This window comes from Kitasatospora sp. NPDC127035 (assembly GCF_042726075.1).
Lineage (GTDB): Bacteria > Actinomycetota > Actinomycetes > Streptomycetales > Streptomycetaceae > Kitasatospora.
In genome coordinates this window covers 1-56152 of record NZ_JBHXDN010000040.1, presented here as the reverse complement: position 1 = coordinate 56152, position 56152 = coordinate 1, and the positions used below count along the sequence as shown (strand labels likewise).

Here is a 56152-nt window from a genome sequence, read left to right as displayed (position 1 = left end):
CGGGCCGGTCTTGACGATCACACCTCCCGGCACGAGCAGGCGGCGGATCCGGGCCACGTCGGCCGGCCTGCCGTCCCGGTTGTCGAAGGCCCCGAAGAACTCGGCGGTCAGCAGGTCGATTTCGATCGTGGACATGATCCGACCGTAGCACCGGCCGGTTCCGCGATCATCACTTTCGACAAGATGTGACACTTCATTCCACGACGAACCATGAAGCCGCCTCCCCTGCACGGCGATCAGCGACCCGACGTCGCACACGGACGACCCCCGGGCAGCCGACGGCGACGCCCTCCGCAGCTCCCGGGGCTCGCGGACCGGTCCCGCCCCCACAAGTCCACAGATGTGGTGATGTCGCGCCCCTATGGTGAATTGGTTGGGATGGCTAGCATGGGCATGCCGCAAGGAATCCGCCAACCCGTATGGGAGGAACCACCCATGAGTGCACTGGCCCTGGACATCCGCGACGCCGGTCTGCTGGACATCGACGACGAGACCATCACCTTCGAGGACGAGTTCGACGCGGACCTCGCCCCCGTGGCGTGTCTCGCCGACCCGTGGGTCACCTACGTCCCGACCCGCTTCGAGTGTGCCGTCAACTCCTGACCCCGTCGGGAGAGTCGGACAACCGTCGGCCGCCGCCCGCGAATCCGCGCGCGGCGGTCGCGCGTACGGCCCCCGAGACCCGCGCGGCTCCGCCCTCCGGGCCGGGACAGCGGGCCGAAGCGTGCAGAACACCGGACAGGGACCTCGGGGAGGGTGCATCCGTGCCGTCGACAGCAGCGGTGAACGCACGGACGGACTCCGGGACGGCCGGGGCGCTGCACGGACGGCTGACGGAGCTGGTGGCCCTGGCGACCACCGCGTCCAGCACGGCCGCCGCGCCCGGTGCCCGCCGCGAATGTCACGCCGGGGACGGCTGGTTGTACCTCCACGACCCCGACATGCCGGAGCTCGCCCACGGCTGGAAGCTCCACGTCTCGACCCGCCCCGACCTCCTCCCGCTCCTGCTGGAGGTGGTGGTACCGATCCTGCTCCGCCGCACCTGTGACGCCAAGTTCGCCGCCGACGCCGCCGTGCTGCGCGAACTGAACGCCGGAGTTCGCGGTGCGGCAGCCGTCGGCAAGGCGGTCACGGTGTACCCGTCGGCGCATGAACCCGCCGCTCTCGGGCAGGAGTTGGCGGAGGCACTGGCCGGCTGGGACGGCCCCCGCGTGGTCAGCGACCGGCGGGTCCGGGCGGACGCCCCGGTCTACTACCGCTACGGGCCGTTCCGCCCCTCCGCCGACGACCCCGAACTCGTCATGACCGGTCCGGCCGGCGAGCGGTTCACGGGTCTCGCCCGGGACGCCTACCGCCAACCACCCTGGGCGGAGGACCCGTTCGACACCCGAACCCGGCGGCGCCGCGCGACCACCCGGGTCGGCGACGGCCGCTACCGGATCACCGCCGGGATCACCCGCTCGCCGAACGGGCACGTCTACCGTGCGGTCGAACTCTCCACCGGCCAGGAGGTGGTGGTGAAACAGGCGCGGGCCTTCGTCGCCGAGGACACCACCGGAGTCGACGCCCGCGGCCGGCTCCGGCACGAGCGGCAGGTGCTCACCGCACTCGCGGGCGTGGCCGGGGTGCCGCGGCTGGTCGACTACTTCCGGCACGGCGAGGACGAGTACCTGGTGAGCAGCGCCTGCGGACCGCGCGACCTGCGCCGCGAGGTGCTCGGGTCGGGACCGTACGACACCACGGCCGACCGGCGGGGCTCCCGGCCCGGCGCCCCGCCCGCGCAGGAACGCGGCTGGTGGACCCTGGCCCGCGGGCTGTTGCGGATCCTGGACGCCGTGCACGCACGCGGCGTGGTGGTCCGGGACCTCAAGCCCGCCAACGTGGTGCTCGACGCGTCCGGCGGATGCTCGCTGGTCGACTTCGGGGTCAGCGCCCTCGACGGCGCTCGCCCCGACGGCGCGACCCGGGGCTACGGCCTTCCGCTCGCCACGGAGACCGAACCGGCCGACGACTACTACGCGTTGGGCACCACGCTGTCCTACGCGGCCACCGGACTCGACCCGGTGGTGATCGACCCGGATCCCGCGACCAACCGTGACCGCACCCTGGCCTGCCTCGCCGCCGCACTCGCGCGGACCGGGCGCCCGGCGGCCCCGGTGGTCACGGTGGTGACCGGCCTGCTGAGCCTCGATCCCGCCGAGCGCACGGCAGCCGCAGCCACGCTGCGGCGCGGTGAGACCCCTCCCGCCACCCGTGCCGCGTACGGCCCGCCCGCCGTCACCGCCGGGCTCCTCGACGAGGTCGTCGGCCACCTGCTCACCCGCTGCGTCCGGACGGCCGACGAGCTGGTCGCCGCCGACCGGCGGGGCGGGGAGCCGCGCAAGCTGTTCTCGCTCTACGACGGCGGCGCGGGCCTCGGCCTCGAACTGCTGCAGCACGCCGACCGTCCGGACGCGCGCGCGGCGGTCGTCGCGCTGGCCCGGTGGACGGCCGACCACCCGTCGATGGACCGGCTCGGCCCGGGACTGTACGACGGCCGGGCCGGGGTCGACCTGTTCCTCGCCCACGCGGCCGACCCTCTCGGTACCGAGCCACCGGCCGGCCCGCCGGCCGGTCGTCCGGGCCCAGGTCCGGGCCCCGGCGCCGGGACCTGGGCGGACGCGGTCGCCGACCCGCTCCGGACGGACCAGATCTCCGGCGCCGCAGGTGTCGGCACAGCCCGGCTGCTGCTCGCCCGGCGTGCGGCGGCGGCCGGCCGGCACGGGGACGCCCGGATCCACCTGGCCGTGGCGACCGCGTGCGCCCACCGGCTCACCGCCGGTCCCGCCGACCCCGGGGAGGCTCCCAACCCCGGAACCGCCGCGCTCGCCGAGGGCTTCGCCCACGGCCGGGCCGGCCTCGCCCACTTCCTGCTCGCCCTGCCCGGCGCGTACGCCGAGGCCGCCGCCGCGGACCGGTCCGGCACCGAGGCCCGTGCACCCCGAGGCCCCGCCGCAGAGGCGGCACAGGCAACCCAGGCAGCAGAGGCGGCACGGGCCGCACAGGCGGAGCAGGCGGAGCAGGCGGCACGCAGCATCCTGGACGCACTCGCCGCCGACGTGCCGCGCCTCGTCGCCGACGCCGCGCGGCCCGGGGCCACCCGCCGCTACGGATCCTGGTGCCGCGGCCTGGCCGGAATCGGAACGACGCTGGTCCAGGCGGGCCGGCACTACGGCGAGGACGGGTTCACCGCCCGCGCCGCCGAAGCGGCGACCGCCTGCCGCGCCCTGGCCCCGAGGATGGGCACGGTCGGGCAGTGCTGCGGTCTGGCCGGCGTCGGGGAACTCCTGGTCGACCTCGCCGTGGCCACCGGGGACGAGCGGCACTGGCGGGCCGCCGAGGAGATCGCCGGGCTGATCCTGACCCGCGGCGGAGGCCCGCCCGGCCGGCCGCTGCTCCCCGGCGCCGACCCCGCCGTCGAGTCCGCCACCTGGGCCGTCGGGACCCCCGGGGTGCTGTCCTTCCTGCGCAGGCTGCAGCGCCGGGGCGGGCCCCGGCCGGGCATGCTGTTCCCGTCCTGACCGGGGACGGCACCCCCGCCCCGCGCCGGACGCCGACCTGCGGGGTGTCCGTGCGGTCTCCGGTCAGGGGGTTCCGGTGGCCGCCCGCTCCTCCGCCTGGCCCCGGGTGAGCCGCCAGACCTGTTCCTCGCCGCTCTCCGCCGGGGCCAGCCGCTCGGCCGGGCGGCGGACGTCGGCGGTGAACCCCAGGCGCGCGGGGACGGCGCCGCTGGCCCGGTTGGCCACGTCGTGGACGATCTCGACGTAGTCGACGCCGGGGAGGCGGAACGCCTGCCCGACCAGGGCGACGACGCTCCGGCTCGCGACCCCGCGGCCGGTGGCACCGGGGTGCAGCCAGTAGCCGATCTCACGGGCGCCGTCCGCCGTGCCCTCCCGCCGGAAGAGCCCGCAGGCACCGACGATCGCCCCGTCCAGCACGACCGCGTACGTGAAGTCCGTCCCGCTCTCCCAGCGCTCCGGGCGGGCCGCCAGGAACTCGGCGGTCCGTTCCCGGCTGTGGTCGGCGATCCAGGACATCCACGGCCGCAGATGCTCCAGCGACTCCTCGATGACCCGGAAGTACTCCGGAAGGTCCGCCTCGCCCTCGAAGCGGCGGAGCGTCAGCTCGGTGTCCAGTTCGATCACCCGCAGGGGAAGGTCCATGCCCGAGGATCGTCCTCGACCGTTCCCTGCGGCAAGGCGTTTTCCGGGCGCACCGCAGCAGACCACCGAGCTCCCCCGCTCCCCGGCCCTGCGGGGGTGGCAACCGTTCCACGGCTGCCACCCCCGTTCTGCGTCCCGGTCCGCCCGTGAGCTCGCAGGCTCCGCCATGACCCTGCTGCGCTCCCGTGCGGACGTCGAGGCGCCGCGCTGGACGTGCGGGCCGTACTGGCGGCGCCGGAGGCGGGGTTCCGCCTGCACCCGCCGGCCGACGGTGAGTTGCCGGCACTGCTCGTCCCGGCCTCCGTCACCGCCCGGCGGACCGGGCCGGCCGCGGCACGGTCATGTGGTCGGGGTGGTGGGTGGCGACGTCGTGGGCGGCTCGGACGAAGGCGGCGACGGCTGCGGATCGCGAGGTCTCCGGCCAGGCGACCACGACCGCGCTGGGGCTGAGGCCGGTGACCGGCCGGTATGCGATGTCCGGGCGCTGGTGCCGCTCGGTGGTCGAGCGTGACAGGAACGCCACCGCCTGCCCCAGCGCGACCACCTCCAGGAGTTGCTCGACGCTGGCCACGAGCGGCCCCTCAGGAGTGTCAGCCGGCGCCGGGCCTGGGTGGCCGTCGCCCGCTTCCGCTCCGTCGCCTCCTGTGTAGTAGGCGGTGGTGGAGGGGGCGGCCCCCTTCCAGCGCGGGATCGGTTCGCCCCTGAGGTCGGCCAACCGCAGTCGCCGGCGTCCGGCCAGGCGGTGCGCGGCGGGGAGGACGGCCAGTCGCGGCTCGACCACGAGCGTCTGGGAGTCCAGTCCCTGACCGTCGAACGGGCTGCGGAGCAGCGCTACGTCGGCACGGCCGTCCCGCAGCATGGCGATCGGCTCACCGCTGCCGCCGACGACGACTTCAGGCGGCGGCAGATGCGAACCCGTTCCCCGGTAGGCGGCGAGGATCTCCCGCAGCAGCCCGGCGTCGCCTCCCGGTTTGACCGCCACGACGAGCTGGGGTGTCGGCTGACCGGCCCGGCGTGCTCGCCGGGCCGCCGCGTGCACCGCGTCGACCGCGATCCGGGCCTGGTCGAGAAGCACCTGACCGGCGTTGGTCAGCCTCACCTGCCGGGTGGTGCGCTCCAGCAGGCGTACCCCGAGCCGGGACTCCATCTGAGCGATCGCCTTCGACAGCGGGGGCTGCGCCATCCCCAGACGTTGCGCGGCCCGGCTGAAGTTCAGTTCCTCGGCGACCGCGACGAAGTACCTCAGCTCCCGCACCTCTAGCTCACTCATATCTGTGGACTATAGATCCAGAGTCTTCTGGTCTTTCCCTGCCGCCCCCGGGTGAGGGGAGGCTGGGTGCCATGACGACTTCGCAGAAGACTGCTCTGATCACCGGCGCGAACAAGGGCATCGGCAAGGAGACGGCGCGCAGGCTCGCAGCCCGCGGCATCACCGTGCTGATCGGCGCCCGCAACGCCGAGCGTGGCGAGGCTGCGGCCGAGGAGCTTCGCGCGGGCGGCGCCGACGTTCGGTTCGTTCCGCTGGACGTCACCGACGAGACCTCGGTCCAGGCCGCCGCCAAGCACATCGACGCCACGTTCGGTCGCCTCGACATCCTCGTCAACAACGCCGCGATCGCCGCCGGACCGCAGAAGCCGAGTGAGACCCCGGCCGCCACCGTCCGGCAGGTTTACGAGACCAACGTGTTCGGCGTCATCGCGGTGACCCACGCCATGCTCCCCCTGCTCCGCCGCTCCGCCGCCGCACGCATCGTCAACATGTCCAGCGAACTCGGCTCCCTCACCCACCTGGCCGACCCGGACAGCCCGTGGTCCTCCTACTCCTCGGTCCTCCTCCCTTACTGCACCTCGAAGAGCGCGCTGAACGCGATCACCGTGCTCTACGCCGGTGAACTGCGCGCCGAAGGGATCCTGGTCAACGCGGTGAGTCCCGGCTACTGCGCGACCGACCTCAACCGCCACACCGGGATACGCACGGCGGAGGAGGGCGCGGCCGTGGCGGTCGACCTGGCGACGGCGGGCGAGGACGGCCCGACGGGCGCCTTCTTCGCCGAGGACGGGCCGATTCCCTGGTGAGACCATGCCGCCCGCGGCCGGTCTGCTTGTTGCTCGTGGACGACGAGGGTGACGGCGACGCCGGAGGAGCGGATCTCCCCGGCGGGCTTCACCGCGCCCTCCGGCTCGGGGCCTTCGATACGCGGCCCCGGGCCCCCGGGGCCACCGGACCCCCTTGGGCCAGCGGTCGCCGGTACCCGCCGGGATCTCGGCGGGTACCGGCGCCGTCCACCGCCTACCGTCTGCCGACGGCTCGGCGGCCCGGCCTCACTTCAGGTGCCGGCCGAAGAACCGGACCCCGTCCTCCACCTCGAACCAGGGCGTGCCGGTGTGCCCGCCCAGGTTGGAGTGCAGCGTCTTCTCCTCGGCGCCGAACGCGTCGAACAGGTCCAGGGCCCGCTGCCGGGGGTTCCCCTCGTCGTCCCATTGCAGCAGGAAGAGCAGCGGGACGGTGACCTGCCGGGCTTCCTCGCGCTGGGCGCGGGGCACGTAGCCCCCGGCGAAGAACCCGGCCGCCGCGATGCGCGGCTCGACCGCCGCCAGCCGGATGCCGACGGCCGTCCACCCCGAGTACCCGACCGGGCCGCCGATCCCGGGCAGAGCGAGGAGGGCGTCCAGGGTGGTCCGCCACTCCGGGACCGCCCTCTCGACCAGTGGGCCGATGAAGGATTCGAAGATCTCGTCGACCGGCTCGCCGGCCTGCACCGCCCGGCGGATGTCGGCCCGGGCCCGGTCGTCGGCGGCGGAGCGGGGCCGGTCACCGCACCCCGGGGCGTCGATGGAGGCCACCGCGTAGCCGTGCGCCGCGGAGTGCCGGGCCCGGGCCACCAGCCGGGACGCGCTCTTGGGCAGGCCGTTGTTGTGGGCCATCAGGATCAGCGGCAGCGGTGCCGCCGATTCAGGGGTCCACAGGGTGCCGGGGATCTCCCCGAGGGTGAATTCGCGTTCGAGGACGCCGTCGTCGAGGCGCTGCTCGGAAGTGAAACGCATGGTCGTGCCTTTCGGGAGTGCTCGTGAACGGCGCTCCCGGGCGACCTATCGCCCGACCATGACCCCGGAAAGGAGCACCCATGTCGATCCTGCGTTCACGGGTACCACCTCCTCGGTCTCTCGCACGGCCTCCGGAAACGTAGCAGTGGTCGCAGTCGTCCGCCAACAGGTTTTCGCGGAGGCTCCACGGCCGGATGCCACGGAGCCGGCGCGCTCCGCCGAGCCTTCCCGGTCATCGTGCCGGGGCCTCGGGCGTCTGCTCGACGAGGGTGGCGGTGGCACGGTCGGGGAACCCGCAGAACCGGCGGTGTTCGTCGGCGTCGAAGCGGAGAGTCGAAGCCCTGACCGGGCTCACGCCCGGCCCTGGTCCAGGGCACCGGCACCGGCACCGGGTACGGCGTCGTCCGGCGCGCGGGACGGGCCGGGGGCGTACAGCTCCAGGTGCATGCCCCAGGGGGTGAGGACGTAGACCCAGCGGGTGCCGGCCACCGGGTGAGCGGCGTGGATGGTCTGCGGGTCGGCGAGGACCCGCACGCCACGGGCGCGCAGGTACGCGGCGGCCGCGTCCACGTCGGCGACGCGCAGGGCGAGGTGGTGACCGCCCCAGTCGCTGTTGGCCGGCTGGACACGGCGCTGGTCCGGCGCCTCGTACTCGAAGAGTTCCAGCTCCAGTCCGTCGGGCAGGCGGACCACCGCGACCATCGCCCGGGCCCGCGGGTGGACGTTCAGGTGGCGGGCCATCCAGTCGCCGTCGTCCTCCACCGGCCCGGCCCGGTAGACCTCGGTGGCGCCGACGACGCCGGTGAAGAACTCGACCGCCTCGTCCAGGTCGGGGACGGTGTAGGCGGCGTGGTGAGCGCCCAGCAGCCCGGGCAACGCGCGCGTCAGGGGGTCGGTCGTGGTCACGGCTGGAGCTCCGGGGTGGTGGTAGGGGCCGGCGCGGCGGCCGGGACACCGGCGCGCAGGATCAGCACGGTCAGGACGGCCGCGCCGGCCAGCAGCAGCGGAACCAGCAGGAACCCGGCGCCGGGACTGATCCGGTCGGAGAGCGCGGCCAGCAGCATCGGGGCGGCCCCGAAGGCCGTCCCCGAGGCGTAGCCCATCCGGCTGGAGGCGGCGTCGGGCCCGTTGGTGGCGGTGTCCAGGACCAGCACGATGGCCATCGGGAACTGCAGGGCCATCCCCAGGCCGCAGACCACCAGGCCGGCGACCGCGACGGCGGGTGCCGTCGAGGCCCAGAACAGCGCGAAGCCGACGGCCGAGAACGCGAGCGAGCCGAGCAGGACCGCCCCGGCGGGGAAGCGCAGCGTGAACCGGGCGCCGAGCAGTCGCCCGACGAAGATCCCGACGACCAGGGCCGCGCCGGCGGCGGTCGCGCCGGCGGCACTCACCCCGGCGTGTTCGCGCAGGTAGTCGGACTGCCACTGGGTCAGGCAGACCTCGACGCCCGCCACCGCGACGATCACGCCGAGGGCGGCCAGGAAGAGCCGGGGGTCACCGCGCCCGGTCACGGCGGGGGCGGGGGTCCGGTCGGCCGGTCCACCGGCGGACCGGCCCTTCGACGTCGTCGCGTCCGCCACCGGGTGACCCGAGGGCAGCCGGTGGCGCAGCAGCCGGCCGAGCAGCACGACCGCCAGCACGAGGACGGCGGTCACCGCGATACCGGGCCGCCAACCGAGGTCGGCGCTCACCGAGGCCCCGACGATCAGCGGCGCCAGCAGCCCGATCCCGGACATCGCCGCGTTCGCCTCGCTGATGGCGGCCGGCCCCGCCGCACCGTGGTGGTCGCTCAGCGAGGGCCAGATCGCGGTCAGCGCCACACAGCCGAAGAAGGCCGTCAACAGCGTCGCGCCGAGCGTCTGGACGGTGCCGTGCGCCAGGGCGAGCAGCAGGGAGCCGACGGCCACCCCGCCCATCGCGCCCCAGAGCGTCCGGCTGCGGCCGAACCGGGCCACGAGGCGCGGGAACAGCGGCGCGCAGAGCAGCATCGCCAGCGAGAAGGCGGTGCCGTGCAGGCTCGCGACGAAGCGGCTGGTGTGCTGCTCGTCGCGCAACAGGGGCACGAGCGGGCCGAATCCGAAGACGAAGTACCCGTACGCGGCGATCTGCGCGTAGAGGAGCCACGTGGTGGCGTCCCTGGTCAGTCGAGGCATTGGCCGAAGTTAGCGCTACGCCGGGCGGAACGTCTGTACGCGGCTGTGGTACCCGACCGGGTACCCCGGCCGTGCGCCGCATCCGGCCATGCCGCAACGGGCCGACGGCGTGTCAGCATCACGACTCCGGCACGACGCCCGGTGCCGACGCCGATGCGGCCGGGACCGGTCGGGCGGCGCCGAACGGCCGGGGGGCTGACGCCGCACGTCGGCGAGCGGCTCCGGAGCACCGGCGGGCGGCGCCCTGCACGACGACGGAACGGCGCCGACCGCGACGACGGTGCCGGCGCGCCGCACGGCGTCGCGCCGCATCGGCGGCACACGACGGGCGCGGCACGCCCGGGGCACGAGAGCGCGAGAAGGCGGCCGACGTCCGCGGTACCGCCGTGGCACGAACACGGCGCGAACACGACGCGAACGCGGCGAAGTCTCGTCAGGGGCACGGCGAAAGCACGGCACGGCACGCGAACGGCACGCGAACGGTCCGGCACGGAAACGGCCCGGTGGGAACAGCCCGCCGGCGTCGACGGAGGGGAGCTCGGGGATGGACACGGTGCACAGCGGCAGGGTCCGGGTCAGCGGGGCGGTGATGACGCACCCGCGCCGGGCAGACCTGGCACGGGAGTTGATCGGCCGCTGCCGGCCGGAGGAACTGGACCTGGTGCTCGACCCGGAGCCGGACGGCCCGCCGACCGGACTGCGCACCGCCGTGGCGGCCTGGTCCTCCGTCCCGGCCGGCTCGACCCACCACCTCGTGCTCCAGGACGACGCGGTGCTCACCCCCGGCTTCTTCGACCACGTGCGCGCCGCCGCCGAGGCCGCGCCCGACGCCGCCCTGTCCTTCTACACGCACTGGCAGTCGCGCAACGCCGCCGCCGTCCGCCTGGCCGTGCTCTCCGGACACCGCTGGGCCCCCGCCACCGGCGAGTACACCCCGACCGTGGTCCTGCTGCTGCCCGCCCCGGTCGCCGCCGGGTTCGGCGCGTACGCCCGCGAGCACGGCGCGACCTGGGCCGACGACGTGGTCATGAGCCGCTACCTGCGCGAGCACGGGGTGCCGACGTACCTCTCCGCGCCGAACCTCGCCGACCACGCGGACGTGCCGAGCATGCACGCCAACGGCGGCCACGGGCCTCGGCGTGCGGCCTGCTTCGCGCCGGTCGCGCCCGGCGCGTCGTGGGAACTCGACGGCGGTCTGGCGCAGTTGGACGCGATCCCGTTCTTCAAGCACGGCCGGGCCCAGGTCGCCACCCGGCTCGGCGACGGCGGCTGGGCCGGCATCGAAGCCCACCGCTACCTGAGCCGGCTGGGCCTCGACGCGCAGGACACCGCCAAGCGCCTCGACGACCTGCTCGCCGAACCGGCTCCGGGCCGGGACGTCGTCCTGGCCGAGGTCGACCGGCCCGCGCTGCTCGCCCACTGGCAGACCGCCCTGCTGATGGGCGTGGTGACGGCCACCCGGACCGGGGCGGCGGCCGGCCCCGACGGCGCGCTCGCCGAGTCGGCGCTCGCCACGCTCGGCGCCGGCGGGCTCTGCACCCGGTTCGGCGACGACGACCTCGTCAGGCTGCGCCCCGGGCTCCTGGACCTGGCGCGCTCCGGGTACGCGGAAGGGCTCGCCGCCGGCGCCCGGCTCGGCGCCGCGCCGACCGGGGGCGGCCCCGCCCGCCCGGCCCGGGCGCGTCGCGTCGTCGTGTCCGGCCCCGGGGCGCAGCCGACGGCCCCGACCGCTCCCGCCGCCCCGGCGGCCGTCCCGGCAGGCGTGGCCGGCGTGGCCCACGCGGCCGACGTCCACGGCGCGCAGGACGTGCGCGACGCGGACGGCTCCGAGCTGGCGGCGGCCCTGGCCCGCGCACTCGCCGACGGGGAGTGGGACGTCACCCTGTGGGGCGGGCAGGGCCCGGAGTACCCCGGTGTCCGGCACGCGGAGCCCGGCGCCGGGCTGTCCGGTGCCGCCGCCGTCCTCCAGGTGCTCGCCGACGATCCGGTGCACCGGGCGACGGCCGCGGGGGTCACCCTCGCAGCCGCCGAGGAGGCCGGTGTCGGGACGGTGGTGCTGCTCGTCGACGCGGCCGGAGCGGCGCCCCTCGGACCGGTGCCGGGCGCGACGGTGCTCCGGCACGACCTGGTCTACGGGCCGGGCATCCAGTCGGGCTCGGTGCTGGAGCAGGCCGTACGCGGGTCGCTGCTGGCCCGGCCGATCCGGATCCCCGACCAGCCGGGCCGGCGCTGGCGGCCGGTCTTCGTCGACGACCTGGCCGAGGCGGTGGACCGGGCGCTGCGCCTGCCGCCCGCCGAGGGCCAGGTGGACGTCCGCGGCGTACGGCCGATGGGCGTGGCCGACCTCGCGGAGGCGGCCTCCGCCGCGGTCCGCCCGGTCCCGGTCGAGGTGACCGGGGCGGTCGGGGCGGTCGGGGCGCCGGGCGCCGAGACGAACGGCTCGGACGACCGTCGGGCCGGTGGACCGGAGGACGTCGTCGCCGTGCTCGGCCGGCGGCCCCGGACGGAGCTCGCGGACGGCCTTCGCGCCTGGTCCCAGTGGCTGGCCTACGAGGCCGAGCCCCGCCCCCGCACCGCGCGACGGTCCGGCCCCGGGCCGCTCGCCGAGCCCGCTTCCGCCGCGGAATCCGGTCCCGCGACCGCGGCGCACGCCGACGACGCGACCGGGGGCGGCCGATGAGCACCGTCCCGTTCTCCACCGAGGCCGCCAGCATCCCCTCCCCCGGCGGCGCCAACGAGGACCTGGTCCTCACCGGACCGCACTTCGCCCTGGTCATCGACGGCGCGACCGCCGAACCCGGGGCCAGCACCGGCTGCGGCCACGACGTACGGTGGCTGGTCGCCGAGGTCGGGACCCGACTCGCCCGCGGCCTGCTGCACGACCCCGACGCACGCCAGCCCCCGCGCGAACTCCTCCACGACGCGCTCACCGACCTCGCCACCGAACACGGCCGGACCTGCGACCTCGACAACCCGTGCAGCCCTACCGCCACCCTCGCCCTGCTCCGGCTCACCGGCGACACGGTCGAACACCTGGTGCTCGGCGACTCCACGGTGGCGCTGCGCGAGCACTCCGGCGCCGTCCACGCGGTCACCGACGACCGGTTGGAGCGCCTGATCCACCTGCCCTGGGCCGAACTCCGCCGCCACCGCAACCGGCCCGGCGGGTTCTGGGTGGCCGGCCCCAGGCCGGAGGCGGCCCGGCAGGCCCTGGTCGGACGCCATCCGGTGGCGTCGCTCTCCGCCGCCGCGCTGCTCACCGACGGCGCGGCCCGCCTGGTCGAGCGCTACGACTGCTCCTGGCCGGACCTGCTCGACCTGCTGGAGGCCGAGGGCCCGGTGCAGTTGGTCGAACGGGTGCGGACCGCCGAACTGCGCACCGCGCCCGGCCGGTTCCCCGGCAAGCACCAGGACGACGCCACCGCGGTGCTCTGCCGCTTCGAGCGCGACGACCGCTACCACCGCACCGGCGACCACGCCCGCGCGGAGAGCGGCAGCGACGGCCGGGCCGACGGCGGCGAAGCGGTCACCGAGCCCGGCACCCGCACGAGCGCCACCGCGACCGACGGCAGCGGCCGGGGAACGGAGTGAACCCCGTGCCCGAGGACCGCCTCGACCTCCAGGACCACCAGGACGGCACCGCGCCGTTCGGTGTCGCCTTCGTCGGCTGCGGCTACGTCGCCGACCTCTACGCGGCGACCCTGCCCAACCACCCGTCCCTCCGCCTGACCGGCGTCCACGACCGCGACCCGGCGCGGACCGCCGCCTTCACCGCCCACCACCGCGTCCCCGGCTACCGCAGCCTCGACGCGCTGCTCGCCGACCCGGCCGTCGACGCCGTGGTCAACCTCACCAACCCCGAGAGCCACTACGAGGTGACCCGCGCCGCCCTGCTGGCCGGCAAACACGTCTACGTCGAGAAGCCGCTGGCCACCGACCTCGAACGGGCCCGTGAGCTGGTCGAACTCGCCACCGGGCGCGGCCTCCGGCTGGCCTCGGCGCCGTGCGGGCTGCTCGGCACCGCCGCGCAGACGGCGTGGCGCGCCCTGCGCGAGGGCCGCATCGGGACGCCCCGGCTGGTCTACGCCGAACTGGACGACGGCCCGATCCTGCGGATGCCGTTCCACGAGTGGATCAGCCCGTCCGGGGCGCCCTGGCCCTACCTCGACGAGTTCGAGACGGGGTGCACCGTGGAGCACGCCGGCTACTGGCTGACCTGGCTGACCGCCTTCTTCGGCCCGGTTCGCGAGCTCACCGCCTTCGCCACCCTCCTCGCCCCCAACCCCCATGTCCCACCCGGGACTCCGCTCGCACCGGACTTCTCGCTCGCCGTCCTCTCGTTCGAGAGCGGGGTGACGGCCCGGCTCACCACCAGCATCCACGCGCCCAAGGACTACTCGCTGCGGGTGATCGGCGACGACGGCCTGCTGACCGTCGCCGACTCCTGGCAGTACGACTCGCCGGTCACCGTCCGCCGGCACCCGGACGGCGTCCCGGAGACCGTGCCGCCCGCCGAGGGCCCCGCGCGCCCCTTCCGCTACCCCGGTACCCACGACATGGACTTCGCCCGCGGGGTGGCCGAACTCGCCGTCGCCGCAGGCGGATCACGCCCGACCGGGTTGCCGCTGGACCACGCCCTGCACGTCCTGGAACTCACCCTGGCGATCTCCGGGGCGGGACCCAGCGCCGTCATCCGTCCCACCACCACCTTCGCGCCCGTCCCACCGATGCCCTGGGCCCGGTGAGCAGGACCGCGACTCCCGACCGCGGCACCGCAGCACGCCGCGCGGCACAACCCGCACAACCCGCACAAGCACGGCACGCACGACCCACACCACTCTCACCCCTCGCACCACGAGCAGCGATCAGGAGCAGTGAGGAGCAATGACCAGACCCACGCCTCCCGACCATTCCGTACACGACCGGCCGGGGCTGTCCTTCCTCGGGACCGGCTACCTCGGCACCACCTACGCCGCCTGCTACGCCGAACTCGGCCACCGCGTGATCGGCCTGGACGTCGACACCGCGAAGGTCGCCGCCCTCAACGCCGGCACGGTGCCCTTCCACGAGCCCGGCCTCACCGAGCTGGTCCGGCGCGGACTGGCCTCCGGGCGGCTGGAGTTCACCACCGACCCCGCCGTCGCGGCCGCCGGGGCCGACGTGCACTTCCTGTGCGTCGGCACCCCGCAGCGGCCGGACGGCACCGGCGCCGACCTCGACCAGGTCGCCGCCGCGGTGCGCACGCTGGCCCCGCACCTGCACGGCCGGGCCCTGGTGGTCGGCAAGTCCACCGTGCCGGTCGGCACCGCCGAGTGGATCGAGCGGCTGCTGCGCAAGCACGCACCCGACGACGCCGACCCCGAGGTCGCCTGGTGCCCGGAGTTCCTCCAGGAGGGGCACGCCGTCGACGACGTGCTGCGCCCGGACCGGATCGTGGTCGGCGCGCGCGGTGACTGGGCTCGCGAGACCCTTGCCCGGGTGCACGACGGCGTGCACGAGCTGGCCGCCCGCGAGGGCCGGGAGATCCCCGTCCTGGAGACCGACTTCGCCACCGCCGAGCTGGTCAAGACGGCCGCCAACGCCTTCCTCGCCACCAAGATCTCGTTCATCAACGCGATGGCCGAACTGTGCGAGGCGTCCGGGGCGGACGTCGCCGCGCTCGCCCGGGCGCTGGGCCACGACTCCCGGATCGGACCCGAGTTCCTGCGGGCCGGGGTGGGCTTCGGCGGCGGCTGCCTGCCCAAGGACATCCGCGCCCTGCAGGCGCGTGCGCACCAGCTCGGGGCGGGTGCCGCGGTGCGGTTCCTGCACGAGGTCGACCTGATCAACCAGCGCCGCCGCGAGCGGGTTCTGCAGCTCGCGGGGGAGCTGCTGGACCGCACCGCCGGCCCGGCCGGACCGGAGCTCGCGGGCAGTCGGATCGCCGTCCTCGGCGCGACCTTCAAGCCCGACTCGGACGACGTGCGCGACGCGCCCGCGCTGGCGGTGGCGCGGATGCTGCACGGCGCCGGTGCGCTGGTGCGGGTCTACGACCCGCTCGGCCGGGAGAACGCGCGTCGCAGCCACCCCGAACTCGCCTACGCGGAGAGCCTGGAGGCGGCCTGCGCGGACGCCGACCTGCTCTGCGTGCTCACCGAGTGGGCGGAGTTCCGCACCGCCGACCCGGCCGCGCTGGCGCCGCTGGTCAGCGGGCGCCTCGTGATCGACGGCCGCAACTGCCTGGACCGCCAGGCGTGGCACGCGGCCGGCTGGACGTACCGCGGCCTGGGTTGGAAGGAGGCGGCCTGAGATGGCCGGTGACCGGAAGGAGGAGGGCCTGATGACCGGACGGCCCGCAGAACGGACGATCCTGGTGACCGGAGGGGCCGGCTTCGTCGGCGGCAGGCTGATCGGCAGCCTGGTGGCGACCGACCCCTCGGCGCGGATCGTCTCGGTGGACAACTACTTCACGGGTACGCCCGAGCGTCACGTGGACCACCCGAACGTGCGTTACCTGCACGGCGACACGGCCGACGTGGTCACCCTGTGGACCGATCGGAGCCTGCCCCCGCCGGCCGTGGTGTACCACCTCGGCGAATACTCGCGCATTCCGCAGTCCTTCGAAGAACCGGACCGTGTCTGGGAGTTCAACCTGCGCGGCACCAAGGAGGTGGTCCGGCTCTGCCGTCTGCACGGCGCCAAGCTGGTGTACGCGGCGTCCAGTTCGAAGTTCGGCAACGACGGCCGGGACGAGCACCTCAACCCGTACGCCTGGACCAAGGCCAAGAACATCGAGTACATCCGCAACACCGCGCAGTGGTTCGGCCTGGACCACGTGATCACGTACTTCTACAACGTCTACGGGCCCGGCCAGATCGCCACCGGCTCCTACGCGACGGTGATCGGCATCTTCGAGGAGCAGTTCCGGGCCGGCCTGCCGTTGACGGTGGTCGAACCGGGCACCCAGAGCCGCGACTTCACGCACATCGACGACATCGTCGAGGGGCTGCTGCTGTGCGCGGAGCGCGGCTCCGGGGACGGCTACCTGCTGGGCCGGGGCGAGGAGCACCGACTGGTCGACGTGGCCCGGATGTTCGGGACCGAGATCGAGATGGTGACGGCCCGCAGAGGTGAGCGGGTCGGCGGCCGGGCGGACAACTTCCTGGCACGGGAGCTCGGCTGGGAGCCAAGGATCTCCCTGCCCGACTACATCGCCGAGTTCGTCGCCACCCGGGGGCCGGTGCCGGTCTCCTGAGCACCGACGGGGTCGACGATCCCGTAGCGCAGGGCGATCGCCACCGCCAACGTCCGGTTGGGACAGTTCAGTTTGGCCAGCACCATGGTGACGTGGCGTTTCGCGCCGTGCACCGAGATGCCCAGCCGGGCGGCGATCTCCTTGTTGCTCAACCCCTCGACGAGCAGCCCGAGGGTCTGCCGCTCCCGCCCGGTCAGCGCCCCGCCGGCCACCCCCGGCAGGCCGCCGCGCTGGTCCGGCACCCGCGGACCGGTTCGGACCCGGCCGGGCGCCGGCAGGCGGCGGAGCACCAGCCGGCGCAGCGAATCCTCCAGGACGGCGGTGGTCAGCTGCTCCAGCGGCAGGAAGCCGTCGACCCGGGCGGTGGCCCAGGATCCCGGCTCCCGTGCGGCGTTGGCGCCGAGCAGGACGAGCAGCCGGGCCTCACCGCGCGGGGTGGCGAACACCGCCCGGGCCCACGGGGCGACCTCCTCGGCGCAGACCAGGACGACCACGTCGGCCCGCCAGAGTTCGACGGGCGAACCGATCCGGTCGTGCGGCTTGGTGGTCACCTCCCCCACCAGGGGCAGGGCGCGGAGCATGCCGGCGATCCCGTGACGGTGCATCTCGCCCTCGGCGACCACCGTCACCGCGAGGGCGGCTCCGCGCCCGGGAGGGGTGGCGGGCCCGCCCGGCTCGGTCACGACGCGCCCCCCAGCAACTCGGCCCACACCCGGACCGCAGCAGGGTCGACGGGGTGGTCCCAACTGCCCTGCGGGCGGGCCCGGGTGCCGACGTGGAAGGCGTTCACACCGCCCGCGAGCAACGGCGCCGCCTCCGGTTCGCGCAGCGTCCCCCCGGCGATCAGCCGGGGCACGGCCCCGCGCTCGCCGGGGGCACCGCGCCCGGCCAGCGCCCGGTGTTCGGCGAGCAGGGTGGTGAGGCCCTCCGCGACGCCCTCCCGGCCCCCCGAACTGAGCACCGCGTCGAGCCCGGGAAGCCCGGACAGTGCCGCCCAGGCCGCCGATCGGTCGGCGGCGAAGTCGATCGCCTTGTGGAAGGTCCACGGACGCCCGTCCAGCACCTCCAGCACGGCCTCGACGGCCGGCAGGTCCACCGCGCCGTCGGGCGTCAGGAACCCGAGGACGAACTCCTCCGCCCCGGCACGCAGCAGTTCCCGGGCCCGTTCCCGCAGTACCTGAACCTCGCCCGCGGCGAAGCCGTCCGCCTCGCGCACCATCACGCGCACCGGCAGGTCGACCGCCGCACGCACCTCCCGCACCGTCTCCGCCGACGGCGTCAGCCCCCACCTCGCCATGTCACTAACCAGTTCGATTCGATCCGCACCCCCGTGCTCGGCAGCCCGGGCGTCCCCCGCGTCCAACGCGATCACTTCAAGCATTGGTCTAGACATACCGGAATGATCTCACAGCGCCTCCGACCGGGCTGTCGTGTCCGCATAACAGAATCACCGGGCGGGCGCCGGGACTTCGCGCAGGCGGACATCCCTCACCGTAGGCGGGTACGAAGGGCGGTTCGATCCCAGAGATCTGGGATCGAATGCGCCATGCCCCCCCCGGGCCGGCAAGCCCCAATCGCGGGCTCGCCCTCGACGAGGACGAGCTTGAGCGGGGGCTCGGCGCGGCGAAGTTCGCGTAGCCGGGGCGGCGCCTGGCCGGCCCGGCACCGACAAACTTGGAGCAGAAGGCGACGGAGCCTTCGAGATCGGCGACGCACACGGAGCGAGCCGAACACGGGACATGACGGTCTCCCCGACCAGGGTGTCCCCGGCGCACCAGGCCGAGCGGGCCGGTGACCCGCTCTCGGAGGAGATGGTCGAGGCGCGTGCCGGTGATCTTCTCCAGCGCGGGCCCGGGCGTCACCGGCGGGATCGGAGCGGACGCAGGCGCGCGCCGCCGGGGGTGCACCCGCGACGGCCTGCGGGGCGGGTGGGAGAACGGCGGCGGTCACGGCCGCGACGGTCAGCACGGCGGCGGTGAGCGCCGTGGTCCGGGTGAAGGTCATGACGCACTGTGCGCGGACCGCCCCGGGCCGGGCGGGCGCAACACTCCGCAGGGTCCTCCGACGGGCCCAGCCCGGCCACGCGCCGCGCCGGGACGGGCCCGGGACGGGGGACGTCAGGGCGCCACAGGCGCCCCGAGCCGGTCGGCCAGGGTGGCCAGTGCGGCACCGAGCGGGAGGTCGGCCCGTACGGCGGCGAGGTCGTCGGCGCGGGTGGGCCCCTGGTTGACGATGGCGACGGGCTTGCCGGCGCGGGCGGCGCGACGGGCGAAACGCAGGCCCGACAGGACGCTCAGGGAGGACCCGAGGACGAGCAGCGCGCGGGCGTCGTCGACCAGGTCGTAGCAGTGCTGGACCCGGGGCACGGGCACGTTCTCGCCGAAGAAGACCACATCGGGCTTGAGGACTCCGCCGCACACCTCGCAGGGGGCGATCCGGAAGGACTGCGCCAGCTCGGCGGGCAGGTCGGCGTCCCCGTCGGGGTTGGCCGGCACGGTCTCGGCCAGGGCCCGGACCTGGGCGGGGAAGGCGCGGTTGAGGGCGTGCAGGCGCTGGTCCAGGCGCTCGCGCGGGGTCGTCCGCCCGCAGTCCAGGCAGACCACCCGGTCGAGCGAGCCGTGCAGCTCGACGGCGTCCGTCGTGCCTGCGGCCCGGTGCAGGCCGTCGACGTTCTGGGTGATGACCCCGGAGACGAGCCCCGCCCGGCGCAGCCGCTGCACCGCGTGGTGGCCCGCGTTGGGACGGGCCCCGACGATGGTCCGCCACCCGAGGTGGCTGCGCGCCCAGTAGCGCCGCCGGTTCCCCTCGGCGGCCAGGAAGTCCTGGTAGGTCATCGGGGTGTGGCGGCGCAGGCTGCCCGTCGGACCCCGGTAGTCGGGGATCCCCGACTCGGTGGACAGGCCGGCGCCGCTGAGGACGGCGACGCCGCCCGCCACCAGCAGACCGGCGAGCCGGTCCAACGACGGGAGTGCGCTGTGTCCTTCGGCCGCGTTCCCGCCCGCCGCGGTCCCGACGACTCCCGCCGGCCCGACGCGGTGCTCGTGGTCGCCGCTGCTCATGCGGGCAGCCTAACGCGCGGTGCCCGCGGGTGCCCCGGTTCGGCCGATACGGGACGGCCGGTCCCCGTGCCGGGTGGCTCGGGGTCGGCGCCGGGCGGTCACGGTCGCCACGCCGGACACGACCGACCCGGCGCCGCGAGCGGTGCCGTCCACGGTGGGCGGGGCGGTGGTGAGCGCGCCGCGGACCGTCGCCGGACCGCGGTGGCCTCCGCCGTCCGGGGGAATCCCCCGTGGACGACGGTAGGCGCACCCCGGAGCGGGAAGGCAGGCGCATGTCCGAGGAGGGTGCGGGCCGCCCGCTCACCGGCCCGCGCGCCCCCTCGCCCGGGTCCGCGCAGCCGCACGGACCCGGCACCACGCCGGCCCGGGGACCGTACGGGCACCGGAGCACCGGAGCACCGGAGCACCGGAGCACCGGAGCACCGGAGCACCGGAGCACCGGAGCACCGGAGCACCGGAGCACCCGAACGTACGGGCCCCGGGGCCTGCGCACCCGAGAACACGAGGTACCCACGACATGACGACCCCCCTCAACCGCAGGAACGCCCTGCGCATGGCATCGGCGGCAGCCGTCGGCGCGGGCGCGACCGTCGGCCTGGCCGCGCCGGCCCGCGCGGCCCGACGGGCCCGCACCCTGACGCTGACCGGCAGACGCGCCTCGGCCAACATCCCGGACGTCCTCACCACCGGCACGCCGTACTTCGTCCACTACGAACTCCTGGACGCGGAGGGGAGTCCGGCCGGCACCGAGAGCGCCCACTGCCTGCCCGTCACGGTCGGGACGGACGGGGCCCTCGTCATCGCCACCCTGGTCCTCCGCCTGGCCGACGGGACGCTCACGGCCGCCACCGCCTTTCCCCGCCCGCTGCCCGCGCTGACCGAGGTGCTCACGGCGCCCAGGCAGTGGTCCCACACGTTCGCGGTCACGGGAGGCACCGGGGCCTACGACGGCGCCACCGGGGAGATCACGATCGACCACATCAGCCAGGAGGAGGACGTCCTCACCGTCACCCTGGGCTGAGCCCGCACGAGGCCGGGCGCCGACCGGGCGCCGACCGGGCCGCCCCGACGCGGCGGGCCGGACGGGGCCCGGCGGGGCGATTCGGCCGGACGGCACAAAACGGCTTGAGCACCGCTCCGACCGCTGACTAGCGTGCCTGTCATGACCAAGACTCCGGCACCGACCGACTGGCGCGCGACCAACCGCGCGAACTGGGACGAGCGCGTCCCGATCCACGCCGCCAGCGAGTTCTACGACATCCCCGGCTTCGTCGCCGGCAAGGGCGGGCTGCGGGACTTCGAACTGGACGAGGTCGGTGACGTCGACGGCAAGACCCTGGTCCATCTCCAGTGCCACATCGGCCTGGACACCCTGGCGTGGGCCCGGCGCGGAGCCACCGTCACCGGCCTCGACTTCTCCGAACCGGCCGTCGCCGTCGCGAGGGACGTCGCGAACCGGATCGGCGCCACCACGGCCCGGTTCGTCACCGCCGACGTGTACGACGCCGTCGACGTGCTCGACGCGCAGACCTTCGACATCGTCTACACCGGCCTGGGCGCCCTGTGCTGGCTCCCGGACATCGAGCGCTGGGCGCGGACGGCGGCCTCCCTCGTGACCCCGGGCGGCTTCCTCTACCTCGCCGAGTTCCACCCGTTCGGCGACACCCTCGCCGAGGACGGCCGGACCGTCGAGCTGGACTACTTCCACGACGGGCCGACCGTCTGGGACGAGCCCGGCACCTACGCCGAGCAGAACGCCGCGACGACCGCGAACGTGACGGTCGAGTGGCAGCACGGTCTCGGGGAGGTCATCAGCGCCCTCACCGCCGCCGGACTCCGCCTGGAGTTCCTGCACGAGTACGACTACACGCTGTTCGCCCGGTTCCCCGTCCTGGAGCAGAACGCGGGCTACCGCTTCCCCGAGGGCCGGCCGCGCGTCCCGCTGATGTACTCGCTCCGCGCCACGAAGCCCGAGTAGGCGCACCCCCGAACCGCCCGAACCGCCCGAGCCACAGAGGGCTTCGTGGCTTCGGGCAAAGGAAAACGCCCCGGAGCCGGAGCTCCGGGGCGCGGGGGTGGATCAGCCGTTGCTCCGGTCGAACCACTGCAGCCAGTTGGCGCGCGGACCGACGAGGCCGACCGCGGCGTTGCCGGCCTGGAGGCCCGACTGCGCGGAGGGCTGGTGGCCCCCGCCGTGCGCCACCGCGACGGTCGGCGTGACGACGGCAGCCGCAGCGGCGACGGTCGCGATCACGGCGAACTTGCGGAGATTTCCACGAACCGACATCTCAGGTTCTCCTTGGTCAAGGGTTCAGTAGCTGGCTTCCGCCAACCCGGACGGGTCCGGGCGGAGACACGTTTGCACACGAACGTGGAAAGGGCGGGATTCTCGCAAGCCGAACGGTGCGAACGGGTGAGAAGTTACCTCCTGAGGGTGAGTCAGGTTGCGCCGTCCGGAGCCGGGGCCGGCTCCCACCCGGGCGCGGGCTCGGGCCCGGGTGCCCGCTCCCGTCCCGTCGGTTCCCCGGCCGGCCACCCCCGGAACGCCGCCGCCCACCGGGGGTCCAGGGCCGAGGACCGCAGGCCGTCGAGCGCGACCGACCCCGGTACGGTCGGCCCGCTCGGCGTCCAGGCCTCCGGCGCCGGCCGCCACGCCGCGGGTGCCTCCCCGCCCGCGGCCAGCGCCGCCAGCAGGCGCCGGGCCCGCCGCGGCAGTCGCACGGTGGACCGGTCCGCGGTCCGGTCGGACACCCAGGTGGCGAAGCGGACCAGCAGGTACGTCAGCACCAGGAGGACGACCACGGCCACCAGCGGTGCCAGGACCGGTCCCTCCCCCACCGACGAGAAGACGACCACACCCGCACAGGCGATCGCGGCCGACAGAAGTCCCAGGAAGAGGACGAAGAGCAGTACCAGCGTCAGGCAGCCGGCCAGCAGCCGGATTCCCTCGCCCCGGCCCGTCAGCCGCCTGAAGTCCGGTCCGCGTCCGACGGCCACCAGGGAGGGGTGGTGGCGCACGCCTCACGGACCTCCCCCACTGAGCGGCGGAGGTCCCGCCCGACGGCCGCGAGCAGCGCGGCCTCCACGTCGTCGGTCGGGCGCGGATCGACGACGGTGACCCACGCCGCCTCCACGTCGACGACCAGTCGCCCCTCCCGGTGCATCCGCACCAGGGCGGTGTCCACGACGCGTTCCGCCCCGCCGGCGACGAACGCCAGCTCGTAGAGCGACAGTCCGGGTTCCACCGCGCTCCCTCCCCCGACCCGTTCGACCGACCGTTCCCCCGACCGCGCTTCCGGCGGCGCCCCCAGCCTACGGACGGCCTCCGACAACCCCGGCCCGCCCGGTCCGCCCTGCCCGCAAGGTCCCGGCGCCCGGGTGTCGGAACCCGGCAGCGACCCGGGGCGGTTGCACGGCCCCGGAGTCCGGCGGGACCGGAGCCGTCCGCCCGCGTCCCCGCTCGTCACCCGCGAGGAGGAGCGGGCGGACCGGGAACGGTGGACGGACCGGGGAGGAGGGCGGCGGCCAGCGGGACCGCCGCGACGAGGACGCCGCCGAGCCACATCACGGCCGCCGGGCCGAGGCCGTCGACGATCCGCCCGCCGGCCAGGGCGCCCAGGGCGATGGCCGCGTTGAAGACCGCGACGAACAGCGCCGACGCGCCCTCGGTCGCGTCGGGGGCGGCCCGGGTGAGCCAGGTCTGCGTGGTCACCGACACGCCCCCGTACGCGAGGCCCCAGAGTGCCACCAGGACGACCGCGCCCGGCACGCCCCTGCCGACCACGGGCAGCGCCAGGACGCTGACGGCGAGCGCCGCACCGATCCCGGCCGCCGACGCCCGCACACCGCGGCCCACGACGGCGCCGGCCACGAAGTTGCCCACGATCCCCCCGGCCCCGTAGACCAGCAGCAGCACGCCGACCTGCCCGGCCGAGGCACCCGACACCTCTTCGAGGACGGGACTCACGTAGGTGTACGCGGCGAAGTGCCCGGTCACCAGGAGGGCGACGACGATCAGCCCGGTCCGCACCCCGGGGACGGCCGCCAGCCGCAGGACCCCGCCCAGGCCGAGCGCGCGTTCGGCGGGCAGCGGCGGGACCAGCAGCGCCACGGCTGCGGCGACGAGCAGCGCCAGACCTCCGAGCACGGCGAAGGCCGCCCGCCAGCCGGCCGACCCGCCGAGGAAGGCGCCCGCGGGGACGCCGAGGACCGAGGCGAGCGCGACGCCGCTGAAGGCCGTCGCGGTGGCCGGCCCGGCCGAGGCGCGCGGCACCAGCCGGACCGCCACCCCGGCGGCGAGCGACCAGACACCGCCCATCGCCAGTCCGACCAGGACCCGGGCCGCGACCATGACCGCGAACACCGGCGCCCACGCCGCCAGCAGGTTGGCGGCCCCCAGCAGGACCAGCAGCACGCAGAGCGCCCGCCTGCGGTCCCACCGGCCGAGCGCGGACGTGAGCGGCGGGGCGGAGACGGCGGCCACCAGCCCGGTGACGGTGAGCGTCAGTCCGGCGGTGCCCTCGGTGACGTCCATCGCGCCGCCGATCGGGGTGAGGAGCGCGACGGGCAGCATCTCGGAGGTGACGACGGCGAAGGTCGCGGCGGCCACCGCGAGGACGGCCGGCCACCCGCCCGGCGGGCGCGCGACCGGGGCGGAGGGGAGCGACGAGGACGAGGGCGGGAAGGGCGGCCGCGGGGCGGCGGTCGGTGTCAGGGAGTGCTCTGCCATGCGTCCCAGCCAACGCGTCGGCGCAGGTGGGAACAAGGACGGATCACTCACGCTTCCATGAGTCGGGCTCATCGATCGATTCGTCCGCCGTCACGTCCGCACATCCCACATCCGTCACATCCGCCGAATCCGCCACATCCGTGCTCCGGGCGACCGGCGCGCGCCGAGAGGAGTCCCCGCCATGGGCAGTCCGGACCTGCGGGAGCTGGAGTGCTTCCTCGCCGTCAGTGAGGAGCTCCACTTCGGCCGTGCCGGCGAGCGGCTCCTGGTCTCGCAGAGCCGGGTCAGCCAGCTGGTCCGTTCGCTGGAGCGCCGGATCGGGACCCGACTGCTGGACCGCACCAGCCGCCGGGTGCGGCTGACTCCCGCCGGGAAGGACTTCCTGGCCGAACTCGCCCCCGCCTACGCGGCGTTGCGAGGCGCGGTCGACCGAGCGACCCGCGCGTCCGCGCAGGGGGTGCGGGGGCTGCTGAGGGTCGGGTTCCAGGGCAGCGCCGGCGCCGGCTTCACGGCCGCCGTCACCGCGTTCCGGCGGGAACGGCCCGACTGCGCCGTCGAGATCACCGAACTCCCGCTGGCCGACCCGTTCGGCGCGGTGCGCCGGGGCGACGTGGACACCGCGGTCGTCCTGCTGCCGGTCGTCGAGGAGGGCCTGACCCTGGGGCTGGTGTTCTCCCGGCAGCCGCACTACCTCGCGGTCGCCCACCACCACCCGTGGTCCGGGGCCGCCTCGGTCGACGCGGAGCAGCTCGCCGGCACGACCCTGATCGACCTGGCGCGTACCGCGCCCGCCTACTGGCGCCGGGCCCAGGTGCCCGACCGCACGCCCGACGGCGTCCCGATTCCCACCGGTCCCGAGGTCCGCACCCTGCAGGAGGGCCTCTCGCTGGCCGCCGGCGGCCAGGGGGCCATGCTGCTCTGCCGGCCGACCGCCGACCACCACCGGCGCGAGGACCTCTGCTACCTGCCCGTCACCGGTCTGCCGGACTCCGCCCTGGGCCTGGTGTGGCGCGCCGGTGACGAGTCGGCTGCGGTCCGCGGCTTCGCCGGCGCCCTGGCCGCGGCCGTCCGGGCGGCGCCGGGCCCGGCCCGGGCGTAGGCGCACGGGTTCGGGCACCGGCGACGGTCCCGCGCCCCACGCCCCGCACCCCACGCCCCCACGGGTGCGCCCACCCGTCCGAGTGGTCCGCCGCCGTGTCCCGCGCGCCCGGCGGTGGGGCACGTCGATGCTGACGGTGACGCGGCCGGACCCGGCCCGTGCCCGAGCAGCGACGAAACGGGTGAGCGCGATGTCCCAGAACCTGTTCCACCGATCCCTCCGGGCCGCCTGCGCGGTGGTGCTCCTGACCGCCGGTCCGGTCGCGGCGGCCACCGTCTGCGGCGCCGACCTCGCGGTCACTGTCGCCGATCCCGCGCCCGTCCACGACGGCGGCTTCACGTTCCTGCACCCCGTGGTGAGGAACACCGGTGGCATCGCCACCACCGAGCCGTTCACCCTGGCCGTCCACCTGCCGCCCGGGGTCGTCGGCACCGGCACGGCCCCCGGCGGCACCTGTTCCACCGGACCGCACGGCCACACCGTGACCTGTACGTTCCCGGCCGGCCTGGACTCCGGTGCCACCGCCGGCGCCGAGGTCCGGATCTCCGTCGCCTCGGGCATGGACCCGGAGGTCCTCCGGGGAACCGTGGAGGTCGCCCTCCCCGGCGACCGGACCCCGGCCGACAACTCCGCCACGTTCGACATCGAGGTCCTGTAGGCCCGTCCGCCCGGGGCCGCCGCACCGCGGCCCGGGACGGCGGCCGGGGCGTGCCCCGCCCGGCGGGAGCCCCGCCCGGCGGTGCACGCCGGGGACCGCCGAAAGTAGAGACATCCCCGGGCCCGATTCACTACCGTCGTTCCGACGGGGTTCGGGGGCGCGGCCGTCGGCCCGCGGTCGACGGCCCGCAGGGCGACCTGACGGCAGGTGGCCGGACCACGGTCGGCCCGCGGCCGGCCGGTCTCGGCAGGGGGTGGGAATGGCACAGGCGAAGAGGCGTCTGTCGCGTGCGGAGGCGGTGCGGCAGCGGGCCGGGGCCCAGTTCATCGGCCGACGGGCGCAGTTGGCCCTGTTCGTGGAGAACCTCGGCAAGGATGCCGATCCGGACGCCGGGCCGGACCCGGCGGACTTCCTGTTCCACGTGCGCGGGGTGGGCGGGGTCGGCAAGTCGACACTCCTCGCGCAGTGGCGGGAGGCGGCCCACCGGGCCGGAGCACTGACCGCGCTGGTCGACGACACCGACGTCCACGGCGTCGAGACCACGCTGACCGCACTCGCCCGCCAGCTGGCCGAACAGGCGGGCCCGCTCAGGGAGTTCGACAAGGCGGTCGAGCAGTACCGGCGGGCGCTGCAGGCCTCCGCCGAGCGCGTGCCCGAGCAGTCGCCCGGCGCGGAGGCGGCGTCGCTGCCGGCACGGCTCGTGACACAGGCGGCGTTCGGCGCCGCCTCGGTGCTGCCGGGGGCGGGCGTGGTCGCGGCCATCGCGAGTCCGGAGAACGTCGCGCAGGGTGCGGACCGCCTCGTCGCGGGCGTGCGGCAGCGGCGGCGCGGCGGCGACGGGGACGAGTCGGCACTCAGTCGCGCCTTCGTGGCCGAACTCGGCCGGATCTGCGAGCGCGACCGGGCACGGCGACCGTGGATCGTGCTGTTCCTCGACACCTGGGAGGTGACCGGCCGCTACCTCGACGGTTGGCTGAGGGAGACCATCGACGACGCGTTCGGCGCCCTGCCGCTGGAGGTCGTCTTCGTCCTCGCCGGGCGGGACGAGCTCGCCGAACGCGAGTGGGCGCCGTGGCGGCCCGTCCTGGTGGACGTGCCGCTGGAGGTGTTCACCGAGCAGGAGGCCCGCGACCTGCTCGCCGCCCGGGGCGTCACCGATCCCGGTGTGGTCGACGCGGTCCTCCGGATGTCGATGCGGCTGCCGCTGCTGGTCGCCCTCCTGGCGCACGCCGACCCCGGCGCGGTCGACGTCGTCGCCGACGTCGGCGCGGACGTGGTCGACCAGGCCGTCGTGCGGTTCCTCCAGTGGATCGCCGAACCCGAGCGCCGCGAGACGGTGGTGGCCGCGGCGCTGCCGCTGCAACTGAACCAGGACCTGTTCGCCTGCGCCGTCCCTGACGCCGAACCGGCCGCCTGGGAATGGCTGTTGGGCCAGCCCTTCGTGGCCGGGCACGGCGACTTCCGGCAGTACCACGCCGTGGTCCGCACCAGCATGCTCCGCCGTCGCCGCACGCAGTCGCCCCGGCTGTGGACGGCCGCCCACTCCCGCCTCGCCGAGTACCACGCCGCCGCCCGGACGTCGGCGGAACAACACCTCCAGGTGTCCCGGCGGACCGCAGACCCGCGGTGGCGCCGGCACCTGCTCAACGAGACCTACCACCGGCTGTGCGCGGATCCGCTGGCCGGCCTGCCCGCGGCCCTCGAACACACCGCCCGGACCGCCGGTGAGGCCCCGGACGCCCTGGCCGTGTGGGCGGAGATGCTCCACCAGGCCGCCCAGGACAGCGCCGACGCCGACCTCACCCACTGGGCCGACCTGATCAAGTCGGCCGCCGCCGGTGAGCAGCCGGTCCTGGAGACCCTCGGCGTGCTCACCGCCCCGGTCCTGCCCGCCCGCGTCCGGGCCTGGGCCCTCACCCACCGGGGCTACCAGAACTTCATCGAGGACCGCGACGACGATGCGCTCGCCGACCTCGACCTGGCCGTCGCCACCGCGGCCGGTCTCTCCCAGACGCTCGCCTACCGTGGCCGCGTGCACAGTTGGCACGCCCGCTACGAGCAGGCCCTGGCCGATCTCGGTGCCGCGCTGGCCCTCGACCCGGGCAACGCCTGGGCGCTCGCCCGGCGCGGGGAGACCCACCAACTGGCGGGCCGTGCCGAGGAGGCGATGATCGACTTCACCGCCGCGCTGGCCCTCGACCCCGACGACGCCTGGGCGCTCGGCTCGCGCGGCCAGGCCCACCGCCAGGCCGGCCGACCCGACGAAGCCATCACCGACCTCACCGCCGCCCTCGCCCTCGACCCCGAGTACGCCTGGGCCCGGGTCCAGCGCGGCGAGGCGTACCGGCAGACGGGCCGGTTGGAGGAGGCCGTCGCCGACCTCAGTGCCGTCCTGGCCGTCGACCCCGAGGACATCTGGGCGCTCGGCTCGCGCGGCCAGGCCCACCGCCAGGCCGGCCGACCCGACGAAGCCATCACCGACCTCACCGCCGCCGTCACCCTCAACCCCGAGTACGCCTGGGCGTTCGCCGAACGGGGCGAGGCCCACCGCCAGACCGGCCGGCTGGAGGAAGCCGTCGCCGACTTCACCGCCGCACTCACCCTCGACCCCGCCTATGCCTGGGCCCTCGCCGGGCGCGGCGAGGCGTACCGGCAGGCGGACCTCCTGGAGCAGGCGATCGCCGACCTCACCGCCGCGCTCGCCCTCAGCCCGTCGGACGTCTGGGCGCTCCGCGCCCGCGGCCAGGCCCACCGCCAGGCCGGCCGACCCGACGAAGCCGTCACCGACCTCACCGCCGCCGTCACCCTGAATCCTTCCTACGCCTGGGCGTTCGCACTTCGGGGCGAGGTGCACCGGCTCGCGGGCGACCTGGAGGAGGCGGTGGCCGACTTCGACACGGCGCTCGCGCTCGATCCGGACGACGGCTGGACGCTCGGCTCGCGCGGTCAGGCCCACCGTCAGGCGGGCCACGCGGAGCAGGCCGTCGCCGACCTCACCGCAGCGCTCACCCTCAACCCCGAGTACGTCTGGGCCCACGCCGAGCGGGGCCAGGCGCACCGTCAGGCGGGCCGGCCGGCCGAGGCCGTCGCCGACCTCGCCGCCGTCCTCGCCCTCGATCCCGCCGACACCGCGGTGCGGTGCGCCCTCGTCGCGGCGTACCGGCACGACGGACAGCTCACGGCCGCACGGGAGGCCCTGCGCGAGGTGCCACCGGCGGACGCGGCGACCGCGCCGGTCCTGGCGGAGGAGGCCATGCTGCGGTTGTTCGAGGCGGGGCGGGCGGCCTCGGCCCCCGAGTGGAGCGCCTTCCTCGAAGCCCCGTACGGCGATCCCGAGGACCCCTTCGAGGTGGCGGTTCGGCAGTTCGTCCACGGCCTCGTCCTCGGGGACACCGCTCCGGACGGCCTGGCACGCGCCTTCCTCGCCGTGGCCGGCGCGCGTGCCGTGCTCGCCGACATCCGCCTGTACGTGGCCGAGCTGACCCACGCGGAGCCGCCCGTCTCCGCCCGGGCCGAGGCAGCTCTGCGGCTCCTGGGGTAAGGCGGTAGGGCCGGCGGAGCCGGGGCGCCGGGGCGGCGGGAGCAGGGCGGGAACGGGCCGGGCTATCCGACCGGGGCCGGAGCGAGGAGGGCGCCGATCGCGCGGTCCGTCTCGTCCAGGACGCGCCCGCCGGCGGCGAGGGAGTCGTGCAGGAGGACCACCGAGGCGTCCGTGATGCCGCAGAACTCCGAGATGCCGGCCTTGAGCAGGCGGGTGACCGTCACGTCCCAGCCCAGCTCGGCGAACTCCGCCGCCGGGTAACTGCTCAGCCCGAGCCAGAGCATCCGCTTGGCCGCCAGCCCCGGCCGGCTGCGCCCGTAGGCGAAGCCGTAGTTCCAGACCCGGTCGATCCAGCCCTTCAGGACGGCCGGCGGGCCGAACCACCAGAGCGGGAACACGGGGACGATGACGTCGGCGGCCTCGATCCGCCGCATGTGGGCCCGGACGTCGGCGGAGTAGGTCTTGTCCCGGTGCTGCCAGTCGGGCTCGTCCTCGGGCGTCATCCGGGGATCGAAGCCTTCGGCGTGCAGGTCGAACAGGTCCACCCGGTAGCCGGCGGCGGCGAACCGGTCTGCGGCCCGGGCGGCCACCTGGGCGGTCAGCGAGTCGGGCCGCGGATGGGCGAGGACCAGCAGGACCTGCGGTCGGCGGCCCTCCGGCAGGGCGCCCCCGGAGACCTCGCCGCCCTCGCCTGCGCGGCGGGCTGCGGAGTCGGCACGGTGGAGCGCGGGGTCGGTGACGAGGGCGAGGACGGGGTCGGCGACGGGGTGGGTCACGGCTCGGGTCACGGTGCTGCTCCTCGGGAAGTCGGGCGGCCGGGCGGGCGGCCGGGCGGGAGGTCCCGCGGGGGGCCTGTCCCGGACGCTGTCGCGCGGGCGGTCGTCCGGCGGGCCCCGGTGGGCTCCGCCGTTCACGGGAATCACCCTGCCGGGCCGCGCGCACGGACCGCTCACGGCCTGCGCACGGGCGGCGCCCCGCCCGCCGTCCGCCACCGGGGCGGCCACCCGCCGTGCACGCCCCGCCCGCCGGTACCGGACCGGTACCGCCTAACGTGGCGTCATGCGCTTCGACCTGCTCGGCCCCCTGCGGATCCGCACCGACGACGGCTCGCCCGTCACCGTCCGCGAACCGAAGGTCCGGGCCCTGCTCGCCGATCTGCTCGCCCACCACGGGCGACCGCTCCCGGCCGACCGGCTGGTGGAGGACCTCTGGGAGGACCGGCCGCCGGGCAACCCGGCCAACACCCTCCAGACGAAGGTGTCGCAGCTGCGCCGCGCCCTGGAGCAGGCCGAACCCGGAGCCCGGGCCCTGGTCGCCCTGACGCCGGCCGGCTACACCCTCCAGGTGGCCGACGAGGCCGTGGACACGGGGCGGTTCGCCGTGCTGACCGCCCTGGCCGAGCAGGCGCACCGGGCGGGGGACCGGACCGGGCGGGCCCGGCTGCTCGGGGAGGCGCTCGCCCTGTGGCGCGGCCCGGCACTCGCCGAGTTCCGCGACGCGACGTTCGCCCGGGCCGTGGCGGTCCGCCTGGACGAGCAGTACCTGACCGCCCTGGAGGCATCCGCCGAGGCCCGCCTCGACCTCGGCCAGCACCGGGAGCTGGCCGACGAGTTGGCCGCCGCGGTGGCCGAACACCCGCTGCGCGAGCGGCTTCGGGGGGCCCACCTGCGCGCGCTGTACCGGGCGGGCCGGCAGAGCGAGGCGCTCGCGGGGTACGCCGAGATCAAGGCGCAGCTGGCCGAGGACCTCGGCCTGGACCCGGGGCCCGAACTCAGCGACCTGCACACCGCCCTGCTGCGGCAGGACCCGTCGCTGGGGGTACCGGCCGCCACCGCGGGCAGCGCGCCCGCGCCGCCGGAGCACGGCGAGGCCCACCTGCCGGCCCCGGTCACCGCCCTGGTCGGCCGGGCGGCGGACGCGGCCCGGGTCCAACGGCTGGTGCGGGACGGCCGGCTGGTCACCCTGGTCGGACCGGGCGGGGTCGGCAAGACCCGGCTGGCCCTGGAGGTGGCCGCCCAGGTGTCCGGCGACCACGCCGACGGCGTCCGGTTCGTCGAACTCACGCCGCTCGCCGGTGACCTGGCCGCGGCCGTCGCCGCCGCACTCGGCCTCCGGGAGGACCACGCCGCCGGATCGGCCGCCGACCGGCTGGCGCGCGCCCTGCGGGCCCGGGACCTCCTGCTCGTGCTGGACGGCTGCGAGCACCTCGTCGACCAGGCCGCCGACCTCACCGCGCACCTGCTCCGGCACGCCCCCGGCCTGCGCGTGCTGGCGACCAGTCAGGAGCCTCTCGCCCTGGACGGCGAGTCCCTCCACCTGGTCCGGCCGCTCGCGGAGAGCGACGCGATCGCGCTGTTCACCGCCCGTGCGCGGGCCGCCGCACCGGACTTCGCACTCGGGCCCGCCACCGCCGACGCGGTCGCCGCGATCTGCGCCCGGCTGGACGGGATCCCACTGGCCCTCGAACTGGCAGCCGCCCGGGTGCGCGCGCTCGGCGTGCACAGCATCGCCGCGCGCCTGGACGACCGGTTCCGGCTGCTCACCGCCGGCCGCCGGGACGCCCCGGCCCGCCAGCGCACGCTCCGCGCCGTCATCGACTGGAGCTGGGAGCTGCTCGGCGACGAGGAGCGCACGCTGCTGCGCCGGCTCGCCGTGTTCGCCGGCGGTTGCACGGCCGACGCCGCGCAGGAGGTCTGTGCCACGCCCGGCCCGCAGCCGGCCGACCTGCCCGCGTCCGCCGTCCTGGACACGCTCGGCCGGCTGGTCGAGCGGTCGTTGGTGTCCGTGAGCGCGGGCCCGGCGGGCCCGGGTTCCGGGGGTGCGGGTTCCTCCGGCCCGGGCGGGGAGGACGGCGGCCCCCGGTACCGGCTGCTGGAGTCCATCGCCGCGTACGGGCTGGAGCGGCTGGAGGAGGCGGACGAGACCGCCGCCGTCCGGCGTCGCCACCGTACGTACTGCACCGAGCTCGCCGAGCACACCGGCAGGCTGCTCCACGGGCCCGGCCAGCACGCCGCGCTGGACCGCCTCGACCGGGAGAACCCCGACCTGTGCGCCGCCCTCGGCGACGCCGTCGAGCAGCGCGACACCGCACTGGCGACCCGGCTGGTGAACGCGCTCACGTGGTACTGGTTCCTGCGCGGCCGTCCGGCCGAGGCGCACCACCGGCTGACCACCGTGCTGGCCCTCGCCGGGCCCGCCGACGCGGCCCGCGCCGCCGCACTGGCCCGCCGGGAGGCCTTCGCCCTGCTCACCGGTGAGGCCGAGGCCGACCGGGGCGCCGACCGGGGCGCCGGTCGGGGCGCCGGTCGGGGCGCCGGTCGGGGCCTTGCGCCCGACGAGGCTCCGGCGGACGCCGGTGCCGTCGGCACCGAGCACGGCGGCGGCACCGGCCACCCGGCGGAGGCCCGGGCCCGCTGGCTGCTGGGATTCGCCCGCTGCGGCTTCGGCCGCTCCGGCACGGGAGGCACCGAGACCGTCCGTCTGCTCGCGGAGTTCCGCCGGACCGGGGACCGCTGGGGCGAGGCGGCCGCCCACGCCACCCTGACGGCGCAGGCCGGCTACCGCGGCGACCTGCCCGCCGTCCGCCACCACGCCACCGAGAGCGCAGCTCTGTTCGCGGAACTCGGCGACGGCTGGGGCCGCCTCCGGGCGACCGAGCACCTCGGTGTGCTAGCCGAGATCGCCGGTGACTACGACCGGGCGCGCCGGCTGCACGAGGAGGGTGTCCGGCTGGCGGAGGAGCTGAGGCTCTGGACCGACCTGTCCTTCCTGCTCTCCCGGGCGGGAAGGATCGCCCTGCTCACGGGGGACCTCGACGCCTCCGCGCGACTGCACGAGCGGGCCCGGACGCTCGCCGTCGAGCAGTCGCACCGGCCCGCCCAGCAGTTCGCCGACATGGGTCTCGCCCTCACCGCCCGTCGCCGGGGCGACCTCGAAGCCGCGGAGGTGCTGCTCCTCCCCTGGCTCGCCTGGAACCGCGAACAGGGCGTGGACGCCGGCACCGCTCTGATCCTGGCGCAGCTCGGCTTCGCCGCCGAGCAGCGGGGGGACGCCGGGCGCGCGACCGGTTTCCACCTGGAGGGACTGCGCACCGCCGAGCGGACCGGGGACGTCCGGGCGGTGGCCCTCGCCCTGGAGGGGCTGGCCGGCGCCCGTTCCCTCGGCGCGCCCTCGGTCGCCGGGTCCGCCACCGGGCAGGACGACCAGGCCGGGCACCGCGAGCACGCCCAGCACGCCCAGCACGCCGAACACGCAGCCGAGCTCCTCGGCACCGCCGCCGAACTGCGCCGCTCGGTCGGCTCCCCGCTGCCCGCGGCCGAGCGTTTCGACACCGACCGGATCGGTGCCCGCGCCCTCGGCTCCCTCGGCGCGGAGGGCTTCGCCGCCGCCCACGCCCGGGGCGAACGGACACCGGTGGCCGACCACCCGGTCCGTTTCGCCCCGTTCGACAGCCCGGCGAGCGGCCTCCCGGCCCGGTGAATCGAAATCGGACTTTCGTGCTGTTTCTGCCCCTTCGGGCACAGGTTTTCTGAAAAATTACGAACCAAAACGATCATCTGGATAGATTCATAGCCGACTGCCGAGCCGTCATTCGGGGCACCCGTCTGCCTCCGTCCGACGGGTCGTCACGTCGGCCGTGCCCGTTTTCACCCGCTCCACACCCCGAGACAGGACACCCATGCCGAACGCCCGACCCGCCGTCACCCGGCGCACCCTGGTCACCGCGATAGGCGCCACGGCCGCCGCACTCGCCACCGCGAACGCCGCGAACGCCGCCACTGCGAGCACCCCTGCCACCGGTTCCCCGGCCGGCACGCCGGCCGCCCCGGCCTCGAACCCCGCCCGTACGGTCACCACCCCCGCCACCCGGGCCCGGTCCGCAGCCGGCGGGGCAGCCGCCGACGTCCGCGCGGAGTTCCCGATCCGCTACGTCGGTGTCAGCTGGGACGGCCCCCGGCGCGGCGCGGCCATCCGCCTCCACCACGACGGCACCGGGCCCGGCGCCTGGAAGCCGCTGACCGCCGGCTGCGCGGGCGGCCCGGACCCGGTCGGCCACTCGGACCTCGCGGCGGCGACCGCCGCCCCCGCCGCCACCGTGCTCGTCGCCGCCGACGGCGCGGTCGGCTACGAGCTGCGCCTGCCCGACGGCGCCGCCAACCTCCGCTCCGCGGCCGTCGACACCACCCACGGTCCGGTCCGCAGCGCCTCGATCTCCCCGAGCGCTCCCACCACCTTCTGCGGCGTGCAGTACCTGCCGCGCGCCGCGTGGGGCGCCGACGAGTCCAAGCGCTTCAAGAACGGCGCCGAGAACTCCCCCGCCAAGTACTACCCGCTGCAGACCCTGACGGTGCACCACACCGACACCCCGAACGCCGACGCCGACCCGGCGGCCACCGTGCGGGCGATCTACGAGTACCACGCCATCACCCTCGACTGGGGCGACATCGGCTACCACTTCCTGATCGACGAGGCCGGGCGGATCTACGAGGGCCGCTGGTCCGGCGAGGACGGCATCCCCGGGCACGACGCGACCGGCAACGTGGTCACGGCCTTCCACACCGCCGGGTTCAACTCCGGCAACCTCGGCATCGCCCTGCTCGGCACCCTCACCGGCCAGGAGCCCACCGCGCAGGCGCGGCACTCGCTCACCCTGCTGCTCGCCCTCGCGGCCGGTACGCACGGTCTGAACCCGCAGGCCCACGTCACCTACGTCAACCCGGTCAACGGTGTGACCAAGCCGGTCGACATGATCAGCGGCCACCGCGACTGGCTGGCCACCGAGTGCCCCGGCGGCGTCACGTACGCCACCCTTCCCGCCCTGCGCGCCGACGTCGCCGCCCGTATCGGCTCGGGCAGGTGACCTCCGTCAGGTGACGTCCGACAGCTGATTTCCTGCTGCTGACCTCCTGCAGCCGACCTCCGGCTGCCGGTGGCACCGGGTACCCCCCGGGGCCACCGGTGGCCGGGCGGCACACCCGCGCAGGGACGCCGTTCAGGCGTGCTCGACGCCGGCCGCACCGCCGAGGCCCAGGAGCCCGACCGCCTGTTCCCGCATCTCCACCTTGCGGACCTTCCCGGTCACGGTCATCGGGAACTCGTCGACCAGGTGCACGTAACGCGGCACCTTGTAGTGCGCGATCCGGTCGGCGCAGTACTCCCGCAGGACCTCGGCCGTCAGCTCCGGCGCACCGGGGCGCGGCCGGACCCAGGCCATCAGCTCCTCCCCGTACCGGGCGTCGGGCACGCCGATCACCTGGACGTCCAGGATGTCGGGATGAGTGTGCAGGAACTCCTCGACCTCGCGCGGGTAGATGTTCTCGCCGCCCCGGATGACCATGTCCTTGAGCCTGCCGGTGACGGTGAGGTAGCCCTCCTCGTCCATCGCCGCGAGGTCACCAGTGTGCATCCAGCCGTCGGCGTCGATCGCCTCCGCCGTCCGGTCCGGCTCCTCCCAGTAGCCGAGCATCACCGAGTAGCCGCGGGTGCAGAGTTCGCCGGGGGTGCCGCGCAGGACGGTCGTACCGGTGTCCGGGTCGACCACCTTGACCTCCAGGTGCGGGCCCACCCGGCCGACGGTGGAGACGCGCCGCTCCAGCGGGTCCTCCGCGCGGGTCTGGGTGGAGACCGGTGAGGTCTCGGTCATGCCGTAGCAGATGGAGACGTCGCGCATGCCCATCCGGTCGACCACCTGCTTCATCACCTCGGTCGGGCAGGGCGATCCCGCCATGATCCCGGTGCGCAGGCTGGACAGGTCGTGGTCGTCGAAGCCGGGCTCGCCGAGTTCCGCGATGAACATCGTCGGCACGCCGTAGAGCGAGGTGCACCGCTCGGCGGCCACCGCGCGCAGGGTGGCGGCGGCGTCGAAGGCCGGCGCCGGGATCACGACGCAGGAACCGTGCGAGAGGGCCGCCAGGTTGGCCATGACCATCCCGAAGCAGTGGTAGAACGGGACGGGCACACAGATCCGGTCCGCCTCCGAGTAGCCGCACGCCTCCCCGACGAAGTAGCCGTTGTTGAGGATGTTGTGGTGCGAGAGCGTGGCGCCCTTGGGGAAGCCGGTGGTGCCCGAGGTGTACTGGATGTTGATCGGATCGTGCGGTCCGAGCTCCGCGCCGATCGCCGACAGCCGGGCCCGGTCCCCGCGTCCGCCGGCCGCCGACAGCTCGTCCCAGTCCGCCGAGCCGATCAGCAGCACGTCCCTCAGCTCCGGACAGCGCGGGCCCGCCTCCGCCAGCATCGCCGCATAGTCGGAGGTCTTGAAGCGCGGCGCCGCGACGACCGTCCGGATCCCCGACTGGCGCAGCACGTACTCGACCTCGTGCACCCGGTAGCCCGGGTTGACGGTCACCAGGACCGCGCCGATCCGCGCGGTGGCGTACTGCACGAACACCCACTCCGCGCAGTTCGGCGCCCAGATCCCGACCCGGTCGCCCGCCGTCACGCCCAGCCCCACCAGCCCGAGCGCGACCCGGTCCACCTCCGCCGACAACTCCCGGTACGTCCACCGCCGTCCGCCCGGCACGTCGACCAGGGCCTCCCGCTCCGGGAAGGCCCGCACGGCGAGGTCGAGGGCGGCGCCGATCGTGTGGTCCAGCAGCGGCGTGGAGACGCTGCCGGCACTGATGCTGGGAGACGGCGAGGTCATGGCGAGGGCTCCTGGACTCGTCCGGGCACAGGGCGACCGAGTCTACGCAGACCGCCCCACCCCGTCACCCGTCCGGACAGCGGTCCTTCGGGCCCGGGACCGGGGGCCACCGCCCGGACCCTCACAGGTCTGAGGTGCCGGGGAAGGCCCGGACGGGCCCAGGATGGTCGGCGGGCGAGGGCGGGCTCTCCGGGCGGGGCCGTCCGGCCGCCGTCGTCCGGGCGGGGACACACCTGCCGGCAGCGCACCGGAGAGTCGGGACAGTGGGGAGAGGGACCGTGGAACGAGGGACCGTGGAGAGAACGACGGGAAGTACGTCGGGGCGAACGGCGTACCGGCGGGGCCTGCCGGGCGTGTTGCTGCCGGTGCTGCTCGCGGCGCTGGCCCTGCTGGGCGGGGCGGTCCCGGCCGGTGCCTCCCCCGCGCGGGGGCGGGCCTCGGCCGACACCAGGCCGGTGTTCCAACTGCCGTTCCCGTGCGGCACCGTGTGGCAGTTGAACACCTGGGGGCACGACCCCGCGCTGGACATGGTGGTCGAGCACAACACCGGCTCCGACGGGCTGCCGGTCCTCGCCTCGGCGGCGGGCACCGTCTCCGCCACGTACTGGAACAACGGCTCGGGCAACACCGTCCAGATCAACCACGGCAACGGCTGGTTCACGGCCTACTACCACCTCAAGGACGGCCCGGCCGCGTACGTGCAGAAGGGCGACCCGGTGACCCCGTCCACCCTGATCGGGCGGATCGGCACCACGGGCAACTCCGGCTGGTCGCACCTGCATTACGAGCAGCGCCACCTCACCACCGGCGGTGACTTCACCGACGAGAGCCACCGGGTGCCGGCGCGGTTCGACGGCGTCGAGTACGCGGGTGCCGCGCGGGAGTGGCCGAGCGTGACCAGCCGCAACTGCTCCCCCGGCCCGTCCGACGCCTGGCAGGACTGCCCGGCGGGCTGGGTCTGCTTCTACTCCGGCACGGACGGCACCGGCACCGTCTGCCGTACCGACGTCGACGTGCCCTCCAGCACCTGCGGACTGCGCCGGTCGTTCTTCAACAACGGGAATCCGCAGCCGGGTTACGACCACGTGCAGGTGTACTTCCGGGAGGGCGGGAGCCAGTGCCTGCACTTCGGCCCGACCGACGGCCGCGGCAACCTGCCGTCCGGCGGGCGGACCGTCGACCGGATCGAGTGGCGCGGCGAGTGCTGACGACCGCGCGGCGGGACCGGCTCCGGCGCGGACGGCTACGGTCACCCGGAGGGCGGAGCGACCGGAATACTAGCTGATCGAGCGTCAAAAACGGTCGAGAAACGGCACTTTCAACGGCATTTGGCCCTCTGCACCTACCTTCTCCCGGCCGTCCGGGAGAAGGTACTGTGTCATGCACAGTATCATCGTGGTTCCGACGGCGGCCGACCCGTCCGCCCAGATCCGGCTGGCGCCCGGCGACACGCTCCACTTCGGCCGCAGCGCCCCCGCCGACCACCGCCGGCACCTCCTGCTCCCCCACGCCGGTGTCTCCCGCTCCGCCGGGGAGATCACCTGCGTCGGCACCTTCTGGTCGCTGAGCAACTTCAGCCCCTCCGCCACCTACGTGGTCGAGAACCCCGAGGGCGCAGGTGAGCACATCAAGGTCGCCCCGGGCCGGGTCGAGGCGCCCGTCCCGTTCGAGTTCGCCCGGATCGTCCTGCCGGCCGGGGGCGACCTGCTCGGCCTCGACGTCTGGGCGCCACGCCACGAGTACGTCGAGTTCGGGGCGCCCGACGGCCCCGACGGACCGGACGACGCCGGCGGCCAGGGCGACCGCGGCGGTACGCCCACCGTGGTGGCCTTCCCGCTCGACCGCACCAAACGCTACTTCCTCGTCCTCACCGCGCTGTGCGAACCCCGGCTCCGCGGACGGCCACACGCGCCGCTGCCCACCGTCGAACAGGTGGTGACACGGTTGCGGCCGATCTGGCCCGAGGTCAACCGGGCGGCGGTGCAGTGGAACATCGGCTATCTCGCCGTCAAACTCCGCCTGCGCGCCGCACCGGACACGGCCGCCGCCGACCCGGACGGCCCGGGCATCCGGCTGAACGGGAAGAAGGACGCGCTCGTGTCGCTGGCGCTCCGCTTCGACCTGGTCCGCGAGGAGCACCTCGCCGCCCTCACCGCCCCGGTGACGGGCAGGCCCCGCCGATGAGCGGGCCGGAGCAGCACCCGGCACCCGCCCGCCCGGCGTCCTCCGGGTCGCTCACCGTCCCGTCCGGCTACCGGGTCGGCCCCTGGGAGGTCGGCGAGCCGCTGGGCGCGGGCGGATTCGGCAGCGTGTACGCGGGCCGGGGAGCCGACGTCTCCGACGGGGCGGGCCACACGACCGGGACGGGGACAGGGACCGGCACGGACGCGACCGGCGCGGGCGTCGCGCTCAAGTTCCTGCCCACCGGCACCCGCACCCCTCGCCAGCTCCGTCATCTGCGCGAGCTGGCCGACCGTGAGATCGCCCTGCTCAGCACCCTGCGAGCACCGCGCCTGATCCGCCTGCACGACGTCCTGACCGTCGACGACCCCGCCCGCCCCGAGCTCGACGGCGCCACCGTCCTCGTCCTCGAACGGGCCGAGCGCTCCCTCGACACCCTCCTCGCCGACGACGGCGCGCCGCCCGGACGGGCCGCCGGCGTACTCACCGACGTCCTGGAGGGGCTCCACCAACTGCACGGCGCCGGCTGGGTGCACGGCGACCTCAAGCCCGCCAACGTCCTGCTGATGGCCGACGGCACGACCCGGCTCGCCGACTTCAACCTCTCCGCGCAACTGGAGGACACGCACGCCTACTCCCCCGCGTTCGCCACACCCGACTACACGCCGCCCGAGCTGCTCTGGGCCGACGTCGGGGAACGCGGTATCCGCACCAGGCCCACCACCGACATCTGGGCCTTCGGCGTGCTGGCCCACCTCGTCCTGACCGGATCGTTGCCGCTCCCCGGCACCACCCCCGCCGCCCGCCGCGACGCCACCGCACGCTACGCCCGCGGCAGGGAGGAACTCCGCCTCTCCCCCCGCCTGCCGGCCGGCTGGCGGCAGATCGTCACCGACTGCCTCGCACCGACCCACGAGCAGCGCGCCGCGCACGACGCACTCTCGCTGCTCCACCGGGCCCGGACGGCCGGAGACGGGCCGGAGGCGGACGGGTCCGACCCGGCCGCGGGGGGAGACCGGCCGACGGCAGCCGCCCGGCCGGAGCACCGGCCGGGCGGAGCACCGGGCGGGGAACCCGGCCAGGGGCTCCGAAGACGCCGGCGGGCCTCCCGTCGACTGCTGGCCGGCGCGGCCGTCCTGGCGGCGGTGGGCAGCGGGGCGCTCTGGATCGGCCTGGCCCCCCGGGCCGGGGCCGAGGGCTACGAGCGATGTATCCGCAGCGCCGTCTGCCTCTTCTCGGAGCACGGCGGCCGGGGCGAGATGTGCTCGTGGATCGACGCCGACGACGACTGGCTGGACGACCAGATCGCCTGCCCCTGGATGGCACGGAAGCCGCCCCGCTCGATCTTCAACAACGGGTACGGACCGGACATGGGCGCGCTGAAGAAGGACGTCGAGTACTTCGAACGACCGGGCCTGACGGGCTTCCTGGCCTGTCTCCCCGTCCAGACCCGGACCGACCTCGACCCCTCGGTCCGGCCCCGGTCCCACCGCTGGGTCGCGCAGTGCTGATACGGCGCGCCGGCCGGAGCCGACGCGCCGCACCTCCCGGAGGGATCCGGTCTACCAGGTGTTGTTGCCGCAGGAGGTGACCCAGCGGTGCGAGGCCGCGTTGTCGTGCAGGCTCTGGTTCAGACCCCGGTTGTCCCCGTTGCGGGTCCAGGTCAGGTAGTAGCCGTTGCCGCGCAGGTTCCAGGACGTCCCGTAGCCGATGCAGGCGTAGGCGCCGTAGCCCTCGGCGGCCGTGCCCCAGTAGATGTTCACCTTGTCCCGGCCGCCCGGCGCACCGTTGTTGCCGACCCAGTCGACCTTGTTCTTGACCGAGCTCGGCCAGTCGTCCGACGGGCCGGACCACTGCACCGTGGCTCCCGTGTCGTCCGCATAGGCACAGAAGTTGGTCCAGTTGCACCCGCCGTCGGCGTGCGCCGCGGTGGGCACCGCGAGGACCGCCGCTCCCGCGGCGACGAGACCCACCAGGGCCGTGCTGAGCTTCCTCATCCTGCCACTCCTCTTCGTGTGTCGTCGTGCTGTGTGTTCCGTACCGGTGTTCCGCCCCGGGCGTTACGTGCCGGGTGTTACGTGCCGGGAGCCTCCGTACCGGGTGTTCCGTCCTGCACGCGCCGTGCCTCGTCCGGGGCCGCGTCCGGCGCCGGGTGCCGTCACCGTGTCCGGTGTGTTCTTACGTGTCGCCAGGTCAGCCGCGTGCGGCTACCTCGCGAGCGGTGGGGAGCGCCCCGGTCTGCAGGCGCCACATGGTGTCGAAGACGGCCCGGTGCTCGGCCCGGACGGCGTCGGCGTACCGCCGGTCCAGTCCCGACACGGTGGTGTCCAGACCGGTGGACCGGGCGCACTCGGCCTCGGCGACCGCCACCGGGACGTCCTCCCGTTCCGCCGCCTCCCCCTCCCGCGACAGTTGACGATCCCTCAACTGCCTCGGGTCGTCGGCAGGGTGACCGCGTCCGGCGACGCAGGCGCTCCACACCGCGACCGCGTCCCGGTACGCCGGGTCCTGGGTCACCCGGCCGGCCCGGATACCGAAGAGGTTGTTCACGACCTCGCTGGAGCCGAACCAGGCGCGCGCGTCCCCGTACAGCCGCTGCCAGGCTCCCACCGCGCACCCCTGGTCGCTGTGGGTGAGACGACCGCCCACCGGGTTCGCGACCTCCAGCCCCGTGGGGGACGGGCCGTTGAGGGCGACACCCAGCGCCTGGGCCCGGTCGGGCGGCAGACTCCGGTAGTACGCGGTCCGTGGGGCGACCGCGTCCTCCTCGTCCAGGCGCCGTTCGACGGCCCGCCCGTATCCGTTGGTCCGGGCCCAGTCCACGTCGTCCACCACGTAGGGGAACTCGCGGTAGTCGGCCGACGGGCGGCGCGGCACCGGGAAGTAGGAGAAGCCCTGCTCCTTCATGCAGTCGCGGATCAGCAGCTGCTCCGCGCGCTGCAGGACGTCCAGCTCGTCCTCGGTCGGCCTGCGGACCGGACCGGCCGCACCGCCCCCGGCCGGCGCCGGGTCGGCCGCACCCCAGAGCCAGCCGCCGACGGCCAGCAGCACCACGGCGGAGGCGAGCGCCGACAGCCGACGTGCGGCCGGGCGGTGGCGCCTCGACGCGACGCGCTCGTCCGCGCCGTCGGGCGACGCGTCCGCCGCCGTCCTCCCCCGTCCACCGAACACGCCCATCGGGCCGTCCCTCCACCGTGCGGTCACTGCTGCCAGCGGCCATACAACCCGGGGCGCGCGGCGGCGTGAACCTGTGAAGAGTGAGGTTGACGGCGGCCCGCCGGTGGGCGGGCACAGGTCTCGGCGAACGGCTCCGCGCAGGCCGGCTCCACGCAGGACGACCGGCGCGGGACGGCCGACCCGGGAGGGACGGCACGGGAGGGACGGCCGACCCGGGACGGCCGACCCGGGAGGGACGGCGCACGACGAAGGCCCCGACCCGCCGGTGGGCGGGTCGGGGCCGCGCGCCGGTCAGGCGCGCGCCGCGCCCTCCGCCGCTCCCGCCCGCTCCCCGCCGGCCGCGTCGACGCCCGGATCGGAGGCCGCCCGTCCGCCCGCGTCGTCGCGCGACACGGGGATGGTCGCGGCCACCGCGGCGGCGCCCAGCGCGACACCGCAGCCGATCAGCAGGCCCACCCGGAAGCCGGCCTCGGACGGCAGCGTGTGCCCGCCCACGCTGGTGTTCAGCTGCGCGAGGACCACGCCCACGACGGCGGCCGAGAGCGAGGTGCCGAGCGAGCGCATCAGGGTGTTGAAGCTGTTCGCCGAGGCCGTCTCCGACAGCGGCACCGCGCTCATGATCAGCGCCGGCATCGCGCCGTACGCGAGGCCCACCCCGGCGTTGCAGACCAGCGTGACCACCAGGACGCCCCAGGTGGAGCCGATCAGCACCATCGAGAGGCCGTAGCCGGTGGCGATCGCCAGGGCGCCGGCGACCAGCGTGAACTTCGGACCGCGGGCCGCCGAGAGCCGCCCGCCGAGCGGCGAGACCGCCATCATCATCAGGCCCGAGGGAGCCATCCACAGCCCCATGGCCAGCATCGACCGGCCCAGGCCGTAGCCGGTGGCCTCGGGCAGCTGGAGCAGCTGCGGGATGATCAGTGCCTGCGCGTACATGCCGAAGCCGACCAGGACCGACGCCGCGTTGGTCAGCAGCACGCGCGGGCGGGCCGTCACCCGGAGGTCGACCAGCGGCTCGGCGATGCGCAGCTCCCAGCGGCCCCAGGCGAGGAGCAGGAGGACGGCCGCACCGAACAGGCCCAGCGTGAGCCCGCCGGTCCAGCCCCAGTCACCGCCCTTGGAGACCGGCAGCAGCAGGCAGACCAGCCCGGCCCCCAGGCCGATCGCGCCGACCAGGTCGAAGCGTCCGCCCGCCGGGCGGACGGCGGGGGCCGGGACGAGGAACCAGATCATCGCGGTGATCGCCACGGTGAGGGCGGCGGCTCCCCAGAACAGCACCCGCCAGCTCGCGTACTCGGCCACCGCGGCCGAGATCGGCAGCCCGAGACCGCCGCCGATGCCCATGGAGGCGCTGACCAGGGCTATCGCCGAGCCGAGCCGCTCCGGCGGCAGGACCTCGCGGAGCAGGCTGATGCCGAGCGGCACCACGCCCATCCCCACGCCCTGGAGGCCGCGTCCGACGATCATCGGCAGGACGGAGGAGGTGAGCGCGCAGATCACCGAGCCGACGAACAGGGGAACGCAGCAGGCCAGCAGCATCCGCCGCTTGCCGAGCAGGTCACCCAGCCGCCCGCTGACCGGCACGAACACGGCCGCCGACAGCAGGGTCGCCGTGATCACCCAGGTGGCGTTGGACGGGGTGGTGTTCAGCAGCTTGGGCAGCTCGCCGATCAGCGGGGTGACCAGCGTCTGCATGATCGCGGCCACGGTGCCGGTGAGGGCTAGCGTGGCGACCACACCGCCGGTCCGGGTGGTGGCCTGGGGGCCGTCCATGGGGATCTCCTCGGAAACTCGGTGGGGCGGACACGTGGACGCACACGCCGCGACCTATGCATAGTACACATCATATGTATCGTGCACATTCACCGACCGGTGCACACCCTGCGATACTGGACCGACGCCGCAGGTCAGAGCTGCACGGAACCGACGGAGGACGGCATCATGGGCGGCCCCACGGACGACGTCGCGTTCGAGTACATGGTGCTCAGCCGACACCACTACCTGAGCCCCTCCGGCGCCCGCCCGCAGGGCAGCCGGCTGGACCGGTCGGCGTACATCCTGCTCAGCCGGATCGGCATGCAGGGTCCGATGTCGATCGGCGAGCTCAGCGACGCGTTCGGACTCGACGCCTCCACCCTCAACCGCCAGACCGCCGCGATGACACGCGCGGGGCTGGTCGAGAGGATCCCCGACCCCGACGGCGGGATGGCCCGCAAGTTCCGCGTCACCGAGGAGGGCCACCGTCGACTCGAAGAGGACCGCGCGGCCCACGCACAGGCCCTCGACCTGGTGATGGCCGACTGGTCCGCCGAGGACGTCGCCGCCTTCGCCACCTACCTACAGCGGTTCAACACCGACATCGAACGCCTCGACGGGCGCCCCTGGCCCCGCACCCAGGCTCCGTCCGCACGGGACCGGTGAGATCCACCGGAGGGGTGCCACCGGGGCGGAACGGAGTGAGTCCGCCCGCAGAACAGCACCCGCCGGTGATGGCCCGTGAGTGTGCGTCTCGGGTCCGGCGGGCGCTCGTTCGTAGGCTACCGGGACACGGCCGACGGGCCGGGGATTCGTGCCCGCCGCAGGACGAGCGTGTCACCTGCGGCGGGCAGCGCTCAGATCTGCCGCTCCGGATCGGAGAAGGTGAGGCCTCCGGCGGCGAGCGAGCGCCGGGCCGGGGCAGGGGCAGGCACGGCCTCGCCGGGCGGCTGGCGGAAGTCCGCGCCCTGCTCGACCGGAAGCAGCCGGCGCCCACCCGGCTGGGCGGGCACGGGAGCATCGGCGGCGGGCTCGGAGAAGGCGGGCAGCCCGAGGCTGCGACGGTCAGGGTTCATGGCCCCCAGTCTCGCAGCCCGTACGGGTGCCGCAGGCCGGAGCGCCGTCACCGGTGGTAACAGTCTGACCCTCATCGTGAGGACCACGGGGCCGTCCGCGCGTTTCGGCGCCCCCGCGCACCGCCGTCGAGCCCCTGCCACCGCCGCCCGGCCCGGGGACGTACGGCCGCGTCCCGGGTGGCGTGGGAGGCTACCGGGGCCCACCGCCACGCCCGACCAGGAGCCGACACCATGGACCGCCCGCAGGCCGCCGCCTTCCGACTCGACGCCACCGCCTCCGGGCACCCGGCCGGCATCCTCGACGCCGCCGAGCAGGCCGAACGGCGGGGCATGGACCGGCTGGTCGTCTCCGAGACCGCCTACGACCCGTTCCTCCAGCTGGCCCGCGCCGCCGACCGCACCAGCACCGTCGAGCTGGCCACCGGCGTCGCCGTCGCCCTCGCCCGGACCCCGATGACGCTCGCCTACCAGGCCTGGGGCCTGCACGCGGCCTCCGGCGGACGGGCCGTCATCGGCCTCGGCTCCCAGGTCAAGCCGCACATCGAGAAGCGCTTCGGCATGCCCTGGGACCGGCCCGCCGCCCGGATGCGGGAGTACGTCCACGCCGTGCGGGCGATCTGGCAGAGCTGGCAGACCGGTGAACGGCTGCGCTTCCGCGGCGACTTCTACCGGCACACGGTGATGACCCCGGTCTTCTCCCCCGATCCGGTCCCGGCGGGAGTGCCCCGGATCCTGCTGGCCGGCGTCGGTCCGCTGATGGTCCGCACCGCCGGGGCCGTCGCCGACGGCTTCCTCAGCCACCCGTTCACCTCGGTCGACTACCTCACCGGGCAGGTGCTGCCCGCCCTCGCCGAGGAGCGCGGCCGGGCCGAGGCCGAGGGGGCGGCCTGGACCGCCCGGCCGTTCGAGGTCGTCGGCAACGTGCTCACCGCGACCGGCCGCACCGAGGAGGAACTGCGGACCAACCTGGCCGGCGTCCGCGAGCGGCTCGCCTTCTACGCCTCCACTCCCGCCTACCGGCCGGTGCTGGCCCAGCACGGTTGGGAGGACCTCCACGAGGAACTGCACCGGCTGTCGGTGCGCGGACGCTGGCAGGAGATGACCGGGCTGATCGACGACCGGGTCTTCGACACCTTCGCCGTCGCCGGCGAGGTCGGGCAGGTGGCACGCGAGATCCACCACCGGTACGCGGGACTGGCCACCAGGATCTCGGTCAGCCTGCCGGAGGACGCCGCGCCGGAGCTGGGCCTGGACGTGCTGGACGCCCTGCGCGACCTGGGCCGACCCGGGCCGGGCGGCACCCGCGGGCGCCGTACCGGCCTCGGTTAGGGTGGGCCGCGATCCGTACGGCAGAGCAGGAGGAACAGGCGATGGCGCAGCGGACGGACCATCAGAACGACCGGTACCGGGTCCTGTTGGCCGAGCTCTGGGCGACGTGGGCCGAGCGGGGGGCGGCCCTGGACGCCGAGCAGTGGGGGCGGGCCACCCGGCTTCCGGGCTGGTCGGTGCGCGAGCTGTACGCCCACGTGGCGCCGACACCCGGGCTGTTCACCCGGATGCGGGAGGCCGTGGTCGACCGGCCGGCGACCGTGGCGCACGGCTCCGCCGTCCTGCGTGCGTACAACCGGCCCGACGGCGTGGCGCACACGGCGGCCGATCTCGTCGCCGATGACGCGCGGGAGCTGGCGGCGACGGTCGGAACCGGCGCCCTGGTGGCCCGGTTCGCCACGGAGGGGCCGAAAGCACTGGCCGGGATCGCGGACCTGGCTCCGACGACCGTGATCGCCCACCCCCTCCTCGGTACGGCCACGCTGGGCGCCCTCGCCGAGGTCGCGGTGATGGAGGCGACCGTCCACCTGCTCGATCTCACGGCGGCGATCGGCGGCCCGCCGCCGCCGGACGGTGCGCTGCAGGCCACCCGCGTGCTGCTGGCGGAGATCGCCGATCCGGTGGAGTTCATCGAGGCCGCGGCGGGGCGGACCCGTACGGCGGTCCTTCCGGTCATCCGCTGAGCCTCGCGGCCGGCCCGGCCGGCGCACGGCGCTCGGGCCGGCCAGGCCCGGGCGCGGTCAGTGGCCGTAGTGGTACGGCGTCGCCGTGGTCAGGGCCGCGAAACCCAGGCGCTCCAGGATCGGCCGGCTCTGCGGCGAGGCGTCCACCCGCAGGTACGCGTACCCGAGTTCGTCCGCGAGCCGGGCCCGGTGCGCGACCAGCGCGCGGTAGACGCCACGGCCCCGCCACGCCTCGACCGTGCCGCCGCCCCAGAGGCCGGCGAACCCCGTGCCCGGGTGCAGCTCCAACCGCGCCGCGCTCACCGGCACCTCCCGGCCGTCCACCTCGGCGAGGGCGAGGTGGATCCGCAGGGTGTCCGGGGACTCGGCCAGCTGGGCCAGGATGCGGCGGCGCAGGCGGGAGCCGTCCGCGCCGAAGGCCTGTTCGTGGACGGCCACGACCCGATCCACCCCGGCCTCGTCGGTGACCTCGCGCAACGTGATCCCGGCGGCGCCCGGCCGTCCCGACCCGGCCGGCCCGGCGAGCAGGTCGGCGACCCGCGCGACCATCAGCGTCTCGGGCGCGTCCGGGGTGAACCCGGCGGCGAGCAGCCGGTCCCCGAGGTCGGCCGGGCGGTCGTGCCCGTACAGCGTCCACTCGAAGTCCCGGCCGAGCGCGGTGAAGTAGGCGATCTGGTCGGCGACGGCGCGGTCGACGTGGTCGGCGTGGTTGGCGTGGTCGGCGTCCTCGGCGGTGCCGACACCGGCGCGGGTGCCCAGGTCCGACCAGAGCACGCCGTTCCACACGCTGTCCGGGCCGCTCTGCCGCACCACGGCGCCGACGTGCTCGACGCGTGCCGCCGGGGACTCGGGCTGTGCGCCGCGCCGCATGTGCTCGTCGACCAGGGCAAGAAGTTCTTCATGATCCATAGCGGCACAGCCCATCACTGCCGAGCCTCGGTGGCAATCGACATAGGGTTTCCGGGCGGCGATGACGCTACGGAGTCGGGCGGAGCGATCAGGGCTTCACGGGAAAACCGGACACGCTGTTTGGTTCTGGTGCCTCGGCGACGTCGGTTGCCGTCTCCTCCGCAGCGGCAGGATCCGCGGCCGCCATCTCCGCGACGACCCGCGCGCCCCGGTCCGCCGCCAGGTCGAGCGAGGCCAGGACGCCCGGGACGGCGATGCTCGGCATCAGGTGCCGGTACAGCGTGGCGACCCGGACGGCGAGGTCCGCGCGTCCGGTGAACCGCTGCGACTGGAGCTGCACCCCCACCCAGGACGCCGTCATCAGGGCGGCCGTGTCGGCCGGCACGACGTGCGGCAGCAGCTCGCCCCGCTCCTCCGCGGCCACCAGCAACCGCTCCAGGCGCGCTATCCACCCGGGGGCCGCGTCGACGCCGAGACTGCCGTCCGCCCCTTGGTCCACCGAGAGCCTCACACCGGCGCTGAGCATCGGGTCGGTGGGGATCAGGTGGGTGACGACCATCCCCGTGTCCACGAACTCCTGAAGCTTGCAGGCCCGCTCGGGAACGGCCTCGCTGGCGTACTGCGCCTCGATGACGCCCTGGGCCAGCTCCCGTTTCGACGCGAAGTGGAAGTAGACGGCGCCCCGGGTCACACCCGCGCGGGCCACCACCTCGCCGATGGTCGCCCCCTCGTAGCCGGACTCGTCGAACACCGAGGCCGCCGCCTCCAGAATCAGCCGCCGCGTCCGCAGCGCCCGCTCCTGTCGCGCCATCACGACCACTCCCACCCAGGAAACAAAACCAAACAGCCCGTATCTTACCCGGCCGCCGATGCCGCCCACGGGCACGCCACCAGGGCAGCGGGCAGCGGCGCCGCACACTCAGCGTCAGAGAATACCGACCATGCGGTCCGATTTGAACGGTGAGACTTCCTCCTGTCGACCGCAAGGTGAACTCCCCGCCGGGGCGGACCGGGCGGCGGCGGACGACCGGGCCGGATCGGGACCGCCCGCGCCCGTCACCCCAAGACGGCGACCGCCTCGACCTCCACGAGCTGGTCGTGGTACCCGAGGACGGTGACCCCGACCAGGGTGCTCGGCACGTCGTGGTCGCCGAGGTACTCGCGGTAGACCTCCCAGACCGCCACCAGATCGCTCTGCCGGGCCGAGGCGACGTACACCGTGGTGCGGACCAGGTCGGTGAGCGCCGCTCCCTCGTCCTCCAGCACGGTGATCAGGTTCCGCATCACCTGGTGGGTCTGACCGGCGTGGTCGCCCACCGCGACGGTACGGCCCTCGGCGTCGAGCGGGCAGGCCCCGGCCAGCCAGAGCGAGCGGACCGGCGCATCGACCGCCGCCGCGTACGCGTAGTCCACGGCCGGGGTGAGCCGGTGGTTGCGGATCAACTTGACGGCGCTGCTCACGAAGTCCTCCGAAGTGGTCGCGGGTGATGCCGCGCCCATCGTTCGCACGCCGCCCACGGGCCGTCAATCGAATAACGAGGCCGACCCGGACGGCCGCGGACCCGTGTCCGGAGAATTCACCGTTCCGGGTGATGGCGGGTCGCGGCCTCCGGCCGGGATCCTGGTGGCCCGCCGACGACCGAGGAGGCTCTCGTGCTGTTCCCGCCGCCGACACCGGAATTGGGCCGCCGCCGCGTCCTGGGGCTGGCGCTGGGGGTCGGCGTCGCGCCCGCCCTGGGCGCCGGGACCGCGTCCGCCGCGGCCCCTCCCGCCCGACCCGCCCCCGTCCGGCCCCGTGCCGACTCCCCCGAGCAGGCCCTGGGGCGCCGGGTGGCCACCGTGGCGACCGCGCAGATCGGAGTGCCGTACGCCTGGGGCGGCGGCGACCGGCTGGGCCCGAGCCTCGGCTTCTGCGACGAGGAGAACGGCTACCTCGACGGCCGGTGCCTCGGCGAGAGCACCGTCGGCTTCGACTGCAGCGGCCTGGCGCTGTACTGCTGGTACCGGGCGAGCGGCGGTGCGGTGGAGCTGGCGCACTACACCGTCGCCCAGTACCACCGGTCCGCTCCGGTGGCACGGGCCGACCTGCTCCCCGGAGACCTGCTCTTCTTCTCCCGCCCGGGCGCGCCGCTGCACCACGTCGGCCTCTGGGCCGGCGACGGCGCGATGATCCACGCCGAGCGCACCGGCACGCTGATCGCCCGGGTCGAGGGCGTGCTCGACCTGCCGCGCTGGGCCGGCGAGTTCGCGGGCGCCCGCCGCCCGCTTCCAGTCGGGTAGGGCCGCCCCGCCCGGCCGTCGGGGCGAACGCGGCGGCCCGTCGTGAACCCGGCCGAGCAGGGCGTGGCGCACACCGACCGCCCGGGCCGGGGCCCGGGCGCCGAAGCGGGTGCGGGTCCGTCAGCTGCGGAAGAACCGGAGGTCGCAGACGGCGTCGGTGTAGGCCCGTCCGAGGTCGTCCTCGGCGGTGGCGTGGCCGACGACCGCGGCGCAGTACCGCGTGTCCGGGACGGGCAGCGGGCGGTGGACGGCGGGAGCCGCCGGGGCGGCGACGGCCGCGGCCGTGAGGGTCAGGGCGGCGGTGAGGGTGGCGACGGTGAGCCTGGGGGCGAGGCGCATGGGGGTACCTCCCGGTGCACGGGGACGGGGTCGGGGACGTCGGCGGCCCCGGACCCGGGCCGCCGGCCCCCATCGAACGGCGGGCCGGCCGTACGGGCGGGCCGACACACCGCACACCTCTGCTAGTCATATGTGTACGACCGCACCGCGGCCGGCCCGTCCGCCGCTCGCCCGCGCCGGCCGAGACCCCGTCACGGGCCGGTACCCGGTACCCCGCCGGGCCTCCGGCGGGGTACCGGGCGCCCGCGGCCTCGTCAGCCGCCCGACTCCCGGCCCGCGGGCTCCTCGTCCCACAGGTCCAGGCTGCACGCGCCCACCAGAGCGCCGATCCGGGACAGCGCCTCGGCGGCCGGCAGCGGATCGAGCCGCCGCCCGTCCCGCAGCCGCAGGGCGACGAGGTCGTCCGCCGCCTCCCGCGGCCCGATGACCGCCAGGTACGGGGCCGGCCCGGCCGCACGGATCCGGGCGCCCAGGCTCCCCCGGTCGGGCCCGGCGACCTCGGCGCGCAGCCCGCGGTCCAGACACCGCGCGCGGAGCCGCTCGGCCTGCTGCCGCTCGCCCTCGGAGAGCGGCAGCAGGACCAGCTGGGTCGGGGCCAGCCAGGCCGGGAAGGCCCCGCCGTACAGCTCGATCAGGTGCGCGACCACGCGCTCGACGCTGCCGATCACGCTGCGGTGGACCATCACCGGGCGGTGCCTGGCACCGTCCGGGGCGATGTACCGGAGCCCGAACCGCTCCGGCTGGTGGAAGTCGATCTGCACGGTGGAGAGGGTGGACTCGCGGCCGGCGGCGTCGGCGATCTGGACGTCGATCTTCGGACCGTAGAACGCGGCCTCGCCCTCCGCCGCCTCGTACGGCACCCCGGAGCGCTCCAGCACCCCGGTCAGCAGCGCGGTGGCCCGCTCCCACAGTGCGGGATCGGCCACGTACTTGCCGCCCGCGCCCGGCAGGGAGAGGCGGTAGCGGACCGGCCGGATCCCGAGCGCCCGGTACGCGTCCCCGATCAGCTCCAGTGCGGCGACCGCCTCGTCGCCCGCCTGCTCGGGGGTGCAGAAGACGTGCGCGTCGTTCAGTTGGATCGCCCGGACCCTGGTCAACCCGCCGAGCACACCGGACGGCTCGGACCGGTACATGCCGCCCAGCTCGGCGATCCGCAGGGGAAGTTCACGGTAGCTCCGGGCACGGGAACGGTAGATCAGCGCGTGGTGCGGGCAGAGGCTGGGCCGCAGCACGACCTGCTCGGCTCCCAGGTCCATCGGCGGGAACATGTCCTCGCGGTAGTGCTGCCAGTGACCGGAGATCTCGAAGAGCTCGCGTTTGCCCAGCACCGGCGAGTAGACGTGGCGGTAGCCGGCCCGGCGTTCCCGGGCACGGACGAACTCCTCCAGGGTGTGCCGGATCTCGGCCCCGTCGGGCAGCCAGTACGGCAGTCCGGCCCCGATGAGCGGGTCGGTTCCGAAGAGTTCGAGCTCGCGGCCCAGCCGCCGGTGGTCGTCGGCACGATCACCGGTCACGGGGCCGCTGCTCGCGGCGTGGGCGTGGTCGGGCACGGAGGTGCGGTTCATGGCGGCGGTCTCCACTCGGATCTGCGGGCGAGTGGACCGGTACGACGAAGCCCCGGGGCACTCGCCCCGGGGCTTCGGACTAGGTCAGCAGTCAGCGCACCGGGACTCTCTCCGGCGTCGTCGTGAGGACGGCAGCAGCGCGCTTCATGTGTTCCACGGTAGCAGGGGCCCCGGACGGCGGCGAGCGGCTTTCCGCCCGCCGCCCCACGCCGCCCCACGCCGGACCTCACCGGACCTCACCGGACCTCATCGGAGGACGACGCACCCGCGTTCGGCCAGGGCACCGAGCGCGCGGGTCGCGGGCCCGAGGTCGTTCCACCGCAGGTCGAGCTTCTCCAGGGCAGGCAACTCCGCCAGCCAGTCCGGTAGTTCGGTGATCAGGTTGGCCCGCAGGTCGAGCCGGCGCAGCAAGGGCAGGCCGGCCAGCGCCACCGGGACGGCGGTGAGGGCGTTCTCCCGGAGATCGAGTTCACGCAGTTCACCGAGCCCGGCGAAGGACGGCGGCAGGGCGGTCAACGCATTCCCCCGGAGCCAGAGTTCACGCAGGGCGCGGAGTCCTCCGAGCGAGCCGGGCAGCGAGGTGAGCCGGTTGTGCTGGGCGCGGAGTTCGACCAGGCCGGTCAGCTCTCCGAGGCTGTCCGGCAGCCGGTCGATCCGGTTCTCGCCGACGTTGAGGTAGCGCAGTGCGGTGAGCCGGCCGAGTGCCGCGGGGAGGCCGGTGAGCGCGTTGTCGTGCAGGTAGAGGAAGTCCGTGAGCCCCGCGAGGTCGCCGATCTCCTCGGGTACGGCGGTGAGCCGGTTGTGGCCGAGGTCGAGGGTGCGAAGTCTCCCCAACCGTCTCACGGTGGGCGGCAGTTCGGTGATGCCCGTCTCGGCGAGGATCAGGACCGTCAGGTCGGTGCGGTCCCAGACTTCCTCGGGCACCGTGCCGAGGGGCTGTCGCCAGAGGTTGAGGGTGGTGTCGGTCACCCGGTCATTCTCCCGCGCGTCCGGGTGCGGGCGTTCCAGGGGCGGGCGTTCCACGGCCCCGCGGCGATCTCGGCGTCGGCGAGCGTACCGGCCGGCGCGCCGCTGTGGACGACGACCCGTCAGTCCGGCCACGCGCCACGGGGGTCCGACGCTCCCGGGAGGACTCAGGAATCCAGTGAAGTCAAGGCTTTCGTTCGGAGGGGATCCACCGCATAGTGGTGCGCCGGACCGAGAGGAGGACCTGTCTTGTCGCAGGTCAATGACAGCACCGTGCGTGTGGTGGAGGCCGAGCGGGCCGAGGTGTCGGCCGTGTACGGGCTGCTCGACGAACGCCTCGCCGACGCGCGGGCGCGGTTGGCGCAGGTACTCGCGGCGGCGCCCGGCAGCGCGGGCGAGGTGCACGAGCGGGAGCTGGCCGCGCACCGGTGGGCCGCCGAGGCGCGCCGGCTGGAAGGCGCGGCGGACGGACTGGTCTTCGGCCGGATCGACGCCGGGGACGGCTTCGCGCTGCGGATCGGACGGATCGGTCTGCACGTGGAGGACGCCGATCTCCCGGTCCTGGTCGACTGGCGGGCGGACGCCGCACGGCCCTTCTACGTGGCGACGGCCGTCCACCCGATGGGCCTGCGGCGCCGCCGCCATCTGCGGACGGCCGACCGCACCGTCGTCGGGGTGAGCGACGAGCTGCTGGACGGGTCCTCGCCCACCGAGGAGGACGTGGTCGGCGACAGCCCGCTGACCGAGGCGTTGCAGGCGCGGCGGACCGGCCGGATGGGCGCGGCGGTCGCCACCCTCCAGGCCGAGCAGGACGCGATCGTCCGCTCCGCGCACCGGGGGGTGACGGTGGTGCAGGGCGGACCCGGCACCGGGAAGACGGTCGTCGCCCTGCACCGGGCCGCCTACGTGCTGTACGCGTTCCCGAGGGCCGCGGAGCGCGGTGTGCTGGTGCTCGGGCCGAACACGCGGTTCCTCGACTACATCTCGCAGGTGCTGCCCTCGCTCGGCGAGAACGACGTCGTGCTCGCCACCTGCGCCGACCTCGCCGGGATCCGGCCGGCGACCGCGGACGGTCCGAGCGGCACGGACGCCACGGACGCCACGGACGCGGCCCGGCTGAAGGGCGGCGCGGAGCTGGCCGACGCGCTGGCGGAGCTGGTGCGCTCCCGGCAGGCCCCGGAGGGCGGCTTCACCGTACGGTCGGGCCAGGAGTGGGTGGAGCTGACGGAGCAGGAGGTCGCCCGGTCCCGGGAGGTGGCCACCCGCACCGGCCTGGGCCACAACCAGGCCCGACAGGTGTTCAAGGAACAGCTGGTCGACGCCGTCACGGATGCGCTGGAGCGGGGCACCGAGGCGGTGCTGGACCTCATCGACGCCCAGGTCGCCGAGCTCACCGGCATCAACCTCGACCGGACCGCCGCCGCGGACCTGCGCCAGCTCGGCCTCGACGGGCCGCCGGTGGTCGACGCGACCGACGTGTTCGACCCCGACGCCGTCCGGGCCGCCCTGCTGGACGACCTCGGCGTCGAACGGGCGGTGGAGGAGCTCTGGCCCCGCCTCGGGGCCGAGGACCTCGTCCGGGAGCTGCTGGACCGGCCCGACGTGACGGCCCGCTACCTGCCACGGCTCACCACCGGGGAGCGGGGCCTCCTGCGACGGAGCCCGAACGCGCCGTGGACCGCCGCCGACGTGCCGCTGCTGGACGAGGCCGCCTGCCTGCTCGACGGGCCGCCGCAGCGCACCTACGGCCACGTGGTGGTCGACGAGGCCCAGGAGTTCACCGCCATGCAGTGGCGGATGGTGGCCCGTCGGTGCCCGGCGCGGTCGATGACGCTGGTCGGCGACTTCGCGCAGGCGGGCCCGGCGACGACCGCGCGGGACTGGGAGGAGGCGCTGACCCCGCAGCTCGGCTCACGGTTCACCCTCAACACCCTGACCGTCAGCTACCGCACCACCGAGGAGATCCTCGCCACCACCCGCGAGCTGCTGGCGCGGATCGCCCCGGGCCAGCAACCGAGCCGGTCGATCCGTCACGGCGAGGCTCCGCGTACGGTCGCCACGGCGCCGGACACGCTGGCCGCCGCGGTCCTCGGGGAGGTCAACGCCCAGGCCCGGGAGCACCCCGGCGACCTGGTCGGGGTGGTCTGCGCCGACGACCGGGTCGCGGAGCTCGCCGCCGTCCTGCCCGGCCCGGTCCAGCTGGTGCCGGCCTCCCAGGCGCGGGGTCTGGAGTTCGACGGTGTCGTGGTCGTCGATCCCACCGGGATCACCGGGGCGCACCCCGGCGGGGAGCGGGACCTCTACGTCGCCCTGACCCGGGCCACCAAGCGCCTCACCACGATCACCACACTCGCCGCCGGCCCCACGGCGGCCGACACCGGGACCGCAGGTGTGGAGACCGCAGGCGCCGAGTCCTCCGGCGTCGCCGTGTCGCGGGACTGAGCCCGGGATCCGGGCGGGGCCGCCCCGGGATCAGGCCCCGCCCGGTCGGGCCCCCGGCTCCCGGTCGCGGGTCTCGTCCCGGATC

At 75.1% G+C, this 56152-nt stretch carries 48 protein-coding genes and 1 pseudogene (1 of these 49 cut by a window edge); 23 read left to right on the top strand and 26 right to left on the bottom strand.

Annotation, left to right across the window (positions count from 1 at the left end; all coding sequences use genetic code 11):
• Nucleotides 1-135, bottom strand: partial view of a DUF4440 domain-containing protein gene (locus tag ACFWIC_RS25555; RefSeq protein ID WP_329949452.1) — the 5' portion only. It extends 264 nt beyond the left edge of the window; 135 of the gene's 399 nt are visible here — the first part of the coding sequence; the start codon lies at nucleotides 133-135; its stop codon lies off the left edge, out of view.
• 300 nt (nucleotides 136-435) lie between these two features.
• On the opposite strand from ACFWIC_RS25555, the gene ACFWIC_RS25550 reads away from it, so the two are divergent.
• The gene (locus ACFWIC_RS25550) at nucleotides 436-603 is read left to right on the top strand and encodes an SflA family class IV lanthipeptide (protein WP_329885076.1); all 168 of its coding nucleotides are present in this window, start codon (nucleotides 436-438) and stop codon (nucleotides 601-603) included.
• A gap of 179 nt (nucleotides 604-782) precedes the next feature.
• Nucleotides 783-3560, top strand: a complete 2778-nt coding sequence (gene lanL / locus ACFWIC_RS25545) for a class IV lanthionine synthetase LanL (protein WP_380520096.1) — start codon at nucleotides 783-785, stop codon at nucleotides 3558-3560.
• Nucleotides 3561-3623: 63 nt separating this feature from the next.
• On the opposite strand, the gene ACFWIC_RS25540 is transcribed toward lanL, so the two are convergent.
• Together ACFWIC_RS25540 and ACFWIC_RS25535 are read right to left on the bottom strand one after the other, a co-directional pair.
• Nucleotides 3624-4202 (bottom strand): GNAT family N-acetyltransferase, encoded by a 579-nt coding sequence (locus ACFWIC_RS25540; protein WP_329949450.1) that lies wholly within the window; start codon nucleotides 4200-4202, stop codon nucleotides 3624-3626.
• A gap of 304 nt (nucleotides 4203-4506) precedes the next feature.
• Nucleotides 4507-5472, bottom strand: coding sequence for a LysR family transcriptional regulator (locus tag ACFWIC_RS25535; protein ID WP_380520095.1), 966 nt, complete (start codon nucleotides 5470-5472; stop codon nucleotides 4507-4509).
• Between the two features lie 71 nt (nucleotides 5473-5543).
• On the opposite strand from ACFWIC_RS25535, the gene ACFWIC_RS25530 reads away from it, so the two are divergent.
• A complete protein-coding gene (locus ACFWIC_RS25530) occupies nucleotides 5544-6278 on the top strand; it encodes an SDR family oxidoreductase (RefSeq protein WP_380354412.1) in 735 nt (244 codons plus the stop codon).
• A gap of 246 nt (nucleotides 6279-6524) precedes the next feature.
• On the opposite strand, the gene ACFWIC_RS25525 is transcribed toward ACFWIC_RS25530, so the two are convergent.
• The 3 genes from ACFWIC_RS25525 to ACFWIC_RS25515 all read right to left on the bottom strand — a co-directional run bounded on the left by ACFWIC_RS25525 (nucleotide 6525) and on the right by ACFWIC_RS25515 (nucleotide 9400).
• Nucleotides 6525-7247, bottom strand: coding sequence for an alpha/beta hydrolase (locus ACFWIC_RS25525; protein ID WP_329947706.1), 723 nt, complete (start codon nucleotides 7245-7247; stop codon nucleotides 6525-6527).
• A 351-nt stretch (nucleotides 7248-7598) separates the two neighbouring features.
• Entirely contained in the window at nucleotides 7599-8153 is a 555-nt protein-coding gene (locus tag ACFWIC_RS25520; RefSeq protein WP_380520094.1) for a VOC family protein, read from the bottom strand.
• On the bottom strand, nucleotides 8150-9400 hold the full coding sequence (locus ACFWIC_RS25515) for an MFS transporter (RefSeq protein WP_380354417.1): 1251 nt from the start codon (nucleotides 9398-9400) through the stop codon (nucleotides 8150-8152). The genes ACFWIC_RS25520 and ACFWIC_RS25515 overlap by 4 nt, the downstream gene beginning before the upstream one ends.
• A 544-nt stretch (nucleotides 9401-9944) precedes the next feature.
• On the opposite strand from ACFWIC_RS25515, the gene ACFWIC_RS25510 reads away from it, so the two are divergent.
• From ACFWIC_RS25510 to ACFWIC_RS25490, 5 genes are all read left to right on the top strand, one after another.
• Entirely contained in the window at nucleotides 9945-12080 is a 2136-nt protein-coding gene (locus ACFWIC_RS25510; RefSeq protein WP_380520093.1) for a hypothetical protein, read from the top strand.
• On the top strand, nucleotides 12077-12991 hold the full coding sequence (locus tag ACFWIC_RS25505) for a protein phosphatase 2C domain-containing protein (protein ID WP_380354422.1): 915 nt from the start codon (nucleotides 12077-12079) through the stop codon (nucleotides 12989-12991). Before ACFWIC_RS25510 ends, ACFWIC_RS25505 begins: the two co-directional genes overlap by 4 nt.
• A 5-nt stretch (nucleotides 12992-12996) precedes the next feature.
• Nucleotides 12997-14145: a Gfo/Idh/MocA family protein gene (locus tag ACFWIC_RS25500; RefSeq protein WP_380520092.1), complete on the top strand. Its 1149-nt coding sequence runs from the start codon at nucleotides 12997-12999 to the stop codon at nucleotides 14143-14145.
• Between the two features lie 139 nt (nucleotides 14146-14284).
• Nucleotides 14285-15688, top strand: a complete 1404-nt coding sequence (locus ACFWIC_RS25495) for a UDP-glucose dehydrogenase family protein (protein WP_380520091.1) — start codon at nucleotides 14285-14287, stop codon at nucleotides 15686-15688.
• Between the two features lies 1 nt (nucleotide 15689).
• Nucleotides 15690-16634, top strand: a complete 945-nt coding sequence (locus ACFWIC_RS25490) for an NAD-dependent epimerase/dehydratase family protein (RefSeq protein WP_380520090.1) — start codon at nucleotides 15690-15692, stop codon at nucleotides 16632-16634.
• On the opposite strand, the gene ACFWIC_RS25485 is transcribed toward ACFWIC_RS25490, so the two are convergent.
• The 4 genes and pseudogenes from ACFWIC_RS25485 to ACFWIC_RS25470 all read right to left on the bottom strand — a co-directional run bounded on the left by ACFWIC_RS25485 (nucleotide 16586) and on the right by ACFWIC_RS25470 (nucleotide 19693).
• On the bottom strand, nucleotides 16586-17317 hold the full coding sequence (locus ACFWIC_RS25485) for a response regulator transcription factor (RefSeq protein WP_380354428.1): 732 nt from the start codon (nucleotides 17315-17317) through the stop codon (nucleotides 16586-16588). The genes ACFWIC_RS25490 and ACFWIC_RS25485 overlap by 49 nt on opposite strands.
• On the bottom strand, nucleotides 17314-18015 hold the full coding sequence (locus tag ACFWIC_RS25480; protein ID WP_380520089.1) for a copper homeostasis protein CutC: 702 nt from the start codon (nucleotides 18013-18015) through the stop codon (nucleotides 17314-17316). The genes ACFWIC_RS25485 and ACFWIC_RS25480 overlap by 4 nt, the downstream gene beginning before the upstream one ends.
• A gap of 197 nt (nucleotides 18016-18212) precedes the next feature.
• A pseudogene (locus tag ACFWIC_RS25475) lies at nucleotides 18213-18375 on the bottom strand (glyoxalase/bleomycin resistance/dioxygenase family protein); the annotation flags it as partial.
• Between the two features lie 376 nt (nucleotides 18376-18751).
• Nucleotides 18752-19693, bottom strand: coding sequence for an NAD-dependent protein deacetylase (locus tag ACFWIC_RS25470; RefSeq protein WP_380354434.1), 942 nt, complete (start codon nucleotides 19691-19693; stop codon nucleotides 18752-18754).
• Between the two features lie 517 nt (nucleotides 19694-20210).
• Here ACFWIC_RS25470 and ACFWIC_RS25465 point away from each other — a divergent pair.
• Both ACFWIC_RS25465 and ACFWIC_RS25460 read left to right on the top strand, forming a co-directional pair.
• Nucleotides 20211-20714 (top strand): hypothetical protein, encoded by a 504-nt coding sequence (locus ACFWIC_RS25465; protein ID WP_380520088.1) that lies wholly within the window; start codon nucleotides 20211-20213, stop codon nucleotides 20712-20714.
• A gap of 141 nt (nucleotides 20715-20855) precedes the next feature.
• On the top strand, nucleotides 20856-21671 hold the full coding sequence (locus ACFWIC_RS25460; RefSeq protein WP_380520087.1) for a class I SAM-dependent methyltransferase: 816 nt from the start codon (nucleotides 20856-20858) through the stop codon (nucleotides 21669-21671).
• 102 nt (nucleotides 21672-21773) lie between these two features.
• Here the strand turns inward: ACFWIC_RS25460 and ACFWIC_RS25455 are convergent, their stop codons facing one another.
• The 4 genes from ACFWIC_RS25455 to ACFWIC_RS25440 form a co-directional block, all read right to left on the bottom strand.
• Nucleotides 21774-21980 carry a hypothetical protein gene (locus ACFWIC_RS25455; protein ID WP_329878039.1) on the bottom strand — a complete coding sequence of 69 codons (207 nt, stop codon included), beginning with the start codon at nucleotides 21978-21980 and terminating at the stop codon, nucleotides 21774-21776.
• A 152-nt stretch (nucleotides 21981-22132) separates the two neighbouring features.
• Nucleotides 22133-22711, bottom strand: coding sequence for a hypothetical protein (locus ACFWIC_RS25450; RefSeq protein WP_380520086.1), 579 nt, complete (start codon nucleotides 22709-22711; stop codon nucleotides 22133-22135).
• Nucleotides 22654-22938 carry a TIGR04222 domain-containing membrane protein gene (locus tag ACFWIC_RS25445; protein WP_380520085.1) on the bottom strand — a complete coding sequence of 95 codons (285 nt, stop codon included), beginning with the start codon at nucleotides 22936-22938 and terminating at the stop codon, nucleotides 22654-22656. The genes ACFWIC_RS25450 and ACFWIC_RS25445 overlap by 58 nt, the downstream gene beginning before the upstream one ends.
• 218 nt (nucleotides 22939-23156) lie before the next feature.
• Nucleotides 23157-24422 (bottom strand): MFS transporter, encoded by a 1266-nt coding sequence (locus ACFWIC_RS25440; protein WP_380520084.1) that lies wholly within the window; start codon nucleotides 24420-24422, stop codon nucleotides 23157-23159.
• Nucleotides 24423-24603: 181 nt separating this feature from the next.
• Between ACFWIC_RS25440 and ACFWIC_RS25435 the strand changes: the two genes are divergently transcribed.
• The 3 genes from ACFWIC_RS25435 to ACFWIC_RS25425 all read left to right on the top strand — a co-directional run bounded on the left by ACFWIC_RS25435 (nucleotide 24604) and on the right by ACFWIC_RS25425 (nucleotide 29720).
• Nucleotides 24604-25521 (top strand): LysR family transcriptional regulator, encoded by a 918-nt coding sequence (locus tag ACFWIC_RS25435; RefSeq protein WP_329947695.1) that lies wholly within the window; start codon nucleotides 24604-24606, stop codon nucleotides 25519-25521.
• Nucleotides 25522-25711: 190 nt separating this feature from the next.
• Nucleotides 25712-26179 (top strand): hypothetical protein, encoded by a 468-nt coding sequence (locus ACFWIC_RS25430; protein ID WP_380354452.1) that lies wholly within the window; start codon nucleotides 25712-25714, stop codon nucleotides 26177-26179.
• A gap of 259 nt (nucleotides 26180-26438) precedes the next feature.
• The gene (locus ACFWIC_RS25425) at nucleotides 26439-29720 is read left to right on the top strand and encodes a tetratricopeptide repeat protein (RefSeq protein ID WP_380520083.1); all 3282 of its coding nucleotides are present in this window, start codon (nucleotides 26439-26441) and stop codon (nucleotides 29718-29720) included.
• 62 nt (nucleotides 29721-29782) lie between these two features.
• Here the strand turns inward: ACFWIC_RS25425 and ACFWIC_RS25420 are convergent, their stop codons facing one another.
• Complete coding sequence (locus ACFWIC_RS25420) at nucleotides 29783-30508, bottom strand: NAD(P)H oxidoreductase (RefSeq protein ID WP_380520082.1); 726 nt, start codon at nucleotides 30506-30508, stop codon at nucleotides 29783-29785.
• 271 nt (nucleotides 30509-30779) lie between these two features.
• Between ACFWIC_RS25420 and ACFWIC_RS25415 the strand changes: the two genes are divergently transcribed.
• Nucleotides 30780-34199 (top strand): BTAD domain-containing putative transcriptional regulator, encoded by a 3420-nt coding sequence (locus ACFWIC_RS25415; protein ID WP_380520081.1) that lies wholly within the window; start codon nucleotides 30780-30782, stop codon nucleotides 34197-34199.
• Between the two features lie 199 nt (nucleotides 34200-34398).
• On the top strand, nucleotides 34399-35580 hold the full coding sequence (locus ACFWIC_RS25410) for an N-acetylmuramoyl-L-alanine amidase (protein WP_380520080.1): 1182 nt from the start codon (nucleotides 34399-34401) through the stop codon (nucleotides 35578-35580).
• Between the two features lie 132 nt (nucleotides 35581-35712).
• Here ACFWIC_RS25410 and ACFWIC_RS25405 read toward each other — a convergent pair whose 3' ends face one another.
• The gene (locus tag ACFWIC_RS25405; protein WP_380520079.1) at nucleotides 35713-37365 is read right to left on the bottom strand and encodes an AMP-binding protein; all 1653 of its coding nucleotides are present in this window, start codon (nucleotides 37363-37365) and stop codon (nucleotides 35713-35715) included.
• Nucleotides 37366-37658: 293 nt separating this feature from the next.
• Between ACFWIC_RS25405 and ACFWIC_RS25400 the strand changes: the two genes are divergently transcribed.
• The 3 genes from ACFWIC_RS25400 (at nucleotide 37659) to ACFWIC_RS25390 (ending at nucleotide 41057) form a co-directional block, all read left to right on the top strand.
• Nucleotides 37659-38573 carry a peptidoglycan DD-metalloendopeptidase family protein gene (locus tag ACFWIC_RS25400; protein ID WP_380520078.1) on the top strand — a complete coding sequence of 305 codons (915 nt, stop codon included), beginning with the start codon at nucleotides 37659-37661 and terminating at the stop codon, nucleotides 38571-38573.
• 172 nt (nucleotides 38574-38745) lie between these two features.
• A complete protein-coding gene (locus ACFWIC_RS25395; RefSeq protein ID WP_329947687.1) occupies nucleotides 38746-39549 on the top strand; it encodes an FHA domain-containing protein in 804 nt (267 codons plus the stop codon).
• Nucleotides 39546-41057, top strand: coding sequence for a serine/threonine-protein kinase (locus tag ACFWIC_RS25390; protein WP_380520077.1), 1512 nt, complete (start codon nucleotides 39546-39548; stop codon nucleotides 41055-41057). Before ACFWIC_RS25395 ends, ACFWIC_RS25390 begins: the two co-directional genes overlap by 4 nt.
• Nucleotides 41058-41108: 51 nt before the next feature.
• On the opposite strand, the gene ACFWIC_RS25385 is transcribed toward ACFWIC_RS25390, so the two are convergent.
• From ACFWIC_RS25385 to ACFWIC_RS25375, 3 genes are all read right to left on the bottom strand, one after another.
• Nucleotides 41109-41543 (bottom strand): hypothetical protein, encoded by a 435-nt coding sequence (locus tag ACFWIC_RS25385; protein ID WP_355400299.1) that lies wholly within the window; start codon nucleotides 41541-41543, stop codon nucleotides 41109-41111.
• Nucleotides 41544-41739: 196 nt separating this feature from the next.
• Nucleotides 41740-42723 carry a hypothetical protein gene (locus tag ACFWIC_RS25380; protein ID WP_380520076.1) on the bottom strand — a complete coding sequence of 328 codons (984 nt, stop codon included), beginning with the start codon at nucleotides 42721-42723 and terminating at the stop codon, nucleotides 41740-41742.
• Nucleotides 42724-43014: 291 nt separating this feature from the next.
• Entirely contained in the window at nucleotides 43015-44496 is a 1482-nt protein-coding gene (locus ACFWIC_RS25375; RefSeq protein WP_380520075.1) for an MDR family MFS transporter, read from the bottom strand.
• Between the two features lie 168 nt (nucleotides 44497-44664).
• On the opposite strand from ACFWIC_RS25375, the gene ACFWIC_RS25370 reads away from it, so the two are divergent.
• Nucleotides 44665-45144 carry a MarR family transcriptional regulator gene (locus ACFWIC_RS25370; protein WP_329875800.1) on the top strand — a complete coding sequence of 160 codons (480 nt, stop codon included), beginning with the start codon at nucleotides 44665-44667 and terminating at the stop codon, nucleotides 45142-45144.
• 191 nt (nucleotides 45145-45335) lie between these two features.
• On the opposite strand, the gene ACFWIC_RS25365 is transcribed toward ACFWIC_RS25370, so the two are convergent.
• A complete protein-coding gene (locus tag ACFWIC_RS25365) occupies nucleotides 45336-45554 on the bottom strand; it encodes a hypothetical protein (protein ID WP_329875798.1) in 219 nt (72 codons plus the stop codon).
• Between the two features lie 231 nt (nucleotides 45555-45785).
• On the opposite strand from ACFWIC_RS25365, the gene ACFWIC_RS25360 reads away from it, so the two are divergent.
• Nucleotides 45786-46883, top strand: coding sequence for a TIGR03617 family F420-dependent LLM class oxidoreductase (locus ACFWIC_RS25360; protein WP_329947682.1), 1098 nt, complete (start codon nucleotides 45786-45788; stop codon nucleotides 46881-46883).
• A 41-nt stretch (nucleotides 46884-46924) separates the two neighbouring features.
• Nucleotides 46925-47566 (top strand): maleylpyruvate isomerase N-terminal domain-containing protein, encoded by a 642-nt coding sequence (locus tag ACFWIC_RS25355; protein ID WP_380362578.1) that lies wholly within the window; start codon nucleotides 46925-46927, stop codon nucleotides 47564-47566.
• A 57-nt stretch (nucleotides 47567-47623) separates the two neighbouring features.
• Here the strand turns inward: ACFWIC_RS25355 and ACFWIC_RS25350 are convergent, their stop codons facing one another.
• The 3 genes from ACFWIC_RS25350 to ACFWIC_RS25340 form a co-directional block, all read right to left on the bottom strand.
• Complete coding sequence (locus ACFWIC_RS25350; protein WP_380520074.1) at nucleotides 47624-48475, bottom strand: GNAT family N-acetyltransferase; 852 nt, start codon at nucleotides 48473-48475, stop codon at nucleotides 47624-47626.
• Between the two features lie 88 nt (nucleotides 48476-48563).
• Nucleotides 48564-49286 carry a ScbR family autoregulator-binding transcription factor gene (locus ACFWIC_RS25345; RefSeq protein WP_380520073.1) on the bottom strand — a complete coding sequence of 241 codons (723 nt, stop codon included), beginning with the start codon at nucleotides 49284-49286 and terminating at the stop codon, nucleotides 48564-48566.
• Nucleotides 49287-49531: 245 nt separating this feature from the next.
• Nucleotides 49532-49936 (bottom strand): RidA family protein, encoded by a 405-nt coding sequence (locus ACFWIC_RS25340; RefSeq protein WP_329875788.1) that lies wholly within the window; start codon nucleotides 49934-49936, stop codon nucleotides 49532-49534.
• Nucleotides 49937-50128: 192 nt separating this feature from the next.
• Here ACFWIC_RS25340 and ACFWIC_RS25335 point away from each other — a divergent pair, with 192 nt between their 5' ends.
• Nucleotides 50129-50755, top strand: a complete 627-nt coding sequence (locus tag ACFWIC_RS25335) for a C40 family peptidase (protein WP_380520072.1) — start codon at nucleotides 50129-50131, stop codon at nucleotides 50753-50755.
• 120 nt (nucleotides 50756-50875) lie between these two features.
• On the opposite strand, the gene ACFWIC_RS25330 is transcribed toward ACFWIC_RS25335, so the two are convergent.
• From ACFWIC_RS25330 to ACFWIC_RS25320, 3 genes are all read right to left on the bottom strand, one after another.
• Nucleotides 50876-51094, bottom strand: coding sequence for a hypothetical protein (locus ACFWIC_RS25330; protein WP_329875784.1), 219 nt, complete (start codon nucleotides 51092-51094; stop codon nucleotides 50876-50878).
• A gap of 254 nt (nucleotides 51095-51348) precedes the next feature.
• Nucleotides 51349-52659 carry a threonine--tRNA ligase gene (gene thrS / locus ACFWIC_RS25325; protein ID WP_380520071.1) on the bottom strand — a complete coding sequence of 437 codons (1311 nt, stop codon included), beginning with the start codon at nucleotides 52657-52659 and terminating at the stop codon, nucleotides 51349-51351.
• A gap of 246 nt (nucleotides 52660-52905) precedes the next feature.
• Nucleotides 52906-53628 carry a leucine-rich repeat domain-containing protein gene (locus ACFWIC_RS25320; RefSeq protein WP_380520070.1) on the bottom strand — a complete coding sequence of 241 codons (723 nt, stop codon included), beginning with the start codon at nucleotides 53626-53628 and terminating at the stop codon, nucleotides 52906-52908.
• A gap of 246 nt (nucleotides 53629-53874) precedes the next feature.
• Between ACFWIC_RS25320 and ACFWIC_RS25315 the strand changes: the two genes are divergently transcribed.
• Nucleotides 53875-56067, top strand: a complete 2193-nt coding sequence (locus ACFWIC_RS25315; RefSeq protein ID WP_380520069.1) for a HelD family protein — start codon at nucleotides 53875-53877, stop codon at nucleotides 56065-56067.
• Nucleotides 56068-56152: the final 85 nt, after the last annotated feature.

What these genes read in the sequence shown, in the direction of transcription:
- ACFWIC_RS25550 (WP_329885076.1), top strand. Translation starts at nt 436, where the DNA reads ATGAGTGCACTGGCCCTGGACATCCGCGACGCCGGTCTGCTGGACATC.
- ACFWIC_RS25540 (WP_329949450.1), bottom strand. Translation starts at nt 4,202, where the DNA reads ATGGACCTTCCCCTGCGGGTGATCGAACTGGACACCGAGCTGACGCTC.
- ACFWIC_RS25535 (WP_380520095.1), bottom strand. Translation starts at nt 5,472, where the DNA reads ATGAGTGAGCTAGAGGTGCGGGAGCTGAGGTACTTCGTCGCGGTCGCC.
- ACFWIC_RS25530 (WP_380354412.1), top strand. Translation starts at nt 5,544, where the DNA reads ATGACGACTTCGCAGAAGACTGCTCTGATCACCGGCGCGAACAAGGGC.
- ACFWIC_RS25525 (WP_329947706.1), bottom strand. Translation starts at nt 7,247, where the DNA reads ATGCGTTTCACTTCCGAGCAGCGCCTCGACGACGGCGTCCTCGAACGC.
- ACFWIC_RS25515 (WP_380354417.1), bottom strand. Translation starts at nt 9,400, where the DNA reads ATGCCTCGACTGACCAGGGACGCCACCACGTGGCTCCTCTACGCGCAG.
- ACFWIC_RS25510 (WP_380520093.1), top strand. Translation starts at nt 9,945, where the DNA reads ATGGACACGGTGCACAGCGGCAGGGTCCGGGTCAGCGGGGCGGTGATG.
- ACFWIC_RS25505 (WP_380354422.1), top strand. Translation starts at nt 12,077, where the DNA reads ATGAGCACCGTCCCGTTCTCCACCGAGGCCGCCAGCATCCCCTCCCCC.
- ACFWIC_RS25495 (WP_380520091.1), top strand. Translation starts at nt 14,285, where the DNA reads ATGACCAGACCCACGCCTCCCGACCATTCCGTACACGACCGGCCGGGG.
- ACFWIC_RS25490 (WP_380520090.1), top strand. Translation starts at nt 15,690, where the DNA reads ATGGCCGGTGACCGGAAGGAGGAGGGCCTGATGACCGGACGGCCCGCA.
- ACFWIC_RS25480 (WP_380520089.1), bottom strand. Translation starts at nt 18,015, where the DNA reads ATGCTTGAAGTGATCGCGTTGGACGCGGGGGACGCCCGGGCTGCCGAG.
- ACFWIC_RS25470 (WP_380354434.1), bottom strand. Translation starts at nt 19,693, where the DNA reads ATGAGCAGCGGCGACCACGAGCACCGCGTCGGGCCGGCGGGAGTCGTC.
- ACFWIC_RS25465 (WP_380520088.1), top strand. Translation starts at nt 20,211, where the DNA reads ATGACGACCCCCCTCAACCGCAGGAACGCCCTGCGCATGGCATCGGCG.
- ACFWIC_RS25460 (WP_380520087.1), top strand. Translation starts at nt 20,856, where the DNA reads ATGACCAAGACTCCGGCACCGACCGACTGGCGCGCGACCAACCGCGCG.
- ACFWIC_RS25455 (WP_329878039.1), bottom strand. Translation starts at nt 21,980, where the DNA reads ATGTCGGTTCGTGGAAATCTCCGCAAGTTCGCCGTGATCGCGACCGTC.
- ACFWIC_RS25440 (WP_380520084.1), bottom strand. Translation starts at nt 24,422, where the DNA reads ATGGCAGAGCACTCCCTGACACCGACCGCCGCCCCGCGGCCGCCCTTC.
- ACFWIC_RS25435 (WP_329947695.1), top strand. Translation starts at nt 24,604, where the DNA reads ATGGGCAGTCCGGACCTGCGGGAGCTGGAGTGCTTCCTCGCCGTCAGT.
- ACFWIC_RS25430 (WP_380354452.1), top strand. Translation starts at nt 25,712, where the DNA reads ATGTCCCAGAACCTGTTCCACCGATCCCTCCGGGCCGCCTGCGCGGTG.
- ACFWIC_RS25425 (WP_380520083.1), top strand. Translation starts at nt 26,439, where the DNA reads ATGGCACAGGCGAAGAGGCGTCTGTCGCGTGCGGAGGCGGTGCGGCAG.
- ACFWIC_RS25415 (WP_380520081.1), top strand. Translation starts at nt 30,780, where the DNA reads ATGCGCTTCGACCTGCTCGGCCCCCTGCGGATCCGCACCGACGACGGC.
- ACFWIC_RS25410 (WP_380520080.1), top strand. Translation starts at nt 34,399, where the DNA reads ATGCCGAACGCCCGACCCGCCGTCACCCGGCGCACCCTGGTCACCGCG.
- ACFWIC_RS25405 (WP_380520079.1), bottom strand. Translation starts at nt 37,365, where the DNA reads ATGACCTCGCCGTCTCCCAGCATCAGTGCCGGCAGCGTCTCCACGCCG.
- ACFWIC_RS25395 (WP_329947687.1), top strand. Translation starts at nt 38,746, where the DNA reads ATGCACAGTATCATCGTGGTTCCGACGGCGGCCGACCCGTCCGCCCAG.
- ACFWIC_RS25390 (WP_380520077.1), top strand. Translation starts at nt 39,546, where the DNA reads ATGAGCGGGCCGGAGCAGCACCCGGCACCCGCCCGCCCGGCGTCCTCC.
- ACFWIC_RS25385 (WP_355400299.1), bottom strand. Translation starts at nt 41,543, where the DNA reads ATGAGGAAGCTCAGCACGGCCCTGGTGGGTCTCGTCGCCGCGGGAGCG.
- ACFWIC_RS25380 (WP_380520076.1), bottom strand. Translation starts at nt 42,723, where the DNA reads ATGGGCGTGTTCGGTGGACGGGGGAGGACGGCGGCGGACGCGTCGCCC.
- ACFWIC_RS25375 (WP_380520075.1), bottom strand. Translation starts at nt 44,496, where the DNA reads ATGGACGGCCCCCAGGCCACCACCCGGACCGGCGGTGTGGTCGCCACG.
- ACFWIC_RS25370 (WP_329875800.1), top strand. Translation starts at nt 44,665, where the DNA reads ATGGGCGGCCCCACGGACGACGTCGCGTTCGAGTACATGGTGCTCAGC.
- ACFWIC_RS25365 (WP_329875798.1), bottom strand. Translation starts at nt 45,554, where the DNA reads ATGAACCCTGACCGTCGCAGCCTCGGGCTGCCCGCCTTCTCCGAGCCC.
- ACFWIC_RS25360 (WP_329947682.1), top strand. Translation starts at nt 45,786, where the DNA reads ATGGACCGCCCGCAGGCCGCCGCCTTCCGACTCGACGCCACCGCCTCC.
- ACFWIC_RS25355 (WP_380362578.1), top strand. Translation starts at nt 46,925, where the DNA reads ATGGCGCAGCGGACGGACCATCAGAACGACCGGTACCGGGTCCTGTTG.
- ACFWIC_RS25350 (WP_380520074.1), bottom strand. Translation starts at nt 48,475, where the DNA reads ATGGATCATGAAGAACTTCTTGCCCTGGTCGACGAGCACATGCGGCGC.
- ACFWIC_RS25345 (WP_380520073.1), bottom strand. Translation starts at nt 49,286, where the DNA reads ATGGCGCGACAGGAGCGGGCGCTGCGGACGCGGCGGCTGATTCTGGAG.
- ACFWIC_RS25330 (WP_329875784.1), bottom strand. Translation starts at nt 51,094, where the DNA reads ATGCGCCTCGCCCCCAGGCTCACCGTCGCCACCCTCACCGCCGCCCTG.
- thrS (WP_380520071.1), bottom strand. Translation starts at nt 52,659, where the DNA reads ATGAACCGCACCTCCGTGCCCGACCACGCCCACGCCGCGAGCAGCGGC.